This is a genomic window from Nostoc sp. (assembly GCF_036916985.1).
In the GTDB taxonomy this organism is placed as follows: domain Bacteria; phylum Cyanobacteriota; class Cyanobacteriia; order Cyanobacteriales; family Nostocaceae; genus Nostoc.
Genome location: NZ_JBALFD010000035.1, coordinates 115,344 through 160,677, shown reverse-complemented (window position 1 = coordinate 160,677; position 45,334 = coordinate 115,344). Strand labels below are relative to the sequence as shown.

Genomic DNA, 45,334 nt, shown 5'->3' with positions numbered 1-45,334 from the left:
AGCAATTGTCGGTGGATTGGCAATTCTCAACCGCAGATGCTCGCATCCGCCTCAACCGTCTTTACCCACAAATAGAAAACTGACAGACCACTAGTTTATGGCATCATTAGCAGAGAATAGCAACAACAAATAGGGGTAAAAATTTTACCCCCAGAAAGTCGCGTATTATTTTAAGAATAGGTAGAAAAGGTTAGTACTCTTAGGTTAAATGACTTTCTAGCAAAGATGCGATCGCTTCAGGATGAATATTCTTGTATTTCTTTTTACCGAGGTGTAAAACACAGTTGGGAGCGCTGCTACAGCATTTTTGGCAACTGGTATGTTCAATGGTAACTTTGTCTAATAAACCGCGATCGCACAAAGTTTTTTCTAATTCTGATAATAACCCTTTACCACCACGTTTCAGGCAACCGCCCTTTTGACATACCATAATCCTCGCTTTGCTTTGAGGTGGTAAATCTTGCTTTGGACACGCATCAATTGGTGTCACCCGATAGGCTTTAATTTTAATTTTACTTGTGCGCGAATCTACCTTACTATGACCACAAATGCGAAGTTGCTGACCAGGAACTAAAGATGAACTTAGTAAACGGCGTAACTCTTTAGGCAGTTTAATATCTACATTTCCAGATGGAACTGCCAATTGCAAGTATTTATATTTTCCTGGTTCACCACCGACAAAACCTAGTAACTGTCCCTCAAGATTTAATTCTGATAACGTCAAATACTTATTACCCATAATTGATAAAAAGTTATTGGGGATTAGGGATTGGGGATTAGAGGTTGTTTGAAAAGTTTTTTTATACGCCTAACCCTTGGAGATCCCCCTAAATCCCCCTTAAAAAGGGGGACTTTGATTCCGGTTCCCCCCTTTTTAAGGGGGGTTAGGGGGGATCAACGAGTGCCTAAAATTACACTTAACTACTTTTCAAACAACCTCTTAGGGATTGGGGATTAGGGATTAGCGATTGGGTATTGGGTATTGAGAAAATATTCCTAAATATTTATTTCCTAGTCCCCAGTCCCTAGTCCCCAGTCCCCAGTCACTTTACGCGAGTCGTTTAGCTTCTACAGTTTGAGGTAAATTTGCTGTATCTGGCAAATCACGAAATTCTAATTCCCAACCATTTGCTAGGGTGAGAATCTTGCCATCAGTTCCATCAGTTTGTTTGACGACTTCTTCTTCCAGGTCTTTTTTAGCAACGTAAACGACTAAAGTACCGGCGTCATTCATGCGTAGCATTACTTTCATGAGATTCCTCAACAGATTCTAGTTCTTTTTTCATACAGCCGACGACGAACCCTGTTTCTAAGAAATGCACAGCATAGATATAGGAAGTCTGCAAATATGTGCCTATACTCGCTATGTAACCGATATCTCCCTTGTTTACTAAAACTTGGCCGACTTCCTTACCAGGAAAAGTACCATCGTTTTTTAGCAGTTTACGAACTCTGACTTTTTCACCAATTTCAAAAGCAGGTGGCAAGTTTAGTTCTAATTCATCGCGTTGCATGAGAGTACCTCTGTTCTCTGACCAAATTCAATAGTTCTTCTGTCGTCAAACTGCGTTTTTTCTGTACCGATTGATGGCGCACTGCGTCTAAAACAGATTGGGTTTCTTGGGGGTTCAAGAAAATTCCATGCTGTTCTAGCAAGTTAGCAACCAAATGCCGTCCAGAATGTTTACCTACTACTAAACGCCGTTCCCAACCCACCTCTTCGGGTGCAAATGGTTCGTAGGTGATGGGATTTTGTAAGACCCCATGAGCATGTATGCCAGATTCGTGAGCAAAGGTATTTTCGCCAACGATCGCTTTCCAAGGTGGTACATCGGCTCCTGATGCGGCTGCAACTAGTTGAGACAGTTCCAGCAAACTGGGTGTGTCAATGCCCAAATCAACGCCGTAGATGCGTTTAATTGCCATGACAACTTCTTCTAATGCTGCATTTCCCGCCCTTTCACCCAATCCGTTGACTGTGGTATTCACTGATGAGGCTCCAGCTTTGATACCCGCAAGAGCGTTGGCAGTTGCTAGACCAAAATCATTATGTGTGTGGATTTCTAAGGGAATCGTCAACGCTGAAACCAGTCGTTGGACTTTGGTGTAGGTGCTGAAGGGGTCGAGAACTCCTACGGTATCGCAGAAACGGAAGCGGGATGCACCCCATTCTTGGGCATAAAGTGCTACATCTAAGAGGAAGTTTTCATCAGCCCTGGAAGAATCTTCTCCGCCAACTGCTACCCAAAGACCTTGATCGAGGGCGAAGCTGATTGAGTCTTTAAGTTTTTGCAAACTTACTCGCCACTGACCATGAAATTTAGTGGCAATTTGGATACCAGAGACGGGAATGGCAATATGCACCCGATTTAAACCACAAGCGATGGAAGCCTTGATATCTGAGATGACAGCACGGTTCCAGCCCAAGAGTTTTGCTTGTAAACCTAAGTTAGAAATTGCGGCGATCGCACGTGTTTCTTCGTCACCCATTGCCGGTATACCGACTTCTAATTCTGGAATACCAATAGCATCGAGAAATTTAGCGATCGCTACTTTTTCTTCTAGGGTAAAGGCAACACCTGCTGCTTGTTCACCATCACGTAGTGTAGTGTCATTAATTATGATTTGATTCATTGCAAATATCCCTCTCTTGGAAGTATTCTTAATATCCTTTCTCTCTACAATCCCTAGTGATGGTAAATGCTAAAAATATCACAATTCATAATGTAGGATACATGATCCTTAATTATTGACCTATTAGCAGCATCACATCTGTATGGCAGGGAACTAAAACAATGTATAATTTACTAATCGTTTTTACCGATGTCAGTTGAAATATCTTTGAGTAGCAATGAACTAATATAGCTATTAGCAAATCCTGAACAAAGTAATACACAGAATCCAGCAATTAAGGATGTAATCATTTTCGTGACCTCGTTTTTTGTAGTGCATTTGAGTGTAATTTAGACAGGTAATGGTACTCAAAGCTAAAGGGTGCAAATTAGCTAACTGTGATCTGCTAGCCAATCAAAAATCTTTCCTAGTTGCTCCAAGTCAACTAAACCATACTGCCAGAGGAGCATCGGTAGTGGGCCATTTTCTAATTCACGGTGTCGCAGAGCTACAGCAATATCAGCATTTGAAAGTTCAAGTTCATTGTGCAAAAAATTGAGGAGTTTTATATCTCTATTCCGAGTCGCCATAATCGAACTTTCAATTTCTTAATTTGGGAAAAACTTAAAAATCAGAAATCCCAATTGTTATTTAGGAATTTCGTCTTTTTAATTGTTGCTATATGTCAGGGAAATTTCAGATTTAGCAGATTCAATAAAATATCAAACCCATTTGTTCCATCTCAGTCTGCAACAAATTCTGCTAGCGTACAGTAGCTTCAAACTCTAAACCTATTTGAGCTTTGTGCATCTATGAACAAAATGGATGAAGTGCAGTCTTTACGTCATGAATTCAAGATTAATAGTCTCTGAATTAGGTATGACGCAAAAACTCAAGATTCATGACTGTAATGCCAGCAACGCTCTAGCCACTCTAATAATTCGTGACGGGAAGCAAGAAATTGCATAACTATACTGCGAATCAGAATTACTTCAAGCAAATTGTTCACTTGCACTCGCAAAGAACCATCGGGGGGACAAGAACAATTAATTTTTAACTCTTGCAATCGGTGATAGATTCGCCAGCGATCGCTCAAAGGAATCTGCAAAACGTGATTTGTCATTTGTCATTTGTCCTTTGTCAGTTGTCATTTGTCATTTGCTAATGACCAATGACTAATGACTCTTAACGCCTAAAGTTTGCAGTTGTTTTTCGAGTTCTTCAATGCGCGAGAGCAAAGAACGAATTACGTCTGCTTCCACATCGGGTAGCTTGCCATGTTCTAAAGGAGAAAGGCTGGCGTTATCGTTCCGAGAAATAATTCGGCCCGGAACTCCCACCACAGTGCGATCGCTGGGGACATTCTGCAAGACAACGGAACCTGCACCAATACGGACGCGATCGCCAATTTGCAGATTACCTAAAACTTTCGCACCCGCCCCAATCACGGCATTTTTGCCGACTGTGGGATGACGCTTACCAGTTTCTTTACCAGTTCCGCCAAGGGTGACGCCCTGATAAATCAGTGTATAGTCGCCGACGATCGCAGTTTCGCCAATGACTACTCCCATTCCGTGGTCGATAAACACGCCCTGACCAATCTCTGCACCTGGGTGAATTTCAATTCCCGTCAAAAATCTCCCCAAATGAGAAATTAAGCGGGGGATAAAACCGACTCCTCGACAATGTAACCAGTGAGCAAGACGATGCAAACATAGTGCGTGCAATCCAGGGTAGCAAAACACCACTTCTAGCCAATTCCGCGCTGCTGGGTCGCGCTCAAAAATAATGCGAAAATCACTCAATAATGGCTCAAAGAAAGCACCAGAGAGTAAATTTTTCAACATGGATGTATGGGCAGAATCCTGCGTTTTGGTAGTCTGGCGATTGCTAATACTGTCTAAAGACTGTTGCATCGGTAATGTTTATCTGGTAAAAGAGTCATCTGCTATTTTTATGCTTATATCAGGTGACATCCAACTCGATACAAAACTCAATGCTGATTGGATTTATTGGATTGATTAAGGTTGTACTCAAACGCTAAAACCCCTACCGCAGATAAATTTAAAATTTGTCTGGGGATAGGGGCGCTAGTATTTAACGATGGGGGTACTAGTATTTTTGGGGCAGGGGTTAAGAATTTATGTTCACGCTACAAGAAACTTTACCCGTAAGCATTTGCTAAGATTTTATCAAGATATTTTGCAATATATTAAGCTGTACTCAGATGCACTCAAATATGAATTTGGTAAGGCTATAAATCTATTTTCTGTATCTCCTATTACTATTAGTATCTTATTATTTGGATAGGCGAAAGACAGGTTTCTTTATTTTCTCTTATGATTTGCTGTCTGTATGTATGTATACGTTTCAAAATATAGTTATCGCTCATCGCGACTGTTTTCTTATTATATAGATGTCTAGGGATAGCGATCGCAAAATCTTAGAGGATGTTTGAAAAGTCCTCTTCTTGGTAGCAAAACGTTTTATATCCCCCTAAATCCCCCTTAAAAAGAGCAGGGCTGTTCATTCCATTTCAAACACGGCACAGGATTGGTGGTGTTGAGAAACCGCTATCGCCCGATAAAAACATTAGGTGGTGGGGGATTTGGTAAAACTTATTTGGCAGAAGATATAGACAAACTAAATGAGCATTGTGTAATCAAGCAGTTTGCACCGCAAGTTCAGGGAACAGCATCACTAAATAAAGCCACAGAATTATTTGAGCAAGAAGCAAAGCGACTGCAACAGTTAGGCAAACATCCCCAAATTCCCACACTGTTGGCGTATTTTGACGAAGATAATCGCCTGTATTTGGTACAGGAGTTTATCGAAGGGCAGAATTTATTGGATGAATTAAAACAGCAGGGAATTTTCAACGAGCAAAAGATCAGAGAATTATTGCTTGATTTGTTAGAAATTCTCAAAACAGTTCATCAACAGAAAGTCATTCACCGCGATATTAAACCAGAAAATATCATTCGGCGCAGTGATGAGAAGTTGGTATTAATAGATTTTGGGATTTCCAAACAACTGACGATGACAGTAATTACTAATCCAGGAACCACTGTTGGTTCTCGTGGTTATGCCCCACGGGAACAAATGGAGGAAGGTCAGGCATATCCAGCAAGTGATTTATATAGTATCGGTGCAACTTGCTTTCACCTACTAAGTGGAATTCATCCTTGGATACTGTGGCAGCAACAAGGTTATGGCTGGGTTTCCTCGTGGGGAAAACATTTGCAGCAACCAGTAAGTCATAAATTAGAGCAGATTCTTGATGCTTTACTGCAAAAAGAGTATCAACAGCGTTATCAGTCAGTAGAGGAAGTTTCACAAAGTTTAAATTCACCATCACCAGCTTCAGTACGGCCAACCCAGCCTCTAATTACAACTCTTTTGTCACCACTACAAAAGCAATTTCAACAAAATACCAAGCTCAAAAAAAGATTACTCGTGGGTTTGGCTATTACCTTAGTGGCATTAATTGGCACTCAAGTCTATGGCTATATTCGCTATGGATTGTTTTTCACTAATCCAATATTTTTAGTTGAGAGCTTTCCTAGTAGTTTTTTTCTAGAAAGAACCCTCATAGGACATTCTGGGGTGGTTCGTTCCCTAGCCATCAGTCCAGATGGGAAGACCCTTGCCAGTAGTGGTAGCGGTGACAACACTATTAAAGTGTGGGATTTGTCTACGGGAAAGCAAATCCGTACCCTTGTAGGTCATACCCAATTGGTTTATTCCCTCAGCTTCATCTCAGATGGCAAAATGCTTGTTAGTGTTAGCGGTGATAATAAGATTAAACTGTGGAATCTGGCAACGGCAGAGCAAATCCGCACCCTTAATCTGCATTCTAAATCGTATGATTCTTTTACGATTAGCCCGGATAGCACAACCGTTGCCACCAGTAATAATGATGCTAATTCTAACAATATAATTGAACTGTGGAATCTGGCTACAGGAAAGCAAATTCTCACATTTACAGACAGAAAAACTGAAGTTCATTTATCGATTTTATCGCTCGCCATTAGCCCAGATGGCAAAATCCTTGCCAGTAGTAGTATGCTTCAGATTATCAAGCTGTGGAACCTAGAAACAGGAGAGGAAATCCGTACCTTTGCTGGTCATACCGCACCAATTTCTTCCGTTGCTTTTAGCCGAGATGGTAAAACCCTTGCTAGTGGTAGTGATGACAACATTATCAAACTGTGGAACATAGAAACAGGACAAGAAATCCGCACCCTTACTGGTCATACTGAACAAATTTTTTCCATTGCTTTTAGCCCAGATGGCAAGACCCTTGCTAGTGCTAGTATCGACAAAAATATTAAACTGTGGAACCTGGAAACAGGAGAGGAAATCCGTACCCTGATAGGTCATTCTGGGGGTGTTTTGTCTGTCGCCTTTAGCCCAGATGGCAAAACCCTTATTAGTGGTAGCGTTGACCGAACTATCAAAATTTGGCGGCTAAAGTAGTAAGTGCTGAGTTAGCAGATTTGAGTATTTAGCTAGACACAGAAGAATTAACCTAAACTAAAATCAAAATAACTTGCTACTAAATTTGAGAAAAACTATGGTTAATACCTATGACGACATCTTCGATGCTGCACTGTCCTTACCTCCAGGGTTAAGAGCAATGCTTGCTGAACATTTATTTAAAAGTTAAAAGTCTGGATGCTGAAAATCAAGCAGAAATAGATACTATTTGGGCAGAAGAAGCAGAGAAAAGATTTCAAGCTGTTGAACACGGGGAAGTTAATTTAATTCCTGGTGAACAAGTATTGCGAGAGCTACGTTCTAGGAGTAAGTAATGGCTTATAATTTTCATCCTGATGCCAAACAGGAATTAGATGATGCTGTTGCTTACTATGACAATATCAGCCGCGACATGGGAGACGCATTTATTGCCGAAGTTGAACGTACTCTCAATCGTATTGAACAGTTCCCACAAGCATAGACTCAATTATCAAAGAATACAAGACGCTGCCGCATAGCCAGTTTTCCCTATGGGATAATTTATGCCATCAAAGAGCAGCAAATTTTAATAGTTGCAATCATGCACCTTCAGCGTCAGCCAAATTACTGGACTAATAGAATCTGAATTAATAGCTTAATCAAGATTACGTGGATCTATCTCATCACAGTTCTATGATAGAAACAAGCCACACTATGGTTTAACTTATGTCTTCCCCTGTTCTAGAAAAACCTGCGAATTACGAGACTTCCTACGTTCTTCTGTACAATGTCAGTTGGGAACAGTTAGAACAGCTTGATGTCGCCCTTGCAGGAACAAGCGCACGACTAACTTATTTAGATAATATTCTCGAAATTATGTCCCCACTTTCTGACGACCACGAGGACAGTGAAAAAACTCTGGCGATGTTGCTGGAAGTCTATATGCGGGCAAAGAATATCTGCTTTTATGGACGGGGAAGTGCAACCATCGGTAAAAAGTCAGACAAAACTCGACGAGAACCAGATGAGTCTTATAATTTAGGCACAAAAAAACCTATTCCCGATTTAATTTTGGAAATAACTGTCACGAGTGGCGGAATTAATAAGCTAGAAATTTATCGGCGGTTGCGAGTACCTGAAGTTTGGTTTTGGGAAGATGGTTTATTATCAGTTTATTGTTTGCAAGGTGACAGCTATATAAAAGTCTCTAAAAGTACTTTATTGCCTGATTTGGATTTGGATTTATTAGCGAAATATGCGCTAATGGCTGACCAATATGATGCTGTGACTGAATATAGTGAGATAATCGCTAAGGAATATTAATTCAGGAATTGAATAATCACAACATAAACTTAAATCTTGATTATCTGGATCTATGCCAAGCGATGATCGCACAGGTAACAAGTAAAATTAATCAACAACACAGGATTATTCATCCTGATGATTACTCTCTTGCTGGACTCTTTGAGCGATCGCTCATTATCATTCATCTGTAATTGAGTAATAATGGTTATTTTATTTCTAGAATTTTGTTGTCATTACCGTGAAAGAAATTTCAATCATCATCATCGCCAAATAGCGATGATAAATCTCGATAACCACTAATCACTACGTTACCCTCTTGGGACGCTTCCAATCCAATACGTGCTTCCATCTGAAGTTCTTCCAGTCGTCCTTGATATATCTCTTCTTCTTGCTGTTCTAGTAGTTTTATTCCTGCAACAATAACGTCAACGGCATTATGATATTTACCGCTTTTTAGTTGGCGTTGTAGCAGGGCTTCTACCTCTGGGGGCAAAAAGATTTGCATGGAATTTTTTCAGAGTCAGGATTAACTCCATTTTAAGCGGTAAGCAAGGATGATTGTGGAAATTTTCACGTCTTTAGTCCAAGGGTTGCACAGGATAAAGCAACTTGGAAGCAAATTGTGACATAAAGAGTACCAGCTTTCCAGAGCATCAAAATTCATAAATTATTTGCCTAATAAGGCATAATACCGTAATCAAGATTATCTGGATCTTGCAACAGTTTTTAAGCCTGGAGTCTTTTTTGATGCAGTCTTGACATAATCATAAACTGTCAAACTACTAGTCATAACTTCGCTACCAACTGCCATGAGAGTATCATCTACCTGTTCAGTGAGTTGCTGCATTGAGATTAAAAGTTCAGTAAGCGCAGTGGCTAATTGATAATCTTGAACCAGTTCTTCAACATCAAAAGTGGCTGGCAGAATTTCACGGTTAGATTGAGCAGCAGTGACGCTATTGCTTACAAAAGCCAGACTTTTATCGCCCATTTTTACCAACTTGCGCCGTTCTTCAGCACTGAGAGTAACTAAAAAGGGTAGCTTTTGTTGAATTTTCTGTAGCGCGGCTTTGATTTCTTGAATATCTTGTGCGGAAAGAGAGCCTGTGATGTTTTGATAGGACATTGTATATTTACCTGAGTAACTCTGATTGTGAAGTAGCAATAGTTGCTAATCATAGAGTTCCCTTTGCTAAAAGAAATTGCACATTTTTTTGTAATTTTTAGTTTATCAAGGTGTGCGATCGCAGCCTAATACACTGAAAATGCTTGGTAGCAAAAAGCAAGATATACAACGAGCTGCAGATAGATATATTTGTTTGTAATTTTGAGTATAGTAGCCTGGAACATCACTGAACTTAACTTAGATTTAAATCCTCGACTTATTGAATAAGTTGAAGATATGAGTTATTATCTGCTCGGTTACGTAACAGTAGTTACAAGTAACATGAGGAGACAAATATACTTAGGGAAGTATTCTCACAAACTAATATCCTTAAGTAAGTTTTGTTTAGACTCTCGAAAAAAATCGGCAATTCGAGAGTTCTTGTGTAATTTACATCACTTCAGGCTAGAAGGAAGTTCAAAATGGGTGTGTTTTTCCTAAATCCAACAAAGATGCTCAGACGCATATTATCTGCATCGCTAGTTAGTTTAATCCCTGCACTTACTAGTTTGATGTCCTTAGAGGTTTTGTCCACCGCAGCCTTCGGACTACCGCCTGCTGCATCTGTTCAAACCAAGGTGAAAGTTCCTAATACAATGAACTATTGGCCTTTCAATATTAATCGTTACTTGAAAGTGCCGCCCAACTTCTCTGCATCTGTTTATGCTCGCATTCCGAGCGCTCGCTTTATAGCAGTTGCTCCCAATGGCGATCTCTTAGTGTCACAGCCGAGTACAGGTAAGGTGTTAATTGTCCGCTCAAATGGCACGAGAGATCCGATTATCTCTAACTTCGTAACGGGTCTACGCAGACCACACGACATTGTGTTTCATAAGATTGACAACATCACATACGTTTATATCTCTGAGACTCATCAAATTAACCGCTTCACCTACAACAATGGAGACATAATCGGCAGAAATCGCCAAGTTGTCGTATCTGGCTTACCAGATAGCAGCACATCAGAACTCAGAGGTGCTTATGGTCACGAACTGAAAAATATCGCCCTTGATTCCAATCACAAACTGTACGTGTCGATCGCCTCTACATGCAATGCTTGTACGCAAGATACTGTCAGCAACCCAAAGCGTGGTGCGATTTACCAGTACAACGCAGATGGAAGCAATCGGCGGCTTTTTGCCCAAGGTTTACGTAATGCCGAAGGATTAGCATTCTTACCTAATACCAATGATCTTTGGGTAGTCGTTAATAATCGAGATAACATCGCCTATCCCTTCAACGATGGCAGTGGTAAATACGGTAGGGTTATCCCGTCATACGTTGACAACCACCCACCAGAGGAGTTTACGAAAGTCCGAGATGGCGGTAACTATGGTTGGCCATTCTGCAACCCCAATCCTGACACATCAAATGGCGTCAACAATATGCCCTTTGACCGTGACTATCAGTTCAATGCTGATGGACGTGTTAATTGCAACGCCTTGGACAGAATTAGCAAGGGTATCCAAGCCCATTCGGCTCCTTTGGGACTAACATTCTTGCAAAATACCAGGTTTTCCAGCCTATACTCAAATGGGGTAGTGGCGGGGTTACATGGTTCATGGAATCGGCAGACAAAAACGGGCTACAAAATAGCTTACTTTCCTTGGAACAGTGCGACAAGAACCCCAGGGCAGGAAATAGAACTAGTCAGCGGTTGGCTAGTTCCAGGAACGCAAGAAATTTGGGGACGACCGGTAGATATAGCAGTAGATCAGCAAGGTAATTTGTTAATTTCAGATGACTACAGTGGCACGATTTACAAGCTTTCCTACAACGTCTCCAACAACATCGTCCCCAACACGCCGTCATCACAACAGGTTACAGTCTACAGAGACCGTAATTTTGCTGGAGTTTCTCAGTCTTTTCCGACAACTCCAGGAGTATACAAAGCCAACCAAGGCGGGTTAAATGTTGTCGGTAATGACACTATTAGCTCATTACGTGTACCTGCTGGTACAGTGGTACGTGTATGCCAAAATGAAACTGGTGGTGTATGCCGTGAGTATAGCGCTGGTGATTATAACTACGTTGGAAATGACTTGGATAACATAATATCGTTTATACAGGTCAGGTAGTGCCCAATTTTCTTTGCAAATTTGGGATACTCTTCTGCTTCACCTAAACTGTAGAGATGCAAAATTAGAATGGGGTTCGCCCTGCTAACGCATCTCTACCAGTAGTTTTGGGCTTACAGCAGTTTTCATGTATTTGAACCACATCTGTTGTCACGGTACAGCAATGCTCATTGGTGTCAACTTAAGCTGTAACCCTTTCCAAATCTCGTTTCTAGCCTCTGGCTGGAAATGCTGCTCATAACCTCTCAAAGCGATCGCCTCGAAAGTTTACCGAAAGTGCGATCGCTTACATTGGGTGACTGTAAGGACTTTCAAATAAAAAAATACTCAAAAAACTGGCGAAAAAACTCTCTCCTCCTTATTCCTCTGTATTCTCTGTGCCTCTGTGGTAGCCTACGGCAAGCCGCTCCGCGTCTACGTTTATTTGGATAATTTATTTCTTGGAAGTCCCTAAATAACCACGTAACTTAGCACAACTGTATCCAATTAAATCCTCTAGGTTATTTAAGTAAGCCCAGAGTTTTACGGTCTTGTCATAACTAGCAGAAGGGATGGTCTATTTTTTAACCAACATTACCCGCAGACAACACTTGTTCAACTGTAAGTGCAATATCTGGGAAAGTTACAGACACAATTTGCTGACTCCCGCTAAACTCTTTTTCCTCGTACAATCCTTCTGACAACAATAAAATCGTAATTTTTGACTCTATTGGATCTACAATCCAATATTCAGGAATCTCTAACGCTGCATATTCAGAACGTTTATATCGATAATCGCGTTTTACTGAATCAGGACTGACAACTTCCACTACTAATATCGGCGCAGACTGACAAACAGCAGACTCATCAAGGAATTCCATTACCTGTTCAGCCGTCACAACATAAACATCAGGCAATCTTGACTTTCGCCATCCCGTTCTTACCCCTGCCTCTCTAAAACATAGCCAAGGTAAACTCAAGCGATTGATTTCTGTGTCAAATGTCTGCTCAAGGAATTTAGCAAGTAGTAAATGTCTAAAAGTTGGTGGATTCATACGTTCTAGTTTCCCATCCACCAGTTCATAACGGCTATCAGTACCATCGTTATAAGCGAGATATTCTTCAAAAGAGTATAGACGCTCTGTAGTTGTCTGTGTCATCGCGCAACTTTTAAATAAAGGTTTTTTTGAGGTAGTATTCAAAAAATCATGAGGAATTGCTTGAATTACTGACTCATCAACGATGGGTGCATCAGGATTGAATGCACTTTGTTCAGGTAAAGGAAACAACCACTGAATGTAATCGTGGGCACACTCTAATTCTTCAAAATTCCAAGTCCACATTTCTTGAATCGTGCGACCTTCTGAATCTTGTTGCTCCCCTAAGTAAAAAGGAACAAGCATTGCAGTTAGTTGTTTCTGATGATTCATTGGAAACTACCTATAACCTGACTTAAGGTATTGCTAGTTTAAAAATTATGCCACTATTTAAGTAAAAGCCCTCTGAAAATAGGTTGTTTTTTTCGCGCCGACTTACTTAGACGTAAGTGTTTTATACTTTTGACTTAACTGCTGGCTGTGATGTTTGTAAAGTCTGAGGCAAACTCCAGTCGGGACGCAAGTTAGCGGCGTTGCGTAAATAGATATGGTGAATTGAGGCGGAGGCTGGTAGATAGGCGTGAATTAAGAACCGAATGCAGCGCTGTAAGCTGCCTTCAACGTGCATTTGCTGCACATCCAACATGGCTACATTATCCCAACCAGGACGCGATCTAGCGATCGCAGCCGGGAAAATCGCATCCAAATCGCGTGTCACAGAGAAAGTCACACTGATCATGTCCTTCGGCTGGAATTGATTTCGGTTTTCCAGTTCATCTAGTAGTTCTGTAACTACCTGTTGAATTACCTCAACAGTATTTTCTGAAGCGGTTGTTGCTCCGCGAATAGCCCGCATTTGCCAGTCCACGCCAAAATCCTCCTTAAAACACAAAAGTGAGGAATTAGGAGTTGAGAATGAGAAGTTAAGATTTTTAACTTATAACTCCTCACTCATAACTCCTAACTCATGACTCCTAACTCATGACTCCTAACTCATATTAGGGTCGATATAACCACAGAGGCAAACCACTAGTAGAGACTTCAAATTCGAGCCAATCAATTCCAGATCGAATTCCTGATGAAAACTGACGACTTCCTGGTAGAAGGCGACTCAATAAGGGTTTACGTTCTTCTAGGGTATAGCAGAGAGTTTTTTCTGGATCAAGACCGACCAGTTCTGCTGTCCAGCGACGGGCATCTTCTTCAGTGCCCAGGCGATCGACAACACCCAAGGCTAGGGCTTGCTGTCCAGTAAAAATCCGACCATCGGCGAAACTTTTCACAGCTTCTATTGTTAAAGAACGGCCATCTGCTACCGTTTGGACAAACTGCTGATAACTTGTGTCAATCAACTCTTGCAGGATGATTTCTTCTGGTTGAGTAAGTTGCCGATCAAAAGCCAAAATGTCTTTGTAAGGGCCAGACTTAATTACCTGGAAGGAAACACCGATTTTTTCTAGCAAGCGTTCTAAGTTATTTCCACGCAGAATCACACCAATACTACCCGTAATCGTACCTGGGTTGGCGACGATGTGTTCGGCTCCCATGCCGATGTAGACTCCTCCAGAAGCCGAAATATTGCCAAAGCTAGCGACGATTTTGATTTTTTCGCGCAAACGCTTCAGGGCGCTGTAGATTTCTTGGGAATCTCCGACTGTACCGCCAGGACTATCGATACGGAGCAATAATGCCGGAAACTTTTTTTCTTCTACAGTTTTCAAGGCTTCTAGGACGCGTTTGCGAGTAGCACCGGCGATCGCACCAGTAATTTCAATCCGCGCAATTTGTTTTTTAAACTTGGGCTTAAACGGCCATACCATGAGCTGTCAACATACCTCGTAATAAATTCAATATAAGATGCCTAACGGTCAAACGACCTGCTTTGCTCTGTTAAGAAACATGAGCAGGCATTGTGAGCATCAGGATTTTAAGGAAATTTTTATATTTTTTAGTGAGTTTTATTTGATATTCTCAATAAATGCTATTGAACCTCACACGACTCTTAGTGACGAGTGTGCGGCTTGAATGCATCAAATCCTTTCAGATTGCAGCTAATAAAAAATACCAAACTCTAGTTTAGCGTTAACTTGGTAATTTAGAAAGACTATTTTAGCTATTTGACAAAATTAAAAATTCCTAAACCATTAGTATTCTAGGTTTTTAAACTGGTTGAAAATTATTTGCCTATAGTCGCGCACCTTTACTAGTTGTTAGTAATTAATCACTAATAACTAAAAATAATAAATATTTAATCAATTACTTCGACACTCTATTTAATTAATAAAAATTCATTCCGCAGCACTAACCTCTATTGGGGGTTAAGGTCGGTAGTACTTTCAATCTTGGAAATATCACTTTTTCCTCTCTTCTAAAGCCCAATAATCTCCTGACAAAGCTATTTCACTACTCAAGAATCTATTCGTAATATTTGATACCGATAACATACGAACATATCAAACAGTCCCCCAACGAAACTACAGGTCAAGCTAATTACGAATAATCCGCGTAGGGGGGTTCCACTGCCGAAGGTGGCGAGAAAACGCATAATCTGAGTAGCAAGTGCTTCAGTTAACTCTTGTAAGCCAGGGAAGTGGCCAATGAGGGATATAAAGAGCAACCCGCCGCCAACGAAGAACATGGGAGCGACAAAACTAAAAATGATTGTAAGTACTAGGGAGCGGAGAAAGTTAGTCAAAATAGTCATTTAGGACACACTCCGTGAGTAGAGATGACAAGAGCTAGATAGCGGTTTGTCATTTTCTACAATACGTGCGATCGCTCCAGAGCAGACAATCTGTCAAGAATCTTAAGTTTTCATTAAAAGAAACGGTTATCAGTTACAGCCCATGCTGGGCATATTATAAACGGCTCAAATCTGTAAAACTCTTGCAAAATTAAGGTTATAGCAAAGAGTACCACTTATTTATTACTTTTTAGCACCTTTAATAACAGCTTCATTTTCTGAGAGCATCTTTAATCTAAGTTAATGTTTCGCCTTATTAGGGGAGTCGGAAGTCGGGAGTGGGGGACAAGGGGGAATTATTGAACAAGTCTCTCCCTTGTCTACCTTGTCTCTTCTCAATCCCCATTCCCCATTCCCCATTACTTCCGCTATTCTTAAGGCAGTTACCGAGTTAGCTACAGAACATTGAACCAGACTACATCCAAATCCAGTTTAAGGGAATGGAGTCAGCGATTGCTGGCAGCGATTTTTCTGGGTGGGCAAGTACTAGTTCACCTATTGAGAGGCAAAATCCATCGGCGCAACACCTTAGAACAAATGGCGGCAGTTGGGCCAGATTCCTTATTTATTGCCCTACTAACAGCTATTTTCGTTGGTGCTGTGTTTACCATTCAGGTGGCGCGGGAATTTATCAACTTTGGCGCAGGAAACATTATCGGCGGAGTGCTTTCTGTTGCGTTGACACGAGAACTCGCTCCCGTGTTGACAGCAGTGGTTTTGGCGGGGCGAGTCGGTTCTGCCTTTGCAGCAGAAATCGGTACTATGCGAGTCTCAGAACAAATCGATGCTATGTTGATGTTAAAAACAGATCCAATCGATTACCTGGTTATTCCCCGTGTCCTTGCTTGCTGTTTAATGCTGCCAATTTTAACCCTTCTATCTTTGGTGACAGGGATGTTTGGGGGATTAATAATTGCGACAAATATCTACAATCTATCTGATACGGTCTTTCTAGACTCAGCCCGTAACTTTCTTGGTATCTGGGATATTTTTAGCGCCATGATTAAGGCGTGTTGCTTTGGTATTTTAATCGCCGTAATTGGTTGCAGTTGGGGGTTGACGACAACAGGAGGTGCTAAAGGTGTAGGACAGTCAACTACAACTGCTGTTGTGACTGCCTTACTAATTATATTTGTGAGCAACTTCTTTCTTTCTTGGTTGATGTTTCAGGGAACTGGCAGTGCATTCATCGGGCTATAAAAGTGAGGAGTCAGAAGTTAGGAGTTATGAGTTAAAACTTCTCACTCCTAACTCTTAACCAGAGATGCTACAGCAGGAAATAGTGCGTACTTAAAGTTATGAGTTAAAACTTCTAACTCCTAACTCTTATCCTGACTCCTGACTCCTGACTCCTAAAATAAGAGATATGCCTACTAAATAAAGCAGGGTTTAAGACTTTGACTAGTTTATTTACTTCTAACTCCACATCCACTGTGGAACTCAAGCCTAGTTACAATATACCTATAGTATTGGTGATTGCCGCGATTCCACTACTGTTGGTACAACCGTGGATAGGCTCCATTTTCACGCTGTTTGGTTTGTTTCTCATGTTTCAGGCGTTAACGCTGCGTTTGCGATTTACCGTCACCGACTTAGATATTTACAGAGGTGAAAAGTTGATTCGGCGCTTTCCTTATCAGGAATGGCAAAACTGGCGGATATTCTGGAATAGAGTCCCCATCCTGTTTTATTTTAAAGAAATTAAAAGCATTCACTTTTTGCCAATTTTATTTGACCCCAAGACCTTGAAAACTTGCTTAGAAAAACGTTGTCCGCGTTTTTAGTGCTGAGTGCCATCTGTGCTGAGTCGTTTTGATATAAACTCGTAACTTAGTACTCATGCTCAGGATTTTTATGGCAGGTCAATTGTAATATTTCTGAAAGCTATTTATTCGCGTCATCGGAATTACACTATTGTTTATGAACCTAGAGGCATCTCAAACCCCAGAACCAAGTGATGAGCAATTGACAGAAAAACCAGAAGAGAACAATGCAGTTGAACATCCAGTAAATTCATCTGTTGAGTCAGTGCTAGAAACAGAAGCCATTAGCTCATCAGAAGGCTACACGACTTTTGAGCCACTTATTTCTAATGCAGAAGTGGTAGATTCTACAGTAGAGCTAACAGAAAATTCAAATGGCGAGTTTGTAGCGCAGTTAGAAGCGGAAAATGTCGCGCTGGGGTCTGAAATAGGATCGGGAAATAATTCATTATATGCAGAAGCAGAGCAGCGAGTGGCAGAGTTGCAAAGCGCTGAAGCATCTCTTAAGGAAGAAATAGCCAAGCTGCAAGCTTCTTATGAAAACCTGCAAGCACAGGTGAGTGAAACTCAAACCTCACTGGGACGAATTGTACAAGAGTCACTATTGCAGTTAGAACAACGCAAGCAAACTCTGCAAATTTCTGTCGAACAACTAGAACGCCGTCAAGAACGTATCCGCAATGAGATGCGAACTACTTTTGCTGGTACATCTCAAGACTTGGCTATTCGGGTGCAGGGTTTTAAAGACTATCTCACGGGTAGTTTACAAGATTTGGCTGTTGCTGCTGAACAGTTGCAACTGACCCCAAGTGTTGTGGTAGAACGAGAAAAACCAGCTGTAAAAGAGGCTAAACCTGTTGAATCCCAGCCTGGAATACCCCAATTTGCCCAACAGCAGTTTCAAGATACTACCAAGCAAATTCGCCGTCTAATTGACCAATACCGCAATAAACCAGATTATTATGGGCCACCCTGGCAACTACGCCGTACCTTTGAACCAATCCATGCTGAACGAATCTCTAACTGGTTTTTTACCCAAGGGGGACGGGGTGGTTTGCGGACAATGGGTAGCCGCTTGCAAAATATTCTGATTGCCTCAGCTGCAATTTCAATATTACACAAGCTGTATGGCGATCGCGTCCGTACTTTAGTCTTAGCTAATACACCGGAGCGATTAGGTGAATGGCGGCGTGGTTTGCAAGACTGTCTCGGAATCGGTCGCCCAGATTTCGGCCCAGACCGGGGTGTGGTATTATTCGAGGCATCTGATGCTCTTGCTCAGAAAGCAGAGCGATTGACGAAAGCCAATCAACTGCCCTTAATTATCATTGACGATTCAGAAGAACAAATAAGTTTGTCACTGCTGCAATTTCCCCTATGGTTAGCCTTTGCTCCTGACCCCAAAACAGTGAGAAACTATGATGATGATTTTTAAATGAGTCATTGGTCATTGGTCATTAGTCAAGAGGTATTACTCTTGACTTTTTTAAATTTTGAATTTTGAATTGTATTATGGCTATTTGGTTAACTTTGTGCGGGGCAATTGTAGTCATAGCTTACCTGCTGGGTTCTTTTCCCACTGGCTACATTGCTGTGAAGCAGTTAAAAGGTATTGATATTCGGGCAGTTGGTTCAGGTTCTACTGGCGCAACTAATGTACTAAGAACCTTGGGGAAAGGGCCAGGAGCATTGGTTTTAGTACTTGATTCCTTAAAAGGAGTATTAGCGATCGCTCTAGTTTACTGGTTGTTCAACTTTGCCACAATTAAAAATTTTATCCCTCCAACGGTAGATGCACAACTATGGCAACCGTGGGTTGTAACTTTAACTGGGTTAGCTGCCATCCTGGGACACAGTAAATCAATTTTTTTAGGCTTTACTGGTGGTAAATCCGTTGCTATCAGCTTAGGGATTTTGTTGGCAATGAGTTGGCAGATAGGTTTAGCAACAGCGGGTGTATTTGCCGTGGTTGTGGCGATATCGCGGATTGTCTCTTTGAGTTCAGTTGCAGGTGCGATCGCAGTTTCCATTTTCATGGTACTTTTGCATCAACCCTTACCCTATATTCTGTTTGGGATTGCTGGTGGATTGTATGTGATTTTGCGCCATCGCACTAATATCGAACGACTGCTAGCAGGAACAGAACCAAAAATTGGGCAAACTGTAGCGACAGAACCCGAACAAACTGTATTATAGGTCAAGCTATGCCGAAGGCGTTGCTTCTAGAAGAGAAGGCTTTACGCTGCGCTATCCGCCAGTCGCAATTCATTCTGTTAGCGGTAGCGGGGCGTTTAGCCCATTCTGACTCCTGAATTCTGTTTGATAATTACTCCATTGCTGTTTTCAGCTTATGGACGAACGTTACCTTTAATTAAACGGTGGAAAAGACGGCAAGGCCACAAAAAAGCTCCACAAATGCTTACTGAGGCGATGGCTGCGACAACTCGCCAACTCGAATTAGGCTCGGTGGAAGATTCTGAAGAATTAGCTTGTGTACTTTTAGCTAGTTCTAGCATTGAATGAGATAGCTGACTGGCTGTACTCACCCCTTCAATCGCTGCTCCAATTAGATAAGCTACTAGGGCAATTACTAGCCAGTGATTCATAATATTGCACTGTTACTCTGGACGTATACTTCTTGGCAATGACCAATCATTTGATTTATCGTATTAATGATTGCCGCCTTGCCCTAAAGATAATCGGCCTTCAGCCGTATCGCGAATTAGGGGCAGTTTAGATTTTATGTAAGTGTTGAGAGTTGTATCTGCCTGGGCATCAAGCCCTTGCTTCGCTTTTAACTGCTGGAGGAGCAATTGTATTAAAGCAGCATCATCAAACTGGAGCAGGGTGCTGACTTGGGTAGACTCGATTACAGCCCAAAGCTGTTGCATCATTTTAGCAGTTACCATGAAGCCTGTAACCTCTTAAGCTTTTCTTTATATTTACACTAATTTTGAATTTGTGGTTAGTTTTTATCTGAAGATTTATAAAGATGTAGGTTGTAAAAGCTTTATTAAGTAGGCAGGCATCAATTAAATATACAGCAGAATTCAGAAGTCAGAATGGGCTACGCCCCGCTGCGCTAAGAGGAGTTAGAAATAAAACAGGCTTTGTAATCGGGATTTTAACCCCATCACAAAACTTCATTACGTTATATCAATTTTGTCTGAAGATGCACAGAATATTAAACGAACCGCCAACGCGGAGCGTCTCGAAGAGAAGAGCGCCAAGAATAGAGAGTTACTCATTTAGTGCAGCTTCACATTAAATTGGTATTAGCAAGTCAGTGAGCGTCATTACGAATTACGAATTATTTTATTGTGAAACTCTCGCACAAGCGCCTTCTTGACCAGAAGGATCGGGGAAAATTGCTAAAGTATGATATTCAGGACTATCTGTTTTATATATCACTTTAAAAGTATACAACTTGTTTTTACCTTGAGCTTCAGTAATAACTGTTAAAAGTGTATTGCTCGTGTTAGGAAGTCCAGGAATATCCAGTTTTTTAATTCGTCTGAGTTGAATTACATTCGCGGCTGAGTTTTTACAATCTCCTGAACTAGTATTAGGTTTTAGACCAAACTGCATACATACCGGGCCATCAAAATCCATAGTTACCTGTGATGGATCGTTTAACCAAACTTTTTTAATTACTTCTCCAGCCGGAATAAAGCTTAAGTTTGTCCCTTGCTCATACCAAACGTTGATTGTCGGTATTAATCCCCCTAAACCTTGCGCTTGGCAGGAAAATATAGAACGCAAAACGGCGTTATTAGCTACAGCACGACCTACCAATAAGAACATAGCAACCGAGAAAATTAAGGAAGCTATAGGTAGGAAATAATAAAGGGTATTTCCTGGCAATTTAGTATTCTTTTTCATGGTTGCAAATATCTAAAATTGGTATAAATCCTACCTCTTAAAACTGGGTTACTTGATTAACGTATACTTCAACATTTGTGCCTGCTGGCAAAAACCAAATGTTAGTTTGCTGTGACATTTGGGCGATCGCCTGTTGGTTACGTTGAGCAATTTGGGGTACTACAGAGTTCAAACCACCTTCTACAACCCCGGCTGCAAGGTTGCGTCTATTTTGAGTAACAGTAGTAAGTTGGCTGGAGCTACTGGTAGAGCCGTCGGCGTTGGTAACTGTTGAAATAAGTGGTTGGAGTTCAGTATCGGGACGATTTATTAACTCTGCCGCTTTCCCAACGCCTCCCAAAACAAATAGTCCTAGATCCATTGATGCTATAGACGAGCTTTGACTAGGAAATTTATTGGCTACTAAAGGTTTACCTTGGGTAGCACGAAGAATAATTGCATTGTTGGGTAAGCTTCGTTCTAGAGGGTTGCCATTATTTTGCGAAATAACTTTAACTACGTTCATCTGCAAAAGACCTTGTTCGGAGAGGGAACTAATTTCAGCTAGGAATTCGGTGTTTGCAGGTAGAGCCGGAGAACCATCGGTAGATTTGAGCGGTTCTTGCAATCGGATCACAAATACATTTTTTCCTTCGCCTGTTTCACCACCACCACCTGACTTATTAGAAGTTTCCCCAAATATTGCTGTCGCCAACACCGCTTTGGCACTAGTCCCGACTGCTACAGATTTCTGTCCCTGGGGTTGAGCTTGACTAACCATAGGAGTTTGCGGTTGTGGGGTTTGCTCAGGATTGGGGTTTGGTGTCTGTGGCTGTGTATTATTCTGTGGCTGGGCACTATTTACAGGTTCCAAAGTAGCTATATTACTAGTAGGTTGATTGCTAGCATTTACTTGGCCATAGCTACCTAATTTTGCTAACCTTGCCCACTCATCAAATGGGCTTGGTGGAGATGGTGGAGTTATATTAACTACCGGTTGAGTGTTTGGTCTGACAACTGGTAGTTGGGCTGATGTGAAAGGTTGAGAAGGAGTTACACGAACGATACGCTCAGTTACCGTCGGAGGTACGTAAGCTGTTGGTGGGGGTGTTGGAATCACTTTTTGTCTAACTGACGGTTGTTGTAAGACTATTGTCTGTGTTGATTTGGCAATTCTCAGCTGTTGTTGGGCAGCTTTCACCATCTGTGCTTGTTCAGTCAGGGCTAATTTCGTTTTGAGAGTGTCTACTTCAGCTTCTAGCTGTTGAGATTTCGATTCAGTAGTGGGTTGCTGTTGCACTGGTACAGAAACAAGATTTTTGGGCTTTTGACTGCTGGTACTCATCAATTTGGACAAAAACACACCACCCAACAAAACGATCGCTAAGGTAGCAGCCCCTACCAAACCTAACTTTGCAAAGGGATTCGATGAGAGTGGTTGCTTAGTCTGAACTTCTTGTGGTTGATAAACCGACTCTGGCGGCGTTGCCGAGTCTTCTGAACCTTGGTTAGCGGTAGAAGAAGATTCCTCTTCAAAGCCGACTAACCTTGACATCCGTGATTCCCAATCTAAAGATTCTACTTCTGGTTGGCGATCGTCGGTGCTGAGAGTAAATCCATTTTGGGGAGGAGTTTCCGCAGGAATTGAGTATCGAGTCATAGTAGAGCTTAATTGGGATTTCCAGAACAATTTTTATCTTGGATTTCACAGACATTATAAATTTCTAGTCTGGCTTCACCAAGGCGGTAAGCTGCGAAGTGCAATGGTAGTGCTGCATTTGGTAGTGAAGTTGCTGGTTCATCTATGGCTCTAACTAAAACTTGTTTATTAAAAGAAACTGATTTTCCCAACTTATCATAACTGCTAAAAATTAATTGATTAGCAAACATCTCTACTTTCCACTTTCCATTACCTATTGCTGTAGGTTGAGAAATTTTTTGGATGACTAATACATTCTCCGCGCCTCTATTAACATTTTCAAATTGGCTATCTGGATTTAAATTAGTAATTTCTGACTTAAATTTTTGTTTAAAATTATCAGCTACCAGTTGAGAGCTAATTTCCCAGACTTGTGTTGGTGGTTGTTGCTGTGACCAGGTGAGCATTAAGCTCATAGTTTCACCCACAAACCGCCGAATAGCCTCCGGCTGTCGCTCTAAATTTGGTTGGGGGTCTACGGTTATAGTACGACCATCAACAAGTTGCACTAAACTTTGAGGTGTGAGCTGCCGTCCTAACTGTTGTAACATAGACCCATGAAATATTAGTAACAGCAAAGTGAATAGATGTAAACCAAGGGTTCCTACTGCCAACAGTGGCAAGGGGCTATTTTTCTTATTTTCTGGTTTGAGTAATTGCATTAATAATTGATTATATAAATTGAACTATGAGCCTGTGAATTAGAAATTTATCATCTTATAAAACTATCAGATGTTTGTCCACTGCTGCATTGTTTGGATTTATCTCCGTTCAGGTTGTTGTAGCTATCCAGCAAACATAAGTTACGAATCTCATAAATTTCTAGTCTATCTGTGCGGACACTATAAATTGCTTTTTGTAAGTCGGTGCTATTATCAGTTTGGGGATTAGCGAAATAATCTGTTGCGCGTACAAGGAAATCTTTATTAAAAGGAATTATAAGTTTTGCACCACCAACTCGGTTTTTTTGAATTAAGTCAGCTACCATTCCTACTCGCCACTTACCTGGTGCAATTTCTTTTGGCGGATAAACCCGCTTAATAACTAATTGTGATGTCATCGCTTGGCTGGGATTTTCAGAAAAAACTTCTGGCGGTGTCATTTCTGCAACTGTGCTTAAAAAACCTTTGCGAAAGTCTTCTGAAAAGGCGAAACTAGCTACCCAACTGCTAGTACTAATTTTTTGGCTACCACCTTGAGGTGTGTTAATGAGTATTCCTAAATCTGATTTGGGGTTTGCAACTTCTTCAATAGTTTGTGGTGGTAAGGTTCCAGACCAGCTAAACATTGAGATCATCGTTTTGCTGACAAATCGACGAATTGCTTCTGGTTCTCTTGCTAAATCATCAATATTAGCTACTGGTTTACCGTCGATTAATTGCACAAAGTTGGGAGGTTTTCTCAGACTGAGTTGGCGAATATTTAGCCCTTGTAATAAGAATAAAAATAAAATTAATATATGTAAACTAAAGGTAGCGATCGCAAAAATTGTTAAAGCACTTCCCGTTGTTTGTCTTTTTTCTAGTAAACGTACCATTTACTCACCTCCTCCTACAAAAAACGTCAGCTTATTAGATATAGTCAGCATTCACAGCACTTACCAAAATTTTATTCATTTTTAATTTTTAATTTTTAATTCCCTATATCCTCTCCTTTACTAAAGAAGCTGTATTGCTAATCGCACTGAAGACTGCAAAACCGCCAGCAGCAGCCACAAGTAAAGATAAAATTGGTGCTAAAATTCCCAGAAAAATTATGAACCACATTAAATCTGGATCAACATTAGCATTTTGACCCGGGCCATTGACAATAACTGCGGCAGTTAGCACAGCAATAATATTGAACGAAATCTTAGCGATTCCAATAGATAGAAATCCAGTCAGCCATGCAAAAATTGGTTTGCCAGCAACAGGTAGTAAAGAACCACCTACAGCTATTGGACCTAAAGCTGCTATTAGCAACATGCTAGCTTCTATCAAATTCTGGAATGCATATTGTAAGGAAACTAAAAAGTTTTTGATACTCGTTTGCACTGTCGAACCTAACAAAGAATTAAAAGAGGTTTCTGATACAATGCCAGTGCCATATCGAATATTATCTACCTTGTTTTGTAGTCTAATTATCCAGTTTTTATTACCATAAGTATTTCGATATTTCTGCCAGAGAACGTTGATTTTTTCGGCAGCCTTGACAAAGCATTGACTTTGTTGTTCGCCAGTCAGTGATTGACAAGGACGTAGTAAGGAACCAGCTACTTCTTCAGCAACACTCATATTCAGTGCTTGCTGGTATATTTTATCTGCGTCTGTTGATACCACCACTTGCTGATTCACAGTGTTTAAAAAATTCCGCACTCCCAGCGTCAGATTAGCAAGTATACTTCCATTGCCGGAATTACTTAAAAGAACCACCACAATAAAAGGCCAAATCAAAGCTGATATGGGGCGTGTATATTCGTAAGATATTAAGTCTTTGAGGAATTGTATCATAAAAAATAACAGGGTTCCTACTGCGAAGAAAATACCTAGATTTGTCAGCGCTCCATACAAGTTATTACTGGTGTTATTTTGTAATAAATCCAGCCATTGTTTATCCCAACCTTCGGCAATACTTTGGGAAGTTGCAGTCCCATTATCGATAATTTGATCAATGCCTACTTGGGCAAAAATTAGTTGAATAGCAAGTTGCATTTTGAATTTATGGGCTGTTTTCTTAGATTTTGTAAGGTGGCTTAAGTTGCTAACACACGCTAATAAACTGTTTTGTAGATGTTCTGTTAGTTTCTCATAAGTTAAAGGATTTTAAAAAATCTTTTAAAATCCTACTTATTAACTTTTCTGCCAAACAAATCTAGTTGAGAAGTTGCTCGTAAAAGTCGCGCTGCTTCTGTAGATGTTTCTACTCTCCGAGCGCGATTTGCTTCTTCAGCCTGTTGAGAAATATTTGCTAAATTTAAATTAGAGTATTGCAAGGACTGATTATTTTGTAATGTCTGAGCAAATGTTTCAGCGACAATTTTTGATTGTTCTTTTTGGATTTTAATGGTTTCTTGATTGGTAGCTAACAATGCTAATATCCCTTGACCTAGCAAGTTGTCGGCAATACTTATTGCCGGACTCTTTGGATCAATAGCAAGACTTTCTAATTTAGTCTTGAAGCTATTAATCTTGTCATTAGCATCGTTGAATCCTGCAACATCTTGTAGACTCTTCTCTGTATTTTCTAACTTCGCTTTTGCCCGAATTTGTCCATTTTGACCGAGAATACCTACCGCTACTCCACGGGTAATTACACGGTTTAGTTCATTACTAACTAAATTTCCCCGCACTGCTGAATTATTCTCAAAGCGACTTGAACGAGAGTCAGAACTAGAAGAGTAGAGAATCAAATCATCACGAACCTTTTGTCCCGCTGCGACTGGGTTAGGTATATTCAAATCTCCTTTGGAATTACTCAGAGCATTTTGACTTTGTACTTCGACAGGTTTTAAATTGTCGCTCAGATTGTATTGAAGATAGTTTTGTAAATCTGTGGAATATGATTGAAAATCAGTCCAAACCTGGCCTAATGCACCCGTCTGAATTTGTGCCATTGCTGGTAGTATTGCCAGGGATAGCAAGGTAAAAGTAAAAATGGTAGTTTTTTGCATACATCTGTGCCTGAAAAAGGTAGACGACATTGTTAAGTGCTTACAGAACCCGATTAACTACTACGCAGAGTCGCCACTAACTGACGTGCAAACGCAGAAATTGCTTCATATTTATCGCTGTAAAGTTGCATCATTTGGCTACGTGCAGTTTGTTCATAAGGGTTATTAGCAACTACTGCTAATTGTTCGTAACCTGGATAGTAACGGCAGAATGTATAACTACCGTTATCATCTAATAGCCATTGACTATAAACGCCTTCTTTGCGGGGAAAAAAGCTTTCTGAAGCATTACGAGAAATAACTTGGCGGGGATATTTCAAGATGTCTGCAAAACTATCTACTGCTACTGGCTGAATACGTCCAATTAATCGGGTTGTCAAGTTTTGCAAAATTTTAGATGCAGCTTTAGATTTGGCGATCGTATCAGGATCTTGTCCTGATAAGATGACTCTGATACCGGCTTTAGCGCCGTTCGCACAAATTCTGCCAACTAAATCAGAAATTTGCTCAAATTCAAAGAGAATTGGTGCTTCGTCGATAAAGAATATGGAAGCTGGACTACTTAATGCGCGTCGTAGTGCGGCTGAATAGGCACTCAAGGATAGTACGGCTGCATCTTCACTATCTGATAAGTTTCTGAGCGCAAAAACTAAAAGTTGTGCATCGGTAGGAAAGCTAGATGGTGCAGAAATAGCTTGTCCTACGCGGCTAGAAAGCCAAAACCGTAAGCGCAACTGAATTTGACTGAGGGCATCTTCTACTCTGCCAGTTAAAGAACTTAGCTGCAAGTGTTCGGGTGAGCAGAAAAAGAGAAAATCTTTTAAGGTTGGGGTTTTCTGCCAAGCAAGAGTGCCAAATCCCGCCATCATTGCGTCTCGATATCGCTCTTTGATGCCTTCATCTCTAAAGAAGGCTTCTAAAGCGAGGTTGAGTAGCGATCGCACCGTTTGCGATAAAATTTGACTTTCAGTTGACGATCCTAAAACCATTGTCATTAACGCTGATTCCAGGAAGGCGGTATAATCGTTAAAGCGATCGCGCTGTTGTTCTGCTTCTAGCGATCGTAAATCTGGCTGTTCAAATAAGTTATTCGATTGTTTGGAAATATCAAAATAGGCTCCATTCGCCCCCATAAACTCTGTGTAGTCAGTGAAAGTAGATGTCCCATCAGGTTTCGGGAAATCTAAGGCCACAACAGGAATCCCATGCGCCAAAGCTTGAGTTAAAATCCCTGATACTAACACCGATTTACCTGCACGAGTTGTCGCAAACAAAGCTAAATTTTTGTGTTGATTAAATAAATCTAAATGTATGGGTGTTCCCCCTTCTTCAGCAATCAACTCAAAACCTTGTTTATCACCTTTTTTAGTTAAAACCAAAGGCATTAATCCCGGAACTTCACTGGTTAAATATAGCTGGCGACGGTTGAAAGGTGTTGCTAACAAACCTTCCCAAACTATTGGTAGAGTTTGCAGCCAAATTTTCCAAGCATATTCAGTTTCTCTAATTACCCTGGCTGGACGTTGAAAACAGTTTTCAATATATCTTGTCGCCTCATCTAATTTTTCTATAGTTGGACGATGGACTAAAATGGCAACACTCGTATAAATCGGGACTGCACCTTCAAACAATTGTTCTTGCGCTGCTACCGATTTCTTCAACTTTAATTGAGCATTGACATCAATAGTTTTACTTTTTTCTTGAGCCAGAATGGTTGTCATATTTGACTGCTTTAGCACTCGTTGTAGAGTCGTTTTTACCAATGCTGGATTTGCAGCAGTCAACTCACAAAATATTTCTGTATCTACTACTGTTTCTCTGGCCAATAGTTCCCATAAATAGCGTAGTTGAGCAGATTTATTGGGCCAACCACCGGGTTTTTCGAGAAATGACAGTGCGCCAATATAACGATTGTTAACATTAACCCAACGGCGATCGGCACAAGGTACACTAGATTCCATCAGCAAAGTTGTGCCGTGGATATTATCTAGAAGTAATTTAGTACTCGCTAAATCAGAATTAACTTGCTCGTGCAGTCCTTGCTCATCTAAAGTCATTAACTGGGGAATATCTATTGGCTGCGTATCATTAAACCTTTTCCAAATGTCTCCCCAGAGTTCATCAGCAGTCAAAGGCTTGACATCCAATCCCATTTTGTTAGATAAGATTTGTTCCCAGCGGAGAAAACCCTGGTTATAAGCATTAGTGATTAGGGTTTCAATACGTTGATTTTCTACTTCTGAGAGATCACCTTTGAATTTCAACCACCACGATTCAGCTTTGACTAAAAGCTTTTCTATCCAATCATCTGCATGTTGCGAGTTAGATTCAATGGTGTAAGTAACATAAATTCGTAAAAATTTCGGTTTACGAATCCCAGAAATTGTCAGTTCTTTAACTCTAGCTCTCTCCGCCATCAACAAATATTTGATGTCTCGTGATGGCGAATTTCTAATTAATGTTGCTAATTCTTTTTGCCGCTCTTTGTCTGAACTAAAAGAACCCAAGTGCAGCGTCATCCGTTCACCGCTAGGAATGTCCTTTAGTCCGGCTTCAATATTATTAAAAAGTGTATCAATTTGTTCAGGTCTTAAGGTAGTATGGATTCCCTTACAATCAAAACCAAAAACAAAGCAAAACCGATCTTTTTGAGTGCCTTTTGTCAAAAGGTAAGCGCCAATATCACGTCCATTTATTGCGACACGTAGCATTGTCGCCAAGTGCAAAGCATCTTCAAATGGTGTTAATCTACTTTCATTTCCGGCGACGCTGACGCTTTGTTTTCCGATTTTTTGCTTCATGGTTAACTTCCAGTAAGCTTTGATAACGAGCAAAGCCTCTTGTCCAAGCGGGAACGCCGATAAATTTACTTAAAAAACTCCAACTCCTACCACCAGTTAAAATCCACCAGGTTCCTATTCCCCAACCAGCAATTAGCACTGTCCACAACCATTTTTGAAACTCTTCTTGGAAAAGACCCCCAAAAATTCCATTGATTATAAAATAGGAGGCTAGGGCAATGACTGTCCAAGGAAGAATTTGATCGGCAGGAATTGGTCCTAATGAAGGTTGACTTCCCAGAACTTGATTGACTGGACGAAATTCTTGTTCCCGCTCTTGAGACATTTGAAATATCTGAATTATTTACTGCTATCGCCAATTACAAAGCGTGTGAGTACATCCGCAATGGTAACAGCAACAACCACTAATAGGGGAGTTCTGGCGATACTTTGCCAATCTTCATCTTTACGCACTGCGTTGATCACACCAACTAGGGAGATTGCAATATAGAGTAAGTAAATTGCCCGCAATACATTAAATATCAAACTTACGGCTGTGTCGCTACCACCAGCATTGCTTGCTGAACCATCTTGTAAGGTTTTTTTGAAAAACTTTTCAGCTTCCCCAAAAAACTGTGCTTGTGCGGGGGCTGCAAAACAGTCTAACCAATATAAACTCAGAACGATCGCTGCTGCTAAAATTTGTAATAATATTAGCGATCGCTTTGGTAAATTCACTTGCTGCCCAATTTGCTGGGTAATAACTGCAATTAAACTACCAACGAGTAAGCAAAAGAGCAGAATAGGACTTTTTAGGCTGATAACGCTAACGAATACAGCACAAGCAATCAAAAAAGGTACAGATTCAACCAGAACAGTCAGACAGGATTTAAATGCCAGTCTAAACTTGTGAGATTCTTTCGCCGCACTACCAGTTAAAGCTTTGAAAAAGTTTCTCTCGTGAGAACTTTGTCTAAACATTTGCTAATTTTCCTATGGTGTACTATAATAGCTCTTTTTTAAAATTTTACAGCTACTACAATTTAACATGCTTTAACATGATTGTTAATCAAATTACGAACTTGTAGTAAAGTTCTACATTCTACATCAGTATCATGAAGTTAAGTTAACATAATATTAAGATTTATCTAAAACTAAATATCTCTGATTTGAGAAGCTAGGTTGCAAACCTCAAGCTTGACCCCCTAGAATCCTGCTCGGCTTTGAAAATTTTCTCAAAATTCTCATACAGATAGCCTTAATAAGCCAACTTCAAAGCCTTGACTTGTATTACCTCACGAGTATTTGAGTGAGCGGAGTAGAAATATCCTGTAGTTTAGCGTAAACCCACAGTGGCGATCTAGTACACTCTCAAAGGCTTCCTTGATGAGCAACTGGCGTTCGCGCATCGTCGTAACGAGTACTGAACAAGTACTGAATAAAAAATAAAATTAGACCGATTCTTCTTCAAAGACGCTACGCAAACAGACATGAGAAAAGAGATGCATATTTTCGAGCATCAAGTGCCACAAAAAATAATGCATCCTTACTTCAATCCCCAGAGAACTTGTCAAGAAATATCGCTCTCTATAGATGAATGGCACTAAGTTAAGATACAGCCCTTGCCCTAACTGCTTCCCAGCCTGGAGGCTGGGAACCCATTCTGGGAGGCTCCGCCTCCTCTTTATTGAGCCTACGGTGTACACACAAGTGGTATCTACAAGGGTTTCAAGCTTTCTAGACCCAATAAATTGTCATTACGAGCGGAGCGAAGTAATCGCATAATCCCGTAGTTTTTGCGATTGCTTGTCTGCGACACGCTCTTGCGTTCGTCGTTCCTCCTCTCTACTAGACGCACTCGCGTTCGCAATGACAAGCTTTCGGAGCGATCCAACAGCTTAGGGAAGGGATAGACGACGAAACCAAGTGTGAGGTGTAATTTCAAGACTTGTGTGTACACCGTAGCTTTCTTGAACAGAGGCAGAGCCTCTGGGAATACATTCCCAGCCTGGAGGCTGGGAACGAGGCTACACAAGCTTTCGAGCTTTTCTTAGTGCCATTCCTCTATAGATAGAGTGGATATTTGTGAATATGCTCAAGGAGACTTTGATATTTACGTTCTACCATTTTTTGGCACGCAGATTAGATTTGGAACTAAATTACAAACTTAAACACAGTTCCTAAATTAGAAGTACCGCCAAAAGAGGCAGTACCGTAAAAAGTACCATTCGATAGCTGAATTAGCGTTGACTCTGGCGTTGCCCCATTAGTGCCATTAAAACTAGTTAAGCCAGTGATGGTTGCACCAGTCAGCTGATAGATAGCTCCTTTGTTATTTGCCCCACCAGTAGAAGCTGTGCCATAGAAATTACCATTGCTTGCTTTGATGAGTGCAGCTGTTGGGTTAGCCCCATTAGTACCATTAAAACTAGCAACTAAAACTGGTGTACCGCCACCAATTGGAACCTTAAAAATAGCTCCCTTGTTGTTGGCTCCACCTAGTTTAGCTGTACCGTAGAGAAATCCGGTAGACTCAATTAATCCAGACTGCGGATTTGCCCCATTAGCGCCACTAAAGCTATATGAAGTTAGTATTCCTGCGGGAGTTAACTTGAATACAACTCCTTTAGCACTTGCTCCACCAGCAGAAGCACTGCCATAGTAGTTTCCATCAGTAGCAAGTTGCAATCTTGCCAATGGAGTTGCTCCATTAGTACCACTGAAGCTTCTGATGATTGTGAGTGCGCCGGTAGTGGGCGAAACCTTGAATATAGTTCCTTTATTACTAGCTCCACCTGTAGAACTTGTCCCCCATAAATTGCCATCAGCACCCGTAATCAGTCGGCCTGCTGGATTAGCCCCATTCGCGCCTGTAAGATTCACAAGAGTTGTCAGGGTTGTAAAAGCTGTTTTTGCCAACTTAAACACAGTGCCAAGGTTACTTGTACCGCCTATAAAGGTTGCCCCATATAAATTACCATCGGCTGCTTGGAATAATCTAGCAACTGGATTAGTCCCTTTGTTGATTCCAGATGTTCCGGTGAAGTTTATCAGTGTGGTTAGAGTAGTGTAAGCAGTAGGAGTTAACTTGAATGCAGTTCCTTTACCAAAAGTGCCACCAGCAGAAGTAGTTCCATAAAGATTTGCATCAGTACCATTCCCCTTAAGTACCCCTGCTCTTGGTGTAGCTCCATTAGTGCCATTGAAATTTACAACAGTAGTTAGTGTTGCAGCAAAGGCTTGTTGGAAAGGTAGAACTAATGAAGAAGTCAAAACAGTTAGGGAAGCTAAAATCAATACCCTATTTTTGCTCTGACGTTGTTTGTACAGATTAATTTTATTCATTGAGTACCTCAAAAAAGTTTAGTGGAGACAGAATAGTAGCTAGTTCTAATTGATTTTGTGATGGGTACTACTCACGACTAACACCAATTTGAAAAATGATCTCTGTACATATAGGTTGGAAAGCCGCCATCGTCAAAAGATTTGCTCGGCTTCCACGCGCAGCATCCCTTCTTCTTACTTTAGGAAAAGCAAGTGGCGTTGCAAGTAACTTTTGAGGGATGAAACCCAACACCTGAAAATCTTCAGGCAAAATTTTCAGGTGTTGGGTTTAACTCCATAGCCTACAAAATATTGCTACAACTCAACCTATGTATTGAGCGCATTCTTATCTGAAAGTTGATATAATTTATCAACTTTCACACTAAAAATTAGGACGTTGAATTAGGCATTAGTGAGAAGATGCCTAAAATGTTGGTATAGCCAATATTTGAAAAGGACTCAGAAAGCCTTTTTATATCTACATCACAAAACTTTTACTAGCACTAAGTCAATAACGTGAATGACACGATTAATGATTTAGTTACGACGTAGCATAAACCACTATTTATTTTTTTTGATGTCGTGAAAAACACAAAAAACAGTGGAAAATCCACATTGTTGGTAGAAATAGCCATTAAATGGGATTTGGCTTAAGTTCATATAGTGTGCTTTTTGTCAATAAAATGATGTATTTAGTAAATTACGCCTGATGTGAATTAAAAATATCCCTTGTCCCATAGGGGTTTTGAGGATCGGTCAAAATTAAAGTGTTTTAAGCCATTGACCAGATGACAGGGGTTTCACAAATTAATTCACATTAGACGTAAATTATATTAAATGCCGATTAAAACCTCTAGAAAAATCTCTATAAGCAAAATCATATATATTGTGAAATTTGCAGATTTTACTCTGGTGAGAGTATTAACAATTCAAAATTCAAAATTCAAAATTCAAAATTAAAGACAGTTGGAGTTGGGGATTTAAACCCCAACTCCAACTGATACTACGTATAGACGTAGGGGTTTTAAACCCTTGATTTTACGATAAAAACCATTTTTAAATTACTACTAAATTCCAAAAATATATTTATTTTTTAATCATTCCATAATGTAATCATGACTTGAGCTTTACCTTCAGACTATAGTGTTGATTTCGTTGGCATAATTTAACAGCTATTAGCTATAGCAGTCCTACAAAAATTCGTGAGATATTGACTTTCTTTACTTCGCACTTAGCGGTAGTTTGTGGCAAGCTGCTGCATATCTACATCAAAGAAAGTAATTTTCATGATTCAGATAAAATTGCCATGCCAAAAAAGTAAGTAGATCAAATTAAACATGGCTTTTTAAAAGGGAAATAAGAGGACAAAAAAGGGAATTGAGGTATGATTCATAGTACCTGTTAGCTATTCCCTGAAAAACAAAGCTATTAATTGTTTAATTATGCAAACTTACATCAAATCAAAAATGTAGAGTAATTAGCTAGCAAATGATTATGTTTTTGGGTGTATAAGCTTGAAGGCTTTGCCTCTAATTCGCTCTATATTCTTCCGATTTTTGTGCAAACTTTTGATTTATTGATAGCTCTTTTAAGGCACAAGTTTATTGTGCATACTAAAAGGTTATTTTTCATCGTTAGTTTGACACTTGATTTGGCTTTGATGGGGTATTGAACCAGAAATTAATTTCAAGGAGCTTGACATGACTTTTTATTGCGATCGCCAATTAAATAAATTGGCAAGTTCAATTACAGTACTAGCCCTAGCAACTGGTTTAGTAGTAGGTCAATCTGCTGCTCAGAAATCTCTAGCTCAGACCTCCACCACTCCTCCCCCAGCAGGAGTAACCTCTGTAAATGGTGCAGGTGCAAGCTCTATAACTACCTTGCTTATAGGTACTGGAACTTCCTATCCTCTTGCGCCGAAAGACTCATGGTTTAACGCTTATGGTGTTGGAAATCCTCCATCCCTCAATAACAATGTACCCCCAGCCCTAACCGGATTTCCAAACGGAAGCTATGGCCCAATCAGTACGTTATCCACATTTAGATATGCTTCCGTTGGTAGTGGTGCAGGTCTAACAGCTTTTTTCAATCAAACCGTGCCACCAGTACCACCTAATACTGCAACTATCTTAGCCCCAGTCTCTTTTGCTGCTACTGACGATCCCGTATTAGGAACAGAAAGAGTGGTTGGCAGTCCTAACGATGTTCCCACCCCCGCAGGCACACCCCAAAACCCTGTTCCATACATTCAAGTGCCTGTGATTAGCGTCGGAATCGCCTTAGCTTACAACCCCACTGGTCTAACTGTACCAGCAGGTGGAATTAAGCTTTCACGAGCTACTTACCTGGGCATTCTTAACGGTACTATCACAAATTGGAATGCTCCCCAAATTAAAGCAGATAACGGTGGCGTAGCAATTTCAGCAAATAAGCCCATTGTTGTAGTGCGTCGTAGTGACGATAGTGGTACCACTTTTGCTTTAAGCGCTCATCTCAAGGCGGCATTTGGTGCTACATGGAACAGAGGAGTTGGTAAAAAAAGTATTGCTCAACCTGCTGGTGGTATACCCAATCCACTACCAGCCGATACAGTTGTTTGGCCAGCCAATTTCCAATTCGCTTCAGGAGGTGGAGGTGTAGCCACTAAAATCAAAACTACTGATGGTGCAATTGGTTATGTGGATAGTGCGACACGGTTAGCGAATAGTCTGCAAGCTGCTGTCTTAAAGAACAAGGCAGGTACTTACAATGCCATCTCACCAACTACAATTTCAAATGCTTTTGTTGGTGCGACTGACCAAGATCCAAATGCTCGGCGGATTAAACTGGTTGTCACCGATCCAGCAGCGGCAAATGCTTATCCGATTGTTACAGCAACTTACCTGCTATTTTATGACAAATACGCAAACGTTAACGTAGCAAATCATATTAAAGGATTCATCAACTGGGCTTTAGGAGTGCCACCGGTTCCAGCACCAGGAACAGATGTGACAATCGACCCGAATGCTATAGCTATAGCTCGTGGATATGCTCCTCTTCCCGCAGGCATTAAAAATCTGTCTCGAGGTCTTGTTAATACTTACGTGAATAATGTTTTTAATGCCGCTCCATAATTGCGTTTTTGGTCTTACAGCAGTTTTCTGTATTTGAACCACATGTATCGTTAGGGCACAGAATTGCTGTGCCCCTACCGCGTGGTCTATTTACAACACTCAGTCCTGAGTGCTGAGTGCTGAGTAAGAAGAGTACTTTCGCACTATGGTAAAAGCCCCGCCCGATGTTAAGCGGAATCAACAATTCGTTTGGAGGTTGATACCCCGCCCCTTGTGGGCGGTCTAACACTCATCACTCAGCACTCTTCATCTGAAAATAGCTGTAATTAAATATCTTGGCAAGGATATGAACATGATGCCCCAGGATTATATTTACAATTCTGGGGTTTTATTTAAGGGATGGATGCGATCGCAATCAATATTGAACCTGGAGTTATAACTATTCTCAGCAAAAATTCAAGTCATAGTAAATATACTTATCTTATGAAAAAAATTAGTACGATTTACAATTATTATTTACTGAATATCTATCGGTCAGAATAGTTAAAAAAGTTCAACCGTTAACTATGTTATGATTAGATGTGTTGAGAAATATTTTCGGTCATTTAACTGATTATCATAGACACTTCTCCGAATCTAAATCTCTACACCCTTTGATTCTGAAGGTGTTTGATGTTAGTTGATGCTGCTAATCTATCCAATGAGAATGAGGTTGAAGATGACGACCAAGAACGGGTCTTCTCAGAGTATGGATAAAGGATTCTGGCAGCTCCCAACTAAAAAAGTGGTAAAAAGAGGGGATTTGCCGTTGTAGAAATATAAACAGACGCCGCAGGAGTAATTGTTATTCAGGCGTTAAGAGATATCGAAGGGATGAGTTATAGTCTCAAGGTTAACAGAGCTAAGACCTTTAAAGATAAGAGTCTTCAGCATTCCAATGAAATTTTAGTTAGCCGAACTATATTGCAATACCCCGTGTGGCACTGATATCTCTAACTATCAAAAAAATGTGCTAAGAAGAACGGACAAGTCTAGTGTGTCACAGAACAAGACAACATACGGATACTACTTCAGCTTATGCTAACGGATATAATTACCCGTCCTGAGTCCCTCACAGAAGATTGCTTCTTTACTTACGCTCTTGGGACTGATTTGCATGATACTAATTTGACAGCCAAATATTTACGCCGAATTAGAAAAGAAGATAAACCATATATCGACATAGCGGTTTCTCCTAGACCTGGCTACCGGTTTGAGGTTTGCCTTATCCCTGTTGAAGGGTTCGCTCAAGAAACAATATTGACAAAAGATGGGTTTGCCAAAGCGTTAGCGATTATTTGTGCTGTCTCTAACAAAGCTAGAAAGCGATTCCCGTCAGGAAATGGACAAGATATAGTCCGATGTCAATTTAGTAACTTAGCTGATGCCGTAGCCGTAGCAAACAGACTGTCTGCATTACCCTCTGATATGTATGAAACTATCGCCAAGCTACCAAATGCTTTGTGAAATCGTGTTTGCGTAAAGGGGGCTGGGGATAGAGACTCTTTATTGGGTATCAAATTAAAAAATTATGGTGTAGGCTTGTACCCACTACCAAATTTTAAACAACTTTTTCCCAATACCCAGGGAAAGGAGTGCTGCGACCTGTTGAATGTACAATTTTGATGTATTTGTACGGTAATCTATAATTCAAAGTGAGTTTTTTTTATGCCTACTAGTCCTTTGCGTGAAGAGCCTCGTAACCAACGAGCGCCTGTAATTCGTACAAGTAATGAATTTATTCTTTTGGAATGGCTAAAGTCAACTGGTCGTCTAATTGAGCGCGAACATCAAGAATCTGAGTATCTAACTGAAGTAGAAGAAATTTCCGAAATGATAGACCTTGATGATATCCCTTACGATCATGATGATGATGATGGTGATATGGATTTAGAAGCGTAATTCTTAATTCTTAATTTCTGTACTGCAAGCGTTTCATTGATTTGGAATGAGTACTTTATTTACGCCGAAAGGCTAAAATTTCCCGACTTTTTAGAGAAGTCGGGAATTTTAGTAATCTGTTACACGTTTAACTTGCATCATTAGGGCGGGCGAGATGCCCACCCCACAAGGGTTATATAAATTTGAGATATGTGAAATCGATGTGGTTTAGATTATTAAAATGCGAGTGTGTTTAATTCTTGGACTTGAGTAATAGATAAAATAATTGTCCATTGCTGACTGTCACACCAGCGCGATCGCCTGCTATTTTCCCAGTACCTAAAAAATAATCTACTCTACCAGCACCTTTAATTGCGCCTCCAGTATCTTGGTCAAGAACATAACGGCTAATAATGCGCTCCTCCATTTTTCCGGTAGGATTAACGAAGGGAATGGAAGCACGAATCAACGCTAAAGCACCGGGAGGCATGAGAGATTTATCTGTAGCAATAGAACGCTCTGCTGTTAATGGTACATTGATAGAGCCTTGGGCTGGCTTACCGTGATTTTCTTGAAAAAAAACAAAGCTGCGATCGCGCGGAATATAAATATTTAATTCTTGGGGATGCTTTTGGAAATAGTCGAGAATAATTGGCAGAGTTATACCTTCTAGCGGTAATTTGCCATCATTCACTAATTCTCGCCCAATGCTTTTGTAGGTATAAGCAGTATTACCCGCATAACCGATTGTTGTTTGAGTACCATCGGGAAGTTGAAGTCTCGCCGAACCTTCAATTTGAGCTAGATATGGTTCGAGGCGATCGCGAAACCAAAATAACTCTAATCCTCGCAACTTCCCTTTTGCACTTTGCAAACCATCTAATCCTTCTAACTCCTCGCGTGTCGGATGAGGTTTCGGCCAGGAGTTAAAATCAGGAGGTAAGCGATAAACAGGATAGCGATATTCTGTTGTGGGGACGCGACTGGCTGCATAAAGTGGCTCATAATAGGCGGTGAATAAAACGGAACCTTGGTTATCTTTACCGACTGACTGGTAAAGAACAAATTCCCTCTCAATGGCTTGATGTAATTCTGTGGCAGAATTAGTTGTTAATAAGAGTTCGCGGAATCTTTGCAAGCTTTTGATGACGCGATCGCGCGTAATCCCAGCCACCGGATAGTTTTGATAAGCAGCCGCAGCATTAGCTGTTTCCAGGTATTGGAGACTACGAGCGATCGCACTTATCAGTGCTTTTTTATCTGTTATTTTGCCATAAATTACTTCATCGAAACAAGAAGCATCATCTTGACAACAAGTAACTGGTAGTCTCTGGATTAATGGTGATTTTTGCTTTTGTAAAAATGCATCTTGATTTTCAGCAGTCAAAGAAATCGGTATATCCCACTTTTTCACCTGACATTCTGGCGAAATAAGTTCTCGATGCGTCAAAGATTGCATCCGCACCAGCAAAATCGACAAAAACATAGGTAAGCTGATAGCAATAATTTTGTTAAATTTTCCTAACCAAGCAAGTGTTTTTTTCATCAACATTCAAAATTTTTAAGATTATCACCCGGACAAAAACTGAACAGCTTGTTAACTTTTCAAATGCGGATGAGTTGTACATCTGTATTAGGAAAGGTAACTTTCCACAAAAATGCGATCGCTCCCTAGAAAAAGCGATCGCTTTGCCAAAACCGATCTACCTGTAGTTGTTGAGGTCAGCAAGCTTTTGTTTTAGCTTCTGTGCCTTATCGCATTCAGAAGATCCCGGCTTAAGTTCACAAAGTTTTGACATGGCACTAAAACCAGTCATATCGCCCATTCTTTTGTTTAAAATTATCCTCTCGTTCCACGCGGCTTGGGCTTTAACAGTTACATATTCGCACTTACTTTTTTGCCGATATTTAACTATACAGCCTTTGTACTCTTGAGTTAATTGCTCAATCTCCTTTCCTTTTTGTTCTTCCAGTATTTGTAAATCCTCATAACTCAAATCCGAGCTAATGAGCGGTTGTTTACTAGGTGATAGCGATTGCGCCCCCTGTGACGAACAGCCAGTGAGAACGCAAACAGCAAAAGCAGTGCCCAAAAATATAATTTTCATTTGGATATAGGAATTTTAGTCTGTGTTTATAACACCCAAAACCAGCACGCATCTAAGCACTGCCCTTAAATTTTTCACCAAGTTAACTTTTCAAAAACGGATGTAAAACTCATCCGTGTTCGGAAAGGTAACTTTCCACCAAAGCGATCGCCCTCAGCAGACAGAGATACCTTTGTCCAATGTTTGCTGCCCAATAAAAAAGCGATCGCCTTGCTTGCACCAAACGCGATCACACCAAGTGCAAACAGCATTTGTCATCAGCACTTGCTGTTTGCACTTACAGAACCTTGAAAACTCAATAATTTTCAGGAGCGCAGACTATTCTTGCCCTGGTCTTTTCACGATTTGAGCCTTCAGCGCCTCTAGCTCATCTTCCACATCTGCCTGAGAAAGATCATATTCAAGTCCAAAATCACTTTCTATCGGCTTAGATACTGGTGATTTGGGCGTCACATTTGCCTCGCTTGCCTCAAACGCTTTTTCCCAAACTTCCCACCTATCTTTAGGTTGTTGGACTTTTGAGATTAGCGATTTTACATCGGATGAAGCCGGAGACTTTATTGGACTAAATGAAACTCGAACAGCCTGACTTTGAAAATCATAGACAACATCAAACACCTTGAACTTGCGCCAAGAATCAGGTTTACCCGTCTCATCTATTGGCAAAACGAGAGTTTCGCCAATTCGAGGCAGCCACTTACAGCTTGAGAATTCAGCGACCATTTTGGTAGAGCCATCGGCACTCCAAACAATACGTAATTTGAAATCTTGAGGATTAGGTGTCAAAAAAGGTGCATTATTTTTCATCATCTTCCCCCACCCAAAACTAAGGAGAGAAGTCCGATGGCGAAGCACCCTGAGCCACTGTAGACAAACTCAAAACAATAACACCACTAAGAGGTTGTTTGAAAAATAGTTAAGTGTAATTTTAGGCACTCGTTGATCCCCCCTAACCCCCCTTAAAAAGGGGGGAACCGGAATCAAAGTCCCCCTTTTTAAGGGGGATTTAGGGGGATCTCCAAGGGTTAGGCGTATAAAAAAACTTTTCAAACAACCTCTAACAACCGCGCACAATCTTTTCACTAGCATAGCCAATACTGAGTTAAAAATCTTATCTCAGTCTTAACTTTTTTACTTACAGCAGTTTTCATGTATTTGAACCACTCTTATCGTAAAAGCGTAAGGCTTTGCACCCCTACCGCGTGGTCTATTTACCTGAAAATAGCTGTAAAGTAGTGCTATGACAAAGGTACTGAAAAGTAAGCGAAGATTGCGCGATGCTTACGGCGATAACAATGCGTTTAATACCAAAAATAAAACCCAAGAGCGATCACTTTTGACGCACTAGCTTTTGGGTTGAGTTCAAATTCACTTTTATAAAAATTTATCCCACCTCGCTCAAAATCAAAAATCAAAAATAACTTAATTGTTTCACAACACCAAAATTTTTCCCAATCCCCAGTCCACAATCCCTATTCATTCATATTACGATAAGTCGCAACCGCAGAAGGCGAGATACGATTCAAATATCGGAAGATCCAATATTTGAAAATGGTATCTAAAATCACCGGAAAGGTGGCAATAAATAAGAAAATAAAATCTCTATTTGCTGGTAATCCCCAATGGCGCGATACACCTTCTAAAAGTACTTCCCAACCATGAGGAGAGTGGAATCCTACAAAGATATCAGTAAATAAAATAATGATAAATGCTTTAGCACTATCACTAAGTCCATAGACAATATTATCAAAGAAATCTTTGAGTACAGCAATAGAAGACTTGCTGACTACCAAAAGCCAGATAAAAGCAACCACCGAGAACATATCTGCAAAAACATTTTTGATCGCACCAGAGCTTTCATGACGAAATTCTTCAGCAAGCTCTATCGCCTTATTTTTCATTTCAGTCTCCAGTTGCTCAGGTAACAGTGGAGGAGCTTTGATAATAAGATTTTCAAACTTGAGCTTTTCTTCATATCTTTGTAATTCTACAAGGGCTTCCTCTTCCATTTCAGAATTGATGAATATCTGCATTTGCTCTGAGTTTCTAAACCGCTCAATAATTGGGCCGACTACAAAAGATTTTGCTATTTGATGCGTCAGAAGTGGTACGATAATTAATAGTAAAATAAACCTGATAGATATTATTGTTCTTTTTTGAGTCTGACGGAAACTCTGAATTACCTCTTTCTCCGAATTAGGATCTAATTCAACTTGTAGACGACTGATAGTACTTAAAATAGAACGAGGTAAAACGCCTATAGTATCGGTTTTGCGCTTTATTTTTGATTTGTTATCTGAGTCTTGAGTTGGTATTTTGGGTGGTAATGCTGGAGTATTGACGAGCAGCGATTTATCGTCAGATATCACAGAGTTAGCTGATAGATTTTGAGGTCTAACTACTAAAGCGTTGGAGGTTGTTTGTTCCGAATCTGTTGTGTATTTGGATATAACTTGATCGATAAAGTTTAGCTTTTCCAAAACTAGAGAAAGACTTAGGTACTCTATACCTGCTTTCTCGGCAGCTTTTTGATTCTCTTCATTTAGAAACCAACGGCTTGCTTTAAACTCCGTCAGGCGCATTCTGGCAATTTTTAATAGCTTGTTGAGGTCTGACTCAAAATAATCCATGACGCTATTACTGTACATGGCTGAGTCAGTGTCTATTTTATTACCATTGAAATGCTTATTTTCTATTTCCTGAATCTTTAATGCTGCATCGTAAGCCTCATCTAAGGAACGTTCAGGAGTCTGTAAGTACCGCCGATAAGCAGCAAGTAAGAAAGAATAGATTTTTTGACTAAAAACAGAGTTTTTCATTGCAGACAATCATCCAGCATTATTTGGTTGATTATTAACCTTAAGTTAACGCACGAGGTATACTAGCAAATCTACAAGGAGAAAGTTTGTGGTTTCTCATTCGGTTTGGATTGTTGGCACTAGCCGCAGTGGTAAGACGGCTCGCTTGGTAGAGCAATTTTGTAATTGGGTAAAATCAGAAAACCAGTATACTGAATCATTTTATACTAAAAAAACAGGGCGTAAAAAAGGTGCTTATGTACCCGAATTTTTATATCTTAAACAAACAGAGCCAGGAGTTTTAGTCTTAGCTGCCAATGATGATAATCGTCGAGAGTTAGGAGACATAATTGTTACATCTACGTTGGGTAAATATCCGGTTCGTGCCAAGACACCACTAGGTTTTTTTCAGGATGAAGTTATTTTATTTTGGCCGTTACTAATTAACTCGTTGAACCTGAAGGCACAGTTTCCTGTACGGTTGCGGCCAGAAACGGAACAAGAATTAGCCACCAAACTCTGGCGTCCCCAATTAGACGAAGAAATTTTACGTATTGCGGGAGTGAATGAATCTCGTTTGGTGCGTCGCATCCTAGACTTATTGCAATTAGCGGCTTACAGTGGTGTACCTTGCGAAGATATTGCCCAGATTTTGGCAAGGGGTTTGGGGGAAAATACCACAACTTTAGAGCCGGAATTTTTGGCATCTTTGCTGCTAGATTGGCGGAACTGGTGTTTAGAGAGGGGGTTACTAACTTATGGGATTATTACTGAACTTTATAGTCAGCACTTGTTAAGCGATCGCAATTACCAGCAGCACCTAACTAAACGCTATCAGGCAGTACTAGCAGATGATGTCGATGACTATCCTAGCGTAGCGCGTCTTTTGTTTGAGTTGCTATTAGATCGAGGTGCAGTTGGCGCATTTAGCTACAATCCCGACGGTGCAGTGCGATTGGGATTGGGAGCAGATCCCAAATATCTAGAAGGGTTAGCAGAGCGTTGTCGGGTAGAAATCTTGAACGGGCCGCCTCCAGAATCTCTGGGTGAGCAGCTCACGAAACAGATGGTGGAATTAGTCACAGAACCGATGATACTGTTGAGTTTACCAAAAACAGTGCATTCAATTCAAACCACCTCCCGCGCCCAATTATTGCGGCAAACAGCCGAGGAAATTGCTAATGCCATCCAATCTCAACAAGTGCAAGCAGAAGAAGTGGCGATTATTGCACCAGGTTTAGATGCGATCGCTCGTTATACCCTAGTAGAAATCCTCGTTAAGCAAAATATCCAGGTAGAATCCCTAAATGACCAACGTCCCTTAATTAGTTCACCCGTCATTCGCGCCTTACTCACCATGCTGGCACTAGTTTATCCCGGCTTGGGACGACTTGTAGATCGGGATGCCGTGGCAGAAATGCTAGTCGTCTTGAGCAGGAAACAACAACTACCAGAAAACTCCTCATTCCTCACTCCTAACTCCTCACTCAGCACTCACAACTCAGCACTCAACACTCACATTGATCCTGTACGTGCTGGTTTAATTGCAGATTACTGCTTTGTACCCCATCCCGATCGCCCCAACTTGCTACCAGTGTCAACTTTTGAGCGCTGGGATCGAATCGGTTATGCAGCGACCACAGCCTATAATGAGATATTAGAGTGGTTAGAACAGCAGCGATCGCAACAAGAATTGCGGTTAATTCCCAGTCCCATTTCCCTTTTAGACAGGGCAATTCAGCGCTTTTTGTGGAATGGTAGTAATCTTCCTTACGAACAACTAGCAGCGCTGCGAGAATTATTAGAAACCGCCCAACACTACTGGGAAATTGACACCAGGTTACGACAAATTGCCCCAGTTGAGACAACGCCTTACACAACTATCATGGAATTTATTCAACTACTGCGACGTGGTACGATTACCGCCAACCCTTACCCTGTGCGTCCCATTGGTGGAGCGAGAAAGGCTGTCACACTAGCAACTATATTTCAATACCGATCTAGTAGGCGATCGCACCGTTGGCATTTTTGGCTAGATGCTGGTTCTCCCCTGTGGGCGAAAGGTGGTGCAGCAACTTTATTTGGTGCGCCGTTTTTCCTGCGAGACAGGTTAGGCGAACCCTGGACAGCAGAAGATGAGAAATTGGCAGAAGAACAAAGACTGCGAAGGATTTTGACAGATTTATTGTCTCGTGTATCGGAAAGAGTTTATTTATGTCACAGTGATTTAGCCGTAAATGGACAAGAGCAACTAGGACCACTGTTACCCTTAGTAAATGCCTGTGTAACGGTTATTTCTGAGTCTACTGATCAGCTCAGATCCCCGACTTCTTGAAGAAGTGGGGGATCTCGTTATTCACGAATGATTAGGGATATTTAATATAAATTTCGTGACTGAAACAGAAAAGGATACGGAGCAACTAAATTTATTAATAGGACTTAGGCGAAACTACAGCCTGTAGGGGCTATTCATGAACATTGGTGTCAACTTAAGCAAAAGTAAGCCTAGAACCAGCTTTTAGATATTGTCTCGTTCCCAGTCTCCGACTGGGAATGCCGTCCTAGAGGCTCCGCCTCGTTTGCTGGCGGCAGAGCCACTTTTGAGTTGCATTTCCAGCAGGAGGCTGGAAACGAGCTTTTAAAGGAGTTTCAGCCTCCGTTGACACTAATGATTCATAAATTGCCCCTACCTAAAAATCAGGGTTTCAGTTATTGTTTGCGTAAGTCCTGGTTAATTTTGAATTTTGAATTCGGAGCAAAGCGACGCGACTGTGGTTGAGTCGGAACAGGAGAACGAGAAGGAACTTGATCGCGCCTTAAGAGTAAAGGAAGACTGAGAAACCCCAAAATAATTACTACTCCGGTCATTATCCAAACTATTAACCTATTTGGTCTATAGTCACCTCGTTCTATTTGCCAAAAAACTTGATTGTATCGC

Annotated in this window: 45 protein-coding genes and 2 pseudogenes (1 of these 47 running past the window's edge); 15 read left to right on the top strand and 32 right to left on the bottom strand. The window is 40.7% G+C overall.

Annotation, left to right across the window (positions count from 1 at the left end; translation table 11 throughout):
* Positions 1-199 precede the first annotated feature (199 nt).
* From V7L07_RS13455 to cysE, 7 genes are all read right to left on the bottom strand, one after another.
* Positions 200-739, bottom strand: coding sequence for a (2Fe-2S) ferredoxin domain-containing protein (locus tag V7L07_RS13455; protein WP_335058504.1), 540 nt, complete (start codon positions 737-739; stop codon positions 200-202).
* Positions 740-1,048: 309 nt separating this feature from the next.
* On the bottom strand, positions 1,049-1,252 hold the full coding sequence (gene nifT, locus V7L07_RS13450) for a putative nitrogen fixation protein NifT (protein WP_335058502.1): 204 nt from the start codon (positions 1,250-1,252) through the stop codon (positions 1,049-1,051).
* Complete coding sequence (locus V7L07_RS13445) at positions 1,227-1,514, bottom strand: nitrogen fixation protein NifZ (protein WP_094327372.1); 288 nt, start codon at positions 1,512-1,514, stop codon at positions 1,227-1,229. The genes nifT and V7L07_RS13445 overlap by 26 nt, the downstream gene beginning before the upstream one ends.
* Complete coding sequence (gene nifV, locus V7L07_RS13440; RefSeq protein ID WP_335058500.1) at positions 1,501-2,634, bottom strand: homocitrate synthase; 1,134 nt, start codon at positions 2,632-2,634, stop codon at positions 1,501-1,503. The genes V7L07_RS13445 and nifV overlap by 14 nt, the downstream gene beginning before the upstream one ends.
* 371 nt (positions 2,635-3,005) lie before the next feature.
* Entirely contained in the window at positions 3,006-3,203 is a 198-nt protein-coding gene (locus V7L07_RS13435; RefSeq protein ID WP_179064190.1) for a DUF2949 domain-containing protein, read from the bottom strand.
* A 302-nt stretch (positions 3,204-3,505) separates the two neighbouring features.
* The gene (locus tag V7L07_RS13430; protein WP_335058498.1) at positions 3,506-3,736 is read right to left on the bottom strand and encodes an Asr1405/Asl0597 family protein; all 231 of its coding nucleotides are present in this window, start codon (positions 3,734-3,736) and stop codon (positions 3,506-3,508) included.
* A gap of 52 nt (positions 3,737-3,788) precedes the next feature.
* The gene (gene cysE / locus V7L07_RS13425; protein WP_335058496.1) at positions 3,789-4,529 is read right to left on the bottom strand and encodes a serine O-acetyltransferase; all 741 of its coding nucleotides are present in this window, start codon (positions 4,527-4,529) and stop codon (positions 3,789-3,791) included.
* Between the two features lie 643 nt (positions 4,530-5,172).
* Between cysE and V7L07_RS13420 the strand changes: the two genes are divergently transcribed.
* The 6 genes and pseudogenes from V7L07_RS13420 (at position 5,173) to V7L07_RS13400 (ending at position 8,567) form a co-directional block, all read left to right on the top strand.
* Positions 5,173-7,092, top strand: a complete 1,920-nt coding sequence (locus V7L07_RS13420; protein WP_335058494.1) for a serine/threonine-protein kinase — start codon at positions 5,173-5,175, stop codon at positions 7,090-7,092.
* 164 nt (positions 7,093-7,256) lie between these two features.
* Complete coding sequence (locus tag V7L07_RS13415; protein WP_335058492.1) at positions 7,257-7,427, top strand: addiction module protein; 171 nt, start codon at positions 7,257-7,259, stop codon at positions 7,425-7,427.
* Positions 7,427-7,573, top strand: coding sequence for a type II toxin-antitoxin system RelE/ParE family toxin (locus V7L07_RS13410; protein WP_335058490.1), 147 nt, complete (start codon positions 7,427-7,429; stop codon positions 7,571-7,573). Before V7L07_RS13415 ends, V7L07_RS13410 begins: the two co-directional genes overlap by 1 nt.
* A gap of 24 nt (positions 7,574-7,597) precedes the next feature.
* A pseudogene (locus tag V7L07_RS33480) lies at positions 7,598-7,717 on the top strand (type II toxin-antitoxin system RelE/ParE family toxin); the annotation flags it as partial.
* Positions 7,718-7,797: 80 nt separating this feature from the next.
* Positions 7,798-8,394 (top strand): Uma2 family endonuclease, encoded by a 597-nt coding sequence (locus V7L07_RS13405; protein WP_335058488.1) that lies wholly within the window; start codon positions 7,798-7,800, stop codon positions 8,392-8,394.
* Between the two features lie 8 nt (positions 8,395-8,402).
* Positions 8,403-8,567: a hypothetical protein gene (locus V7L07_RS13400; RefSeq protein WP_335058486.1), complete on the top strand. Its 165-nt coding sequence runs from the start codon at positions 8,403-8,405 to the stop codon at positions 8,565-8,567.
* Between the two features lie 59 nt (positions 8,568-8,626).
* Here the strand turns inward: V7L07_RS13400 and V7L07_RS13395 are convergent, their stop codons facing one another.
* Together V7L07_RS13395 and V7L07_RS13390 are read right to left on the bottom strand one after the other, a co-directional pair.
* Positions 8,627-8,881: a ribbon-helix-helix domain-containing protein gene (locus tag V7L07_RS13395; RefSeq protein WP_335058484.1), complete on the bottom strand. Its 255-nt coding sequence runs from the start codon at positions 8,879-8,881 to the stop codon at positions 8,627-8,629.
* Between the two features lie 198 nt (positions 8,882-9,079).
* On the bottom strand, positions 9,080-9,502 hold the full coding sequence (locus V7L07_RS13390) for a hypothetical protein (protein ID WP_335058482.1): 423 nt from the start codon (positions 9,500-9,502) through the stop codon (positions 9,080-9,082).
* 461 nt (positions 9,503-9,963) lie between these two features.
* Between V7L07_RS13390 and V7L07_RS13385 the strand changes: the two genes are divergently transcribed.
* The gene (locus V7L07_RS13385) at positions 9,964-11,619 is read left to right on the top strand and encodes a PQQ-dependent sugar dehydrogenase (RefSeq protein ID WP_335058480.1); all 1,656 of its coding nucleotides are present in this window, start codon (positions 9,964-9,966) and stop codon (positions 11,617-11,619) included.
* 563 nt (positions 11,620-12,182) lie between these two features.
* Here the strand turns inward: V7L07_RS13385 and V7L07_RS13380 are convergent.
* The 5 genes and pseudogenes from V7L07_RS13380 to V7L07_RS13360 all read right to left on the bottom strand — a co-directional run bounded on the left by V7L07_RS13380 (position 12,183) and on the right by V7L07_RS13360 (position 15,399).
* Positions 12,183-12,758 carry a Uma2 family endonuclease gene (locus V7L07_RS13380; protein WP_335058512.1) on the bottom strand — a complete coding sequence of 192 codons (576 nt, stop codon included), beginning with the start codon at positions 12,756-12,758 and terminating at the stop codon, positions 12,183-12,185.
* Between the two features lie 63 nt (positions 12,759-12,821).
* Positions 12,822-13,001, bottom strand: a pseudogene (locus V7L07_RS13375) (opioid growth factor receptor-related protein); the annotation flags it as partial.
* A 148-nt stretch (positions 13,002-13,149) separates the two neighbouring features.
* A complete protein-coding gene (gene aroH, locus V7L07_RS13370; RefSeq protein WP_335058479.1) occupies positions 13,150-13,563 on the bottom strand; it encodes a chorismate mutase in 414 nt (137 codons plus the stop codon).
* Between the two features lie 130 nt (positions 13,564-13,693).
* A complete protein-coding gene (sppA, locus tag V7L07_RS13365; RefSeq protein WP_335058478.1) occupies positions 13,694-14,515 on the bottom strand; it encodes a signal peptide peptidase SppA in 822 nt (273 codons plus the stop codon).
* A gap of 587 nt (positions 14,516-15,102) precedes the next feature.
* Positions 15,103-15,399 (bottom strand): hypothetical protein, encoded by a 297-nt coding sequence (locus V7L07_RS13360; protein WP_334953161.1) that lies wholly within the window; start codon positions 15,397-15,399, stop codon positions 15,103-15,105.
* Positions 15,400-15,843: 444 nt separating this feature from the next.
* Between V7L07_RS13360 and V7L07_RS13355 the strand changes: the two genes are divergently transcribed.
* From V7L07_RS13355 to plsY, 4 genes are all read left to right on the top strand, one after another.
* Positions 15,844-16,638 carry an MlaE family lipid ABC transporter permease subunit gene (locus V7L07_RS13355; protein ID WP_292845267.1) on the top strand — a complete coding sequence of 265 codons (795 nt, stop codon included), beginning with the start codon at positions 15,844-15,846 and terminating at the stop codon, positions 16,636-16,638.
* Between the two features lie 197 nt (positions 16,639-16,835).
* On the top strand, positions 16,836-17,222 hold the full coding sequence (locus V7L07_RS13350) for a DUF3119 family protein (protein ID WP_335058476.1): 387 nt from the start codon (positions 16,836-16,838) through the stop codon (positions 17,220-17,222).
* 136 nt (positions 17,223-17,358) lie between these two features.
* Complete coding sequence (locus V7L07_RS13345; RefSeq protein WP_335058474.1) at positions 17,359-18,636, top strand: DUF3086 domain-containing protein; 1,278 nt, start codon at positions 17,359-17,361, stop codon at positions 18,634-18,636.
* Positions 18,637-18,713: 77 nt separating this feature from the next.
* Positions 18,714-19,397: a glycerol-3-phosphate 1-O-acyltransferase PlsY gene (gene plsY, locus V7L07_RS13340; protein WP_335058472.1), complete on the top strand. Its 684-nt coding sequence runs from the start codon at positions 18,714-18,716 to the stop codon at positions 19,395-19,397.
* 152 nt (positions 19,398-19,549) lie between these two features.
* Here the strand turns inward: plsY and V7L07_RS13335 are convergent, their stop codons facing one another.
* The 12 genes from V7L07_RS13335 to V7L07_RS13280 form a co-directional block, all read right to left on the bottom strand.
* A complete protein-coding gene (locus tag V7L07_RS13335; protein ID WP_335058470.1) occupies positions 19,550-19,807 on the bottom strand; it encodes a hypothetical protein in 258 nt (85 codons plus the stop codon).
* 63 nt (positions 19,808-19,870) lie between these two features.
* Positions 19,871-20,110, bottom strand: coding sequence for a hypothetical protein (locus tag V7L07_RS13330; RefSeq protein WP_179063724.1), 240 nt, complete (start codon positions 20,108-20,110; stop codon positions 19,871-19,873).
* Positions 20,111-20,516: 406 nt separating this feature from the next.
* A complete protein-coding gene (locus V7L07_RS13325) occupies positions 20,517-21,083 on the bottom strand; it encodes a hypothetical protein (protein WP_335058468.1) in 567 nt (188 codons plus the stop codon).
* A 37-nt stretch (positions 21,084-21,120) separates the two neighbouring features.
* On the bottom strand, positions 21,121-22,722 hold the full coding sequence (locus V7L07_RS13320) for a hypothetical protein (RefSeq protein WP_335058466.1): 1,602 nt from the start codon (positions 22,720-22,722) through the stop codon (positions 21,121-21,123).
* An 8-nt stretch (positions 22,723-22,730) separates the two neighbouring features.
* Positions 22,731-23,423 (bottom strand): hypothetical protein, encoded by a 693-nt coding sequence (locus V7L07_RS13315; protein WP_335058464.1) that lies wholly within the window; start codon positions 23,421-23,423, stop codon positions 22,731-22,733.
* Between the two features lie 50 nt (positions 23,424-23,473).
* Positions 23,474-24,298, bottom strand: a complete 825-nt coding sequence (locus tag V7L07_RS13310) for a hypothetical protein (protein ID WP_335058462.1) — start codon at positions 24,296-24,298, stop codon at positions 23,474-23,476.
* Between the two features lie 103 nt (positions 24,299-24,401).
* A complete protein-coding gene (locus V7L07_RS13305) occupies positions 24,402-25,451 on the bottom strand; it encodes a hypothetical protein (RefSeq protein ID WP_335058460.1) in 1,050 nt (349 codons plus the stop codon).
* Positions 25,452-25,582: 131 nt separating this feature from the next.
* The gene (locus tag V7L07_RS13300) at positions 25,583-26,410 is read right to left on the bottom strand and encodes a hypothetical protein (RefSeq protein WP_335058458.1); all 828 of its coding nucleotides are present in this window, start codon (positions 26,408-26,410) and stop codon (positions 25,583-25,585) included.
* A gap of 53 nt (positions 26,411-26,463) precedes the next feature.
* Entirely contained in the window at positions 26,464-29,211 is a 2,748-nt protein-coding gene (locus V7L07_RS13295; RefSeq protein ID WP_335058456.1) for a hypothetical protein, read from the bottom strand.
* Complete coding sequence (locus tag V7L07_RS13290; RefSeq protein WP_179063732.1) at positions 29,165-29,536, bottom strand: hypothetical protein; 372 nt, start codon at positions 29,534-29,536, stop codon at positions 29,165-29,167. The genes V7L07_RS13295 and V7L07_RS13290 overlap by 47 nt, the downstream gene beginning before the upstream one ends.
* 14 nt (positions 29,537-29,550) lie before the next feature.
* Complete coding sequence (locus V7L07_RS13285; RefSeq protein WP_335058454.1) at positions 29,551-30,171, bottom strand: hypothetical protein; 621 nt, start codon at positions 30,169-30,171, stop codon at positions 29,551-29,553.
* Positions 30,172-31,344: 1,173 nt separating this feature from the next.
* Positions 31,345-32,535, bottom strand: a complete 1,191-nt coding sequence (locus V7L07_RS13280; protein WP_335058452.1) for a choice-of-anchor tandem repeat GloVer-containing protein — start codon at positions 32,533-32,535, stop codon at positions 31,345-31,347.
* A gap of 1,679 nt (positions 32,536-34,214) precedes the next feature.
* Between V7L07_RS13280 and V7L07_RS13275 the strand changes: the two genes are divergently transcribed.
* The 3 genes from V7L07_RS13275 (at position 34,215) to V7L07_RS13265 (ending at position 37,511) form a co-directional block, all read left to right on the top strand.
* Entirely contained in the window at positions 34,215-35,630 is a 1,416-nt protein-coding gene (locus tag V7L07_RS13275; protein ID WP_335058451.1) for a substrate-binding domain-containing protein, read from the top strand.
* A 1,017-nt stretch (positions 35,631-36,647) separates the two neighbouring features.
* Positions 36,648-37,076, top strand: a complete 429-nt coding sequence (locus V7L07_RS13270; RefSeq protein WP_334775703.1) for a hypothetical protein — start codon at positions 36,648-36,650, stop codon at positions 37,074-37,076.
* A 201-nt stretch (positions 37,077-37,277) separates the two neighbouring features.
* Complete coding sequence (locus tag V7L07_RS13265) at positions 37,278-37,511, top strand: DUF3134 domain-containing protein (protein ID WP_179063738.1); 234 nt, start codon at positions 37,278-37,280, stop codon at positions 37,509-37,511.
* Between the two features lie 232 nt (positions 37,512-37,743).
* On the opposite strand, the gene mltA is transcribed toward V7L07_RS13265, so the two are convergent.
* The 5 genes from mltA to V7L07_RS13240 form a co-directional block, all read right to left on the bottom strand.
* Complete coding sequence (mltA, locus tag V7L07_RS13260) at positions 37,744-39,036, bottom strand: murein transglycosylase A (protein WP_335058449.1); 1,293 nt, start codon at positions 39,034-39,036, stop codon at positions 37,744-37,746.
* 157 nt (positions 39,037-39,193) lie between these two features.
* Entirely contained in the window at positions 39,194-39,598 is a 405-nt protein-coding gene (locus V7L07_RS13255; protein WP_335058447.1) for a hypothetical protein, read from the bottom strand.
* Positions 39,599-39,672: 74 nt separating this feature from the next.
* Complete coding sequence (locus tag V7L07_RS13250; protein WP_335058445.1) at positions 39,673-39,849, bottom strand: hypothetical protein; 177 nt, start codon at positions 39,847-39,849, stop codon at positions 39,673-39,675.
* A gap of 67 nt (positions 39,850-39,916) precedes the next feature.
* Complete coding sequence (locus V7L07_RS13245) at positions 39,917-40,408, bottom strand: hypothetical protein (RefSeq protein ID WP_335058443.1); 492 nt, start codon at positions 40,406-40,408, stop codon at positions 39,917-39,919.
* 662 nt (positions 40,409-41,070) lie between these two features.
* Positions 41,071-42,417, bottom strand: a complete 1,347-nt coding sequence (locus V7L07_RS13240; RefSeq protein WP_335058441.1) for a proton extrusion protein PcxA — start codon at positions 42,415-42,417, stop codon at positions 41,071-41,073.
* Positions 42,418-42,505: 88 nt separating this feature from the next.
* Here V7L07_RS13240 and V7L07_RS13235 point away from each other — a divergent pair, with 88 nt between their 5' ends.
* Positions 42,506-44,731: a recombinase family protein gene (locus tag V7L07_RS13235; protein WP_335058439.1), complete on the top strand. Its 2,226-nt coding sequence runs from the start codon at positions 42,506-42,508 to the stop codon at positions 44,729-44,731.
* 374 nt (positions 44,732-45,105) lie between these two features.
* On the opposite strand, the gene V7L07_RS13230 is transcribed toward V7L07_RS13235, so the two are convergent.
* Positions 45,106-45,334 carry the end of a YidH family protein gene (locus V7L07_RS13230; protein WP_335058437.1) on the bottom strand. 251 nt of this gene lie beyond the right edge of the window, so 229 of the gene's 480 nt are visible here — the last part of the coding sequence; the start codon falls outside the window, past its right edge; it ends in the stop codon at positions 45,106-45,108.

Bases quoted from the DNA above. Each gene is read 5' to 3' on its own strand.
- V7L07_RS13280 (WP_335058452.1), bottom strand. From the start codon at position 32,535: ATGAATAAAATTAATCTGTACAAACAACGTCAGAGCAAAAATAGGGTA.
- nifT (WP_335058502.1), bottom strand. From the start codon at position 1,252: ATGAAAGTAATGCTACGCATGAATGACGCCGGTACTTTAGTCGTTTAC.
- V7L07_RS13405 (WP_335058488.1), top strand. From the start codon at position 7,798: ATGTCTTCCCCTGTTCTAGAAAAACCTGCGAATTACGAGACTTCCTAC.
- V7L07_RS13385 (WP_335058480.1), top strand. From the start codon at position 9,964: ATGGGTGTGTTTTTCCTAAATCCAACAAAGATGCTCAGACGCATATTA.
- V7L07_RS13240 (WP_335058441.1), bottom strand. From the start codon at position 42,417: ATGAAAAACTCTGTTTTTAGTCAAAAAATCTATTCTTTCTTACTTGCT.
- V7L07_RS13320 (WP_335058466.1), bottom strand. From the start codon at position 22,722: ATGACTCGATACTCAATTCCTGCGGAAACTCCTCCCCAAAATGGATTT.
- V7L07_RS13285 (WP_335058454.1), bottom strand. From the start codon at position 30,171: ATGTTTAGACAAAGTTCTCACGAGAGAAACTTTTTCAAAGCTTTAACT.
- V7L07_RS13410 (WP_335058490.1), top strand. From the start codon at position 7,427: ATGGCTTATAATTTTCATCCTGATGCCAAACAGGAATTAGATGATGCT.
- V7L07_RS13435 (WP_179064190.1), bottom strand. From the start codon at position 3,203: ATGGCGACTCGGAATAGAGATATAAAACTCCTCAATTTTTTGCACAAT.
- nifV (WP_335058500.1), bottom strand. From the start codon at position 2,634: ATGAATCAAATCATAATTAATGACACTACACTACGTGATGGTGAACAA.
- V7L07_RS13390 (WP_335058482.1), bottom strand. From the start codon at position 9,502: ATGTCCTATCAAAACATCACAGGCTCTCTTTCCGCACAAGATATTCAA.
- V7L07_RS13445 (WP_094327372.1), bottom strand. From the start codon at position 1,514: ATGCAACGCGATGAATTAGAACTAAACTTGCCACCTGCTTTTGAAATT.
- mltA (WP_335058449.1), bottom strand. From the start codon at position 39,036: ATGAAAAAAACACTTGCTTGGTTAGGAAAATTTAACAAAATTATTGCT.
- V7L07_RS13325 (WP_335058468.1), bottom strand. From the start codon at position 21,083: ATGAAAAAGAATACTAAATTGCCAGGAAATACCCTTTATTATTTCCTA.
- V7L07_RS13290 (WP_179063732.1), bottom strand. From the start codon at position 29,536: ATGTCTCAAGAGCGGGAACAAGAATTTCGTCCAGTCAATCAAGTTCTG.
- cysE (WP_335058496.1), bottom strand. From the start codon at position 4,529: ATGCAACAGTCTTTAGACAGTATTAGCAATCGCCAGACTACCAAAACG.
- V7L07_RS13245 (WP_335058443.1), bottom strand. From the start codon at position 40,408: ATGATGAAAAATAATGCACCTTTTTTGACACCTAATCCTCAAGATTTC.
- V7L07_RS13455 (WP_335058504.1), bottom strand. From the start codon at position 739: ATGGGTAATAAGTATTTGACGTTATCAGAATTAAATCTTGAGGGACAG.
- V7L07_RS13300 (WP_335058458.1), bottom strand. From the start codon at position 26,410: ATGCAAAAAACTACCATTTTTACTTTTACCTTGCTATCCCTGGCAATA.
- V7L07_RS13335 (WP_335058470.1), bottom strand. From the start codon at position 19,807: ATGAATCACTGGCTAGTAATTGCCCTAGTAGCTTATCTAATTGGAGCA.
- plsY (WP_335058472.1), top strand. From the start codon at position 18,714: ATGGCTATTTGGTTAACTTTGTGCGGGGCAATTGTAGTCATAGCTTAC.
- V7L07_RS13395 (WP_335058484.1), bottom strand. From the start codon at position 8,881: ATGCAAATCTTTTTGCCCCCAGAGGTAGAAGCCCTGCTACAACGCCAA.
- V7L07_RS13345 (WP_335058474.1), top strand. From the start codon at position 17,359: ATGAACCTAGAGGCATCTCAAACCCCAGAACCAAGTGATGAGCAATTG.
- V7L07_RS13330 (WP_179063724.1), bottom strand. From the start codon at position 20,110: ATGGTAACTGCTAAAATGATGCAACAGCTTTGGGCTGTAATCGAGTCT.
- V7L07_RS13265 (WP_179063738.1), top strand. From the start codon at position 37,278: ATGCCTACTAGTCCTTTGCGTGAAGAGCCTCGTAACCAACGAGCGCCT.
- V7L07_RS13430 (WP_335058498.1), bottom strand. From the start codon at position 3,736: ATGACAAATCACGTTTTGCAGATTCCTTTGAGCGATCGCTGGCGAATC.
- V7L07_RS13315 (WP_335058464.1), bottom strand. From the start codon at position 23,423: ATGCAATTACTCAAACCAGAAAATAAGAAAAATAGCCCCTTGCCACTG.
- V7L07_RS13305 (WP_335058460.1), bottom strand. From the start codon at position 25,451: ATGCAACTTGCTATTCAACTAATTTTTGCCCAAGTAGGCATTGATCAA.
- V7L07_RS13310 (WP_335058462.1), bottom strand. From the start codon at position 24,298: ATGGTACGTTTACTAGAAAAAAGACAAACAACGGGAAGTGCTTTAACA.
- V7L07_RS13255 (WP_335058447.1), bottom strand. From the start codon at position 39,598: ATGAAAATTATATTTTTGGGCACTGCTTTTGCTGTTTGCGTTCTCACT.
- V7L07_RS13275 (WP_335058451.1), top strand. From the start codon at position 34,215: ATGACTTTTTATTGCGATCGCCAATTAAATAAATTGGCAAGTTCAATT.
- V7L07_RS13380 (WP_335058512.1), bottom strand. From the start codon at position 12,758: ATGACACAGACAACTACAGAGCGTCTATACTCTTTTGAAGAATATCTC.
- sppA (WP_335058478.1), bottom strand. From the start codon at position 14,515: ATGGTATGGCCGTTTAAGCCCAAGTTTAAAAAACAAATTGCGCGGATT.
- V7L07_RS13295 (WP_335058456.1), bottom strand. From the start codon at position 29,211: ATGAAGCAAAAAATCGGAAAACAAAGCGTCAGCGTCGCCGGAAATGAA.
- V7L07_RS13360 (WP_334953161.1), bottom strand. From the start codon at position 15,399: ATGACTATTTTGACTAACTTTCTCCGCTCCCTAGTACTTACAATCATT.
- V7L07_RS13250 (WP_335058445.1), bottom strand. From the start codon at position 39,849: ATGCTGTTTGCACTTGGTGTGATCGCGTTTGGTGCAAGCAAGGCGATC.
- V7L07_RS13270 (WP_334775703.1), top strand. From the start codon at position 36,648: ATGCTAACGGATATAATTACCCGTCCTGAGTCCCTCACAGAAGATTGC.